This is a genomic window from Bradyrhizobium sp. 2TAF36 (genome assembly GCF_052114925.1).
GTDB lineage: Bacteria > Pseudomonadota > Alphaproteobacteria > Rhizobiales > Xanthobacteraceae > Bradyrhizobium > Bradyrhizobium barranii.
Window position 1 is genome coordinate 56,582 of sequence record NZ_JBFRFR010000001.1, and the last position, 56,098, is coordinate 112,679.

Here is a 56,098-nt window from a genome sequence, read left to right on the forward strand (position 1 = left end):
GACCGAGATTCCGATGAAGGCGGTGGAACCCGAAACGCCGGCGGGATACGAGCCGATCGCCGGCTTGTCCTCGGCAAAGGCCGGCATCGCGGGCAGCATCGAGCCGCCGATGAGGCTCGCTGTGGTCTGGAGCAGGCCACGGCGCGAGAGGCCGCGGCGGATGAGATCGTCAGTCATGGTCGTTTCCTCCGAACATCGTTCTTGTTTGCATGCGCAAGCACGACCTGTCCGGCGCCAGCCGACCTCGCTGGCCTGCTGCGCCGGGCACGTCACATCCGCGTGTAGCTCTTGGCCCTAAGCATTGCTTGTGAAGCCCTTCTGTCAATTTCGTCTTTGGTCGAACGACGAGAATTATCACGTGAAAACATATCGGATCACGATATATATTAGTCTTTGTGAGTACGAGGCTGGCGGGTTCGGCGAGAGAAATGGCGCGGCAGACGACAGTGGCGGGTGCCCGGAAGCGACGATCCTGGCCGCGGGAGGCGGAGCGGCCGGAGGCTGCGTGGCCGGCGGGGGAGGGCAGCGACCAGCGTGCGGCGCCGCAGTCGGGCGATGCCTCCCGCGTGTCCGAGCCGCGCAGCCGGCCAGCCGGCCGGCGCGGACCCGTCGTCGGCCCCGTCCTGGCCAAGGTCCAGGCCAAGCGCGCGCCCGGCCCGATGCAGAAGCTGAGCGTGCGCGCGCAGAATGTTCTGAAGGAGCTTGCGGTGGAGCTCACCGGCGAACAGCCGCCGAAGGGGAATTGGTTGCCGTCGCGCGAGTTGCTGCTCGCGCTGACGGCCGAGCGCCTTGCGACCGCGCGCAACTGCGGACCTCACACGATGCGGGAGATCGTGGATTGGGCCCAGGGCTGCGGCGTGACCATCAAGCCGGTGATCCCGCCCGGCGGCTCGCTGTCGCAGATGTGGGCGGAGTTGATTGCCAATGCGTCGGCAGGCAGCCTGACCAGCGCCGAGATCGCCAGTGCGCTGCAGCGCTCGATCAGGCGGAAGAGCGTTCGCATCCCGATCGCGTTTCAGGTCATCCTGGTGAAGATCCTGCTCTCCAGTTTCGAATAGGCCCCGATATTTGTGCATCCGCGGCGCCGCTCGGTTGGTTCCGCCGGTCCTTCCTTGCTAGTCTCGGCAGTGGCCGCCCGCTTCACCGGCGGGCTCGACGTCGCAGGCAGGAATGACTCAATCGAAGCGGAAGACGACGCGCCCCTCCTCCGCGGCGCCCTCAAAGGGCGGCGCGATGCGCGAGGCCGACTATGCGGCGCTTGCACAGTTCCGCTATCAGCTTCGGACCTTCCTGGCATTCAGCGAAGCCGCGGCCCAGAGCGCCGGGTTGACGCCGCAGCAGCATCAGGCGCTGCTGGCGATCAAGGGGCTGGCCACCCCCGACGGCGCAAGCGTCGGCGACATCGCGCGCTTCCTCCTGATCCGGCACCATACCGCGGTAGAGCTGGTGGATCGCATGGCGAAGCTGAAGCTGATCGGACGGGAAGCCGATCCGCAGGACGCAAGACGCGTCCTGGTCAGGCTGACGGCCAAGGGCGAGCAGAAGCTGCGATCGCTCTCGCGCATTCACCTGGACGAGCTGAGTGCCGCCGCACCCGCCCTGGCCAGGATCCTGCGATCGTTCCGGGCCAAAGCGCGCTGAGGCGGGTTCAGGCCGCCGCGCCTTGCGCGGCGAGCTGTGCGGCCTGATGCTCGGTGGTCAGCGCGTCGGTCAATTCGCCGAGCGCTTCGCCGGCGATCACCTGCGGCAGCTTGTAGAGCGTCAGGTTGATGCGATGATCGGTGACGCGTCCTTGCGGGAAATTGTAGGTGCGGATGCGCTCGCTGCGGTCGCCGGAGCCGACCTTCTCCTTGCGCTCGGCCGAGCGTGCGGCGTCGAGGCGCTGCTGTTCGGCATCGTAGATGCGCGAGCGCAGGATGTTCATGGCGGAGGCGCGGTTCTTATGCTGCGAGCGGCTGTCCTGCATCATCACCACGATGCCGGTCGGGATGTGGGTGATGCGGATCGCCGATTCGGTCTTGTTGACGTGCTGGCCGCCGGCGCCCTGCGCCCGCATGGTCTCGATGCGGAGGTCGTCGTTCTTGATGTCGACGTCGACCTCCTCGACCTCCGGCATCACGGCGACGGTAGCGGCGGAGGTGTGGATGCGTCCCTGCGTTTCGGTGTCCGGCACGCGCTGCACCCGGTGCACACCGGATTCGAATTTCAGCTTCGAGAACGCGCCGCGGCCCTGGACCTCCGCGATGATCTCCTTGTAGCCGCCGACCGTGCCTTCGCTGGCCGAGATCACCTCGACCTTCCAGCCCTGCAAGCTGGCGAAGCGCTCGTACATCCGGAACAGATCGCCGGCGAACAGCGAGGCCTCGTCGCCGCCGGTGCCGGCGCGGATTTCCAGCACCACGTTGCGGTCGTCCATGGCGTCCTTGGGCAGCAGTGCGACGCGAATCTTCTGGACCAGCTCTTCGATTTTTGGCGTCAGCTCGTCGCGCTCGGCTTCCGCCATGCCGCGCATCTCGGAATCCGTCGCGGGATCGGCGATCAGCGCCTCGGTGTCGGCGAGTTCTTTGACCGCAGAACGATACGCCTTCACCGCCTCGATCAGCGGGGTGAGCTCGGCGAGCTCGCGGGTGATCTGCACGTAGCGTTCGGAGGCGAGCTGGCCGAGCGATTCGGCCTCGAGCGAGGCGTGATGCGCGAGCAGGACGTCCAGTTTGGCTTCGGGGAGTGACGACATCGGTTCGGTCTCAAAGGGCGGAAAAAGGCGAGGCGGCGGGAAGGGGGCGACAGGCCCGCTACAACGCCAGGCCCTCGGCCTCGGCAAATTCCGTCAGCTTCTGCCGGATCGAGACGCTGCCGGAGGGCGCGTCCAGCAACGGGCCGAGCATCGCTTCGGCCTTCTTGGCATCGAGGTCGATCACCATCGCCTTGACCGGGCCGAGCGCGGTCGCCGAGAGCGACAGCGAACGATAGCCCATCGCGATCAGCGCCAGCGCGCCGATCGGCTTGGAGGCCATCTCGCCGCACAGCGATAACGACTTCTTCGCATCGTTCGACTTCCGCGCGATCTCGCGCAGCACGCGCAGGATCGGCGCCGACATGGTGTCGAAGCGCTCGGAGACCTTGGCATTGCCGCGGTCGACCGCGAACAGGAACTGGAACAGATCGTTGGACCCGACCGAGATGAAGTCGACCTTCTTCAGGAGCTCGTCGAGCTGGTAGAGCAGGGCGGGCACCTCGACCATGGTGCCGATGTCGATGCGCTCCGGCAGGGTGTGGCCGTGCTGGCGCAGATAGGTCAGCTCGCGCTCGACCAGCGCCTTCGCAGAGTCGAATTCGGCGACCTCCGAGATCATCGGGAACATGATGCGCAGCGCGCGGCCGCCGCCGGCGCGCAGCAGCGCGCGGATCTGGCCGCGCAGCAGGCCGGGGCGATCGAGGCCGAGCCGGATCGCGCGCCAGCCGAGTGCGGGATTCTCCTCGATCACCGCTTCCATATAGGGCAGCGCCTTGTCGCCGCCGATGTCGAGGGTGCGGAAGGTGACGGGCTTGGTGCCTGCGGCGTCCAGCACCGTGCGATAGAGCGCGAGCTGGTCGCTGGTGCGCGGCAGGCTCTGTCCCACCATGAATTGCAGCTCGGTGCGGAACAGGCCGATGCCGGCGCTGCCGGTGTCCTCGATATGCGGCAGGTCGATCGCAAGACCTGCGTTGATCATCAGCTCGACCTTCTGCCCGTCCTTGGTGACGCAGGGGCGGTCGCGCAGTGCAAGGTATTGCGCCTGGCGGCGGGCGCGGAAGCGCACGCGTTCGGCAAAGGCGGCTTCGACCTCCTGCGACGGGCGCACATAGATCGAGCCCGAGGTGCCGTCGACGATGATGGCGTCGCCGGGATCGGCGATGCCGGGCGCGTTCGGCACTTCGCCGACCGCGGGAATGCCGAGCGCGCGGGCCACGATCGAGACGTGGGAGTTGGCGGTACCTTCCTCCAGCACGATGCCGCGCAGGCGCTTGCGGTCGTAGTCGAGCAGCGCCGCCGGGCCCATCGCGCGCGCGATGACGATGGCATTGTCGGGCAATTGCTCGCGCGAGGGTGCGTGGTCCTGGCCGACCAGCTGCCGCATCAGGCGGTAGCCGAGATCCTCGAGATCGTGCAGCCGGTCACGCAAATAGGGATCGGTGGAGCGCAGCATGCGCGCGCGGGTGTCGGACTGCACGCGTTCGACGGCGGCTTCCGCCGTGAGGCCGGTCGCGACCGCCTCATGCAGCTTGTGCGACCAGCCCTGGTCGTTGGCGAACATGCGATAGGCTTCCAGCACCTCGCGGTGCTCGCCGCCCTCGGCAACGTCGCCACGCTCCAGCATGCGGTCGAGATCGGCGCGCAGCTTGGCGAGCGCGGTGTCGAGCCGCTTGATCTCCTTCGGCAGATCCTCGGCGATGTAGTCCTTGATGACGACGCGCGGCTCGTGCAGCACGACATGGCCGAGCGCGATGCCTTCCGAGAGGATGGCGCCGACCTTCTGCGCCGAATGGCGCGCGGCCGGCTCCTGGCCCGGCTGGGCCAGCGCAGACAATTCGCCGGAGGCGATCAGCTCCGCCAGCACCATCGCGGTGGTCTGGAGCGCCTCGAGCTCCTCCTCGACATAATTGCGCTTGGCGCGGTTCTGCACCACCAGCACGCCGAGCGTGTTGCCGGCGCGCAGGATCGGCACGCCGAGGAAGGAGTGGTAGATTTCTTCGCCGGTCTCCGGGCGGAACGAGAAGGCCGGGTGGCTTTGCGCGTCGCTGAGGTTGAGCGGGGTCGCCTCGCTGGCGACGAGGCCGACCAGGCCCTCATGGGCGCTCAGCACGGTATGGTGCACCGCCTCGCGGTTGAGACCTTCGGTGGCGTAGAGCTCGAGCGTGTTGTCGATGCGCAGCACATAGACCGAGCACACCTCGGCCACCATATTGGCGGCGATCAGCACCACGATCTTGTCCAGCCGCTCCTGGGCCGAGACCTGCTCCGCCATGGTTTCGCGGAGCCGTCTCAACAAGACGCGGGGACCTCCCGACGCGCTCCGCATGAACCGTCAATCTCCTCCGTCTGCCTGGCCCGGCGGTATCGGCCGGCGGCTGGCCCAAAATTCCAGAAAAACAACCAAATTGTTCGTCCGGCGCAGGCACAAACACAAATCTACTCAAGATTTAGCGCTTGCACCGAATCAGCGCCGCCTGAACTGGGACACAGTCTGCGGCAGCCCACCCTGTTCGCCGTATAGCGAATTGAGGCTTGTTTTGCCAAGCAAAACGCCTGCCAAACGCGAAGGTGTGTACACCTTCGCGTTTGCTGCGACCGCTAAGAGAAAATTCGTCTAGGCCTGATCGAGACCGTAGAGCGTGTGCAGGGTGCGTACCGCGAGCTCGGTATAGGCGGTGTCGATCAAAACCGAGAATTTGATCTCGGAGGTTGTAATGGCCCGGATGTTGATATTCCGTCCGGCGAGGGCCGAAAACGCCTGGGCGGCGACGCCGGCATGGCTGCGCATGCCGCTGCCGATTACCGATATCTTGGCGACGTCGGTGGCGGTATCGAGCCGGGCATAGCCGATCTTGCCCTTGGCGGCCGTGATCGTGTCCTTGGCGCGGGTGTAGTCGGCCGCCGGCACCGTGAAGGTGAGATCGGTGGTCTTGCCGTCCTCGGAGACGTTTTGCACGATCATGTCGACGTTGATGTTGGCATCCGCCAGTGGGCCGAAGATCGACGCTGCCACGCCGGGCTTGTCCTCGATCTGGCGTACCGAGATCTGGGCCTCGTCCTTCGAAAAGGCGATGCCGGTGACGACGTGGCTTTCCATGATCTCCTCCTCGCTGCAGATCAGCGTGCCGGGCGGCTGGTTGGCATGCGGGTCGATATCCTCGGGCTTGTCGAAGCTCGAGCGGACGAAGATCGGCATGTTGTGGACCATGCCGAGTTCCACCGAGCGGACCTGGAGCACTTTTGCGCCCTGGGAGGCCAGTTCCAGCATGTCTTCGAACGCGATCTTGTCGAGGTGGCGGGCCTTCGGCACGATTCGCGGGTCGGTGGTGTAGACGCCGTCGACGTCGGTGTAGATGTCGCAGCGGTCGGCCTTGACGGCGGCGGCGATCGCCACGGCCGAGGTATCGGAGCCGCCGCGGCCGAGCGTGGTGATGCGATTGGTCTCGGGATTGATGCCCTGGAAGCCGGCGATGACCGCGACCTCCTTGCGCTCCCGGAAGCGCTTGATGATCTCGCTGCCGTCGATGTCCTCGATTCGGGCCGAGGCATGGGCGTCGCTGGTCTTGATCGGGATCTGCCAGCCCTGCCAGGAGCGGGCCTGGATGCCCATGCCCTGAAGCACGATGGCGAGCAGGCCCGACGTCACCTGTTCGCCGGAGGCGACAACGGCGTCGTATTCGCGCGCGTCGTGCATCGGCGAGGCCTCGGTGCACCAAGCCACCAGCTCGTTGGTTTTACCGGACATCGCCGAGACGACCACGGCCACTTCATGGCCGGCGTCGACCTCACGCTTCACATGGCGTGCGACGTTGCGGATACGTTCGATATTGGCGACGGACGTGCCGCCGAATTTCATCACGAGGCGGCTCATGACGACGCGTGCATTCCCTCATAAGGATCAGTATGGTGACCCGCACCGGACGGGTGCCGGCGGACACCGACCGCGCGTATACATAGCGGCGGGGCCGGGGGCAAGCGGGTTCCTGCGGGGGCAGGGTAAGGTCCGACCTAAGGTCTGGCTTGGGGGTATGGGTTAACCGAGATCATGGCGCGTTATATCGACGAGATCCTGCAACCGGGCGAGCGGGTGCTGTATTCGACCAATGCGCACTGGATCTTCTATTTTCCGGCCATCGTGGCCTGGATCGTGGCTCTCGCCTTTCTCGTCCTGATGCCGCAGGCCACGGCCGATGGCCTCAGGGTGCTGTGCCTCATAGCCGCCGGCGTCGTAGCTCTGGCCGCCCTTTACTGGACCATCAAGGGCTGGTTCCATCGCTTCACGACCGAGACCGACGTCACCAACTTGCGGGTTGTGCACAAGACGGGGTTCATCAAGCGCCGGACCTTTGAAATGGCGCTGGACAAGGTCGAGAGTGTCGACGTCGACCAGTCGATTCTTGGACGTATTCTCAACTACGGCGACGTGACGATTCGCGGCGTTGGCGAGGGGATCGAAAAGATCACGACCGTCGACACGCCGCTCGCCTTCCGTAGTTCGATCACCACGCGGTAGGACCGCGCCTAACCATGAGCATGCAGCAAAATACTTCCGCAACCGCAAGCCCGCAGCCGGGCTCGACCGTCGACGCCGCCGAGATCGCGAAATTCTCGAAACTTTCGGCCGAGTGGTGGGATCCCAACGGCAAGATGGCGCCGCTGCACCGGATCAACCCGCTGCGGCTCGGCTACATCCGCGACGCCGCCTGCCGCAAGTTCGAGCGCAACGTGCGCAGCCTCAACTGTCTTGGCGGCCTGCGCGTGCTCGACATCGGCTGCGGCGCCGGCCTGTTGTGCGAGCCGCTGTCGCGCCTCGGCGCCCAGGTCATCGGCGTCGATCCCTCGGTGAGCAACATCGCCGCCGCGAAGCTGCACGCCGACAAGAGCCATCTGTCGATCGATTACCGCTGCACCACGGTCGAGGAGATCGACCCGCGCGAGCGCTTCGACATCGTGCTGGCGATGGAAGTGGTCGAGCACGTCGTCGATGTCGGCGTTTTCCTCAAGCGCTGCGCGGCGCTGCTGAAGCCGAACGGGCTGATGGTGGTCTCGACGCTGAACCGGAACTGGAAGAGCTTTGCGCTCGCCATCGTCGGCGCCGAATACGTCCTGCGCTGGCTGCCGCGCGGCACCCATGAATGGAACAAGTTCGTCACCCCCGACGAGCTGACGAAGTATCTTTTGGACAACCGTCTCGTCATCACCGAGCAGACCGGCGTCGTCTACTCACCCTTCGCCGACAAATGGGCCCTCTCGTCGGATATGGACGTGAACTACATGGTCGTGGCGGAAGGGATGGTGTGAGGGGTACGCGAGGCGCGAGCATCGCACCCATGACGTGGGCGTGATTGACCTGCTTCGCCGCTAGCGGCAGGTTGGCCACGGCTTCCCCTCCTACCGCTCCACCCGCATGCTCACCATCGCCAGCCTCTGGATTCCCTTCACCGTCATTGCTGCGCTAGGCCAGGTCGCGCGCAATGCGATGCAGCGGTCGCTGACGAAGCCGCTGGGGACCTGGGGCGCGACCAATATCCGCTTCCTGTTCGGCTTCCCGTTCTCGCTGCTGTTTTTGGGCGTGGTGCTGGTCGCGACCGGTGATCACCTCGGCATGCCGCCGACCGTGTTCTGGCCCTGGCTGTTGCTCGGGGCGCTCAGCCAGATCGTTGCGACCGGGCTGATGCTGCTCGCGATGAACGATCGCTCCTTCGTGGTGACGACGGCCTACCTCAAGACCGAGGCGATCCAGACCGCGATTTTCGGCTTCGTCTTCCTCGGCGATCATCTCACCTGGCTCAAGGTGCTGGCGATCGTGATCGCGACTGTCGGCGTCGTCATCACGGCCCTGCGGCCCGGCGGCGAGAAGAGCTTTGCCGAGCTGAAGCCGACCATCACCGGTCTCGTCGCGGCTGCGGCGTTCGCGTTGTCAGCGGTCGGTTTTCGCGGCGCGATCATCAACGTGCCTGATGTCTCCTTCGTGACGGCGGCGTCGTTCACGCTGGTGCTCGGTCTGTTCGTGCAGACGCTGGTGCTGACGATCTATCTGCTCTGGCGCGCGCCAAAGGTGCTCCAGTCGATCCTGGGATTGTGGAAGCCGTCGCTGCTCGCAGGCTTCATGGGCGCGTTCGCCTCGCAATTCTGGTTCCTGGCCTTCGCGCTGACGGCCGCCGCCAACGTCCGCACGCTCGCTTTGATCGAGGTGCTGTTCGCGCAAGGCGTGGCGTATTACTCGTTCAAGCAGCCGATCGCGCCGCGCGAGATTTTTGGTATCGCGCTGATCGTGGTTGGAGTCGCGTTGCTGGTGGGAGTTTAGCCGCACCCACCGTCATGCCCGGCCATGACGGAAAGCGCGAACTGTCAGTTCCTATCTTCCGGGAGCGTCGGCAGCGGCGACACCTCGATGCCTTCGTCGATCAGCGACTTGGCCTCGTCGGGCGAAGCCTCGCCATAGATCGGACGGTGCTCCTTGTCGCCGTAATGCATCGCGCGGGCTTCGTTCGCAAAGCGCTCGCCGACATTGTCGGCGTGCTTGACGATGTGATCGCGCAGCTCCTTGAGCTTGGCGCGCAACTCGCGCTCCTGCGCCATCATCAGCGAGGTCGGTCCCGACGGCGCAGCCTCGGGCGCAGGCGTTGAGGCCGGCTCCGGCGGCGGCGTCGCCCGTCCGCGGCCCTTCTTGCCGATGATCCGCGGGGCCATGATCGCCTTCTCGACCTTGGCCGAGCCGCAGATCGGGCAAGTCACGAGCTTGCGCCTCACCTGCGAATCATAAGCCGACGAGCTCTGGAACCAGCTTTCGAATGCGTGGCTTCGGTCGCAGTGGAGCGCGTAGCGGATCATGCCGATCCCCGCACTAGGTGGAGATGGTCCGGCCCGGCCTTGGGATCGGCGACGCCGAAGCGGCGGCCGTGCTGGAGCGAGGGGATCGCGCGGCGGGCAGTCTCGACCTTGGCCGGGTCGATCTTGGCCATGATGATACCGGGCTCGACATCGCCCTCGGCGAGGATCTCGCCCCAGGGATCGATGATCAGCGAGTGGCCATAGGTCTCGCGCTTGTTCTCGTGCAGGCCGGCCTGTGCCGCTGCGAAGATGAAGCAGCCGGTCTCGATCGCGCGCGAGCGCAGCAGGATGTGCCAATGCGCCTCGCCGGTCTTGCGGGTGAAGGCCGACGGCACCGTGATAAAATACGCGCCGCTCTCGGCCAGCGCGCGGTAGAGCGCGGGGAAGCGCACGTCGTAGCAGATCGTCAGCCCGACGCGACCCCAGGGCAGGTCGGAGATCACGGCGGTCTCGCCCGGCTGGTAGTTGGCGGATTCGCGATAGCTCTCGCCGTCCGGCAACTCGATGTCGAACATGTGGATCTTGTCGTAGCTCGCGAGCACATTGCCCTCGGGGCCAATCAGGAAGGACCGATTGACCGCCTTCTCCGGCGAGAAGCGCAGCGCCAGCGATCCGACATGGATGTGGATCTTCAGTTCGGCCGCGAGCGCGCAATAGGCCCTTAGCGAGGTGTCGTCCTCTTCGCTCTGGAGGTGCTCGAACAGCGCCTTGCGGTTGAGCTGCATCATGTTGCTGACTTCGGGCGTCTGCACGTAATCGGCGCCATCGGCCGCAGCCTGCCGGATCAGTCTGGTGGCCTGCGCGAGGCTCGGCTCGGGCATCAGGCCGGTGCGCATCTGGATCATCGCGGCGGTGAAGGTGCGATCCTCGCTCATGACACCGCCTTTACGCTTTCGAGCAGGCCGTCGAGCTTGCCCTCGCGGTCGAGCGCATAGAGCTCGTCGCAACCGCCGACATGGGTTCCGCCGATCCAGATCTGCGGGAAAGTCGAGCCCCCGCCGGCGCGGTCGTACATCTCTTCGCGCCAGGACGGGTTCCTGGCGATGTCGAACTCCGTGAAGGTTGCCTTCTTGCGGGTCAGCAGCGATTTGGCGGCGGAACAATAGCCACAGCCCGGCCTGGTGTAGATTTCGACAGCGTCGGTCATGTCGTGTGGCGCTCTCATGTCATGAAGTCATTGAATTATATGGGACGGGGGCCGCTCTCGACAACCCGGGCGAACACCAGCACGTCCACCTGGGCCGCCTTGGCGCGGAGCAGGGCCCGCGCACAGGCGTCCAGCGTCGCCCCCGAGGTCAGAACATCGTCGATCAGGACGATGCGGCGGCCCTGGATTTCCGCCTGGCGGTCGGGGGGTACCTGGAATGCGCCCTGCACATTGGTGGCGCGCTGGGTCCGCGACAGGCCAATCTGCTGCTCGGTGGCGCGCACCCGGCGCAGTACTTCACCGCGCACCCTGACACCGCTCTGCCGCGCGATGATGCGCGCCAGCGCCCCGGACTGGTTGTAGCGGCGCCGCCACGCCCGGCGCCAATGCAGGGGCACCGGCACCAGCATGTCGGCTCCGGTGAGCAGTTCGGCGCCCGCGCGCGCCATCCAGCGGCCCATGGCCGGCGCCAGATCGGTGCGGTCCTGGTATTTCAGCGCATGCACCAGCGTGCGCGCGACGTCGTCATAGCGCACCGCCGCGCGTGCGCGCTGGTAGGCCGGCGGGCTCGCGATCGCCTCCATCGACAGCATCTCGGGGCCGGGATCATAGACGAAGGGAATGCCGAGCCGCGGGCAATAGGGCCGTTCGATGAACGACAGCCGCGCCCAGCAGGCCGCGCAGACGCCCTCGCCATCGACGGGCTCGCGGCAGGACACGCACAGTGTCGGCAGCGCGATGTCGAGCGCGAGCCGTGCGGCGCGCGACAGCACGTGGCGGCCGGCCGTCCATGCGGCACGCAACGGCGCGGCGATGGAGCGGGTGGGGGCGGCGTCGGCTTCCATGGGGAGAGGCTAGCGTTCTGTTTACGGGGGCTCAAGCCACACTCTCGCGCCCCGGACGCAGCGCAGCGCTCCCGGCTATGCGAAGCATCGTCCGGTGCGGTGCGCTGTAGAGCCGGGACACGAGAGAGGAGATTGCCATGGCGGTCGTGATCGGCGTAACCAGCGGCATGGCCCAGAACCCGCAAACCCCGCCCGCTCTGTTCGATCGCGCATTGCTGCATGCGCGGCAGCGGCGCGCACATGCGCAGGGCGAGGTGACATTCCTGCTCGATCGTGTTGCAGAGGACATGACCGACCGGCTGGCCGCCGTGATGCGGGAGTTTCACGCTGCGGCCGATCTCTGGACGCCCGGAGAGGGGCTCACGGGGCCGCCATCACTTCGGCGGATCGCGCTCGACGAAGCGGGCGCGGAAAAACTGCCCTTTGCCCCGGAAAGTCTCGACCTCGTCGTCTCGGCGCTGGCGCTGCAATTCGTCAACGACCTGCCGGGGGTGCTGGCGCAGGTGCGGCGTGCGCTGAAGCCGGACGGATTGCTGCTCGCAGCGATGATCGGCGGCGACAGCCTGACCGAGCTGCGCCAGGCCTTTGCGGCGGCCGAAGCCGAATGCGAGGGTGGCGTGTCGCCGCGCGTGGCCCCGTTCGCCGATCTGCGCGATATCGGCGCGCTGTTGCAGCGGGCAGGCTTTGCGCTTCCGGTCACCGATGTCGACCRTGTCGTGGTGCGCTACGCCAATGCGTTTGCGCTGATGCAGGATCTCCGCCGCATGGGCGCGGCCAATGTGCTGATCGAGCGGCGGCGCACGCCGACGCCCCGCGCGACGCTGCTGCGCCTGGCCGAAATCTACGCCGAACGCTTTGCGGATGCCGACGGCCGCATCCGTGCGACATTCGACATCATCTGGCTCTCCGGCTGGGCCCCGCATGCAAGCCAGCAGCAGCCGCTCAAGCCGGGGTCGGCGAAAGCGAGCCTGGCGGAGGCGGTGAAGAAGGCGGGGAAGGAGTGATCCTCATGGTGAGGAGGCGCGTAAGGTGCGCTTAGCGGACGATGCTTTGCATCGCCGCGAGAACCATGCGGGCCGCGCTCTTGCCGTGTGGCCATCCTTCGAGACGCGCGTGCCGCGCTCCTCGGATGAGGTCCGTACTCACATCAGCAAATCGATCAGATGCGGGATCAACGGAATGTCCGCGGGCGGCATCGGGTAGTCGCGCAGCTTGTTGGCGCGGACCCAGGCCAGGGTCTGGCCTTCGCGCGGGGTGACCAGTCCCTCCCAGCGCCGGCAGATGTAAAGCGGCATCAGCAGGTGAAAGGTCTCGTAGCCGTAGCTCGCAAAGGTCAGCGGCGCCAGGCACGGTTCGGCGACGGTGATGCCGAGCTCTTCATGCAGCTCGCGGATCAGGCTCTGCTCCGGCCGCTCGCCGGGCTCACACTTGCCGCCGGGGAATTCCCAGAGGCCCGCAAGCGTCTTGCCCTCCGGGCGCTGCGCGATCAGGACGCGCTTGTCGGCGTCGACGAGCGCGCAGGCCACCACCAATGTCAGTTTGAGATCGGCCATCGGCGTTCGGTTTAAGACCTGTAATCCCCGTTGATCGCGACATACTCCTTCGTCAGGTCGCAGGTCAGCACGCGGTCGCGACCCTTGCCGAGGCCGAGCGAGACCTTGATGGCGATCTCCGGGGCCTTCATCGCTTCCGACACCTGCGCCTCGTCATAGGACGGATCGCGCGCGCCGCTCTTGGCGACGCGGATGCCGTTGAAGGAGATCGAGAGCTTGTCGCGATCGGCCGGCTCGCCGGCCTTGCCGACCGCCATCACCACGCGGCCCCAATTGGCGTCCTCGCCGGCGATTGCGGTCTTGACCAGCGGCGAGTTCGCAATCGACATCGCGATCTTGCGAGCCGACGCCTTGGTCTTGGCGCCTTCCACGGTGATCTCGACCAGCTTGCGCGCGCCCTCGCCGTCGCGGGCGACCTGCTCGGAGAGATTGGCGAGCACCTGGTTGAAGGCCTTGACGAAGGCCTTCAGGCGCGGATCGCTGGCGCGGCTGATCTTCGGCGCGCCGTGCTCGGCGGCGGCGCCGGTGGCGAAGGCCAGCAGCGTGTCCGAGGTCGAGGTGTCGCCGTCGATCGTCACCGCGTTAAAGGTGTCCTCGACGCCGCTCTTGAGCAGGGCTTGCAGTGCACCGGGCGCGATCGGCGCGTCGGTGAAGATGAAGGACAGCATCGTCGCCATGTCGGGGGCGATCATGCCGGCGCCCTTCGCCATGCCGTTGATGGTGACCTTGGCCTTGCCGAGCTTGACGGTCGCGGTCGCGACCTTCGGGAAGGTGTCGGTGGTCATGATGGCCTTGGCCGCGGCGAGATAGTCGCCGGGCTCGGCGGTCTCGGCCAGCCGGCCGAGCACACCGTCGAACTTGGTCGCGTCCAGCGGCTCGCCGATCACGCCGGTCGAGGCCAGGAAGATCTCACCCTCGCTGCATCCGACCGCCTTGGCCGCGATCTTCGCGGTCAGCGCGGTGGAGCTGCGTCCGGTCTTGCCGGTGAAGGCATTGGCGTTGCCGGAATTCACCACCAGCGCGCGCGCCTTGCCGCCCTTCAGCTTGGCGCGGCACCATTCCACCGGCGCGGAGGGGCATTTCGACCTGGTGAAGACGCCCGCGACCGCGGTGCCCTTGTCCATCACCGCCAGCAGCACGTCGGTGCGGTTCTTGTAGCGGATGCCGGCTTCGGCCGTCGCAAGACGGACGCCCGCGATCACGGGCATGTCGGGGACAGTTTTGGGGGCGAGCGGGGAGACGGAGGAGGACATCGGGGCGCCTTGGTGAGGTCTGGATATGCAGATGGCCGGGCATTTGCCCGGCCATTGCGACGTTAGATACTATTGGCGTCCGCGAAGTGACAGCGAATTCTTACTTCTTCGCGGGGGGCGCCATCTTGCTGTCGGAGGGCTTGGCAGGGTCGGCCGGCTTGGCATCCGGTTTTGCATCCGCTGCCGGCTGGTCGGTCCGCTCGACCTTGGCTTCCGCGCGGAGCTTGGCGACGTAGTCGGCCTGGGCCTTGCGGGTGACGTACTGCTCGATCTGGGCCTTGACCTGCTCGAAGTCCGGCGCCTTGCGGTTGCGCTTTTCCTCGACCTTGATGATGTGCCAGCCGAACTGCGACTTCACGGGATCGGAGATCTTGCCCGGCTCCAGCGTGAAGGCCACGGCCGAGAACTCCGGCACCATCTGCTCCTTGGTGAAGAAGCCGAGGTCGCCGCCATCGGCGGAGCCCGGATCCTTGGACTTCTTCTTGGCGAGCTCGGCGAAATCGGCGCCCTTGTCGAGCTCGGCCTTCACCGCCTTGGCCTCGTCCTCAGTCTCGACCAGAATGTGGCGGGCGCGGACCTCCTGCTCGCCGGTGATCTGCTTGGAGGCCTCCTCATAGACCTTCTTCATGGCGTCGGGGGTGGTGGCGGCCTTGCCCTCGTTGGCGAGCAGGCTGTCCATCAGCAGGCGGTTCCGGGCGAACGCCAGGCGCTTCTTGAACTCGTCGCCGTCGGCGACCTTCTTGTCCTCGGCAGCCTTGCTGACGATCTTCATGTCGATCAGGAAGGACAGCACGTTCTCGTCCTTGGTCGCCGGGTCCATCTGGGCGAGGCTCGCCCCGAGTTCCTCCTCGGCCATGGCAACGTCGCTCTTCTTGATTTCCGCGCCATTGACCTTCGCCAGCACCGGATCGTCGGCAGCCCGGCCGGGACCCGCGATCAGCGCCAACGCAAGGCAGCCCACGAGGGCGGTGGCGAGGCCGAAGCGCAGGCCGGTTTTGGTTACCGGGAACGAGGTGGTCATGGAAAATCCTTTTGTTGAAGCAGGGGGCTGCTCTAGCGGGGCGGACACTCGCCCAATTCAGGGGGGCTTGGCAACGCGAAAAGTCTGTCAAAATGATGAATTAGCCGCAATGCGCCCGCCGTTGACAAGGCCCTGACCGGGCCATATCTCTGCCCGGTCGCGACCATGGCGATGGCGTTTATTTTGCTGCGTTTTTGGCCGTTGAACCCAGACTTGCCCAATTCCCACCCATATGGCGGATGACCCCCCGCAGTCCGGGCTCTGTCGCCATCAGGCGTCACGGTGAGTTGATAGGCAGGGGGGTGACAACTTCTTGGCTGCAACGCGGTTGAATCGCGAACACAGGAACTAGGCATGATCGGCGCGCTCGCCCGCAAGTTTTTCGGCTCCGCCAACGACCGGCGGGTGAAGGGATACCAGTCCCGCGTCAACGCGATCAACGCGCTGGAGCCGGAGGTTTCGAAACTCTCCGACGAGGCACTGAAGGCCCGCACCGTCGAGTTCAAGAAACAGCTCGCCGAGGGCAAGACGCTCGACGATCTGCTGGTGCCGGCCTTCGCCACCGTGCGCGAAGCCGCCAAGCGCACGCTCGGCCAGCGGCATTTCGACGTGCAGCTGATCGGCGGCATCGTGCTGCACGAGGGCGACATCGCCGAGATGAAGACCGGCGAAGGCAAGACGCTGGTCGCAACGCTCGCGGTCTATCTCAACGCGCTCGCCGGCAAGGGCATTCACGTCGTCACCGTCAACGACTACCTCGCCCGCCGCGACTCCGGCTGGATGGGCCAGATCTACGGCTTCCTCGGCTTGACCACCGGCGTGATCGTGCACGGCCTGGACGATGCCGAACGCAAGGCGGCCTATGCCTGCGACATCACCTACGGCACCAACAACGAATACGGCTTCGACTATCTGCGCGACAACATGAAGTACCGGCTCGAGGACATGGTCCAGCGCCCGCATTTCTACGCCATCGTCGACGAAGTCGACTCCATCCTGATCGACGAAGCGCGCACGCCGCTGATCATCTCCGGCCCGCTCGACGACCGTTCCGATTTCTACAACACCATCGACGGCTTCCTGCCCAAGCTCGACAAGACCGATTACGAGGTCGACGAGAAGCAGCGGACGGTGACGCTGACCGAAGGTGGCATGGAGAAGATCGAGACGTTGCTGCGCGACGCCGGCCAGCTCAAGGGCGAGTCGCTCTACGACGTCGAGAACGTTTCCGTCGTGCACCACATCAACCAGGCGCTGCGCGCCCATACGCTGTTCACGCGCGACAAGGACTACATCGTCCGCGACGACGAGGTCGTCATCATCGACGAGTTCACGGGACGCATGATGGCCGGCCGACGTTATTCGGAAGGCCTGCATCAGGCGCTTGAAGCCAAGGAGCATGTCCAGGTTCAGCCGGAAAACCAGACGCTGGCCTCGATCACCTTCCAGAACTACTTCCGGATGTACGAGAAGCTCGCCGGCATGACTGGTACGGCGCTGACGGAAGCCGATGAGCTCTTCGACATCTACAAGCTCGAAGTCGTGGAGATCCCGACCAACGTGCCAGTGGGCCGCCTGGACGAGGACGACGAGGTCTATCGCACCCAGAACGAGAAATACGCCGCCATCCTGGCCGAGATCGAGCGCGCCAATGCGCGGCTGCAGCCGGTGCTGGTCGGCACCGCCTCGATCGAAAAATCGGAAGTGATCGCCGAATACCTCAAGAAGCACGGTTACCGGCAGATCGATTTCGGCAACGAAAATTCGATGCAGAAGCTGTACGCCGCGGCCCGCGCCGGCAAGCCGGCAAAACTGTTCGCGGTGCTGAACGCGCGCTTCCACGAGCAGGAAGCCTATATCGTCGCGGAAGCCGGCGTGCCCGGCGCGATCACGATCGCGACCAACATGGCCGGCCGCGGTACCGACATCAAGCTCGGCGGCTCGCTCGAGATGCGGATCCAGCAGGAGACTGCCGGCATCGAGGACGAGGCGGAGAAGGCGAAGAAGATCGAGCAGATCAAGGCCGACATCGAGCACTTCCGCGAGATCGTGCTGAAGGCCGAGGAAGAGGTCGAGATCGAGCCGGCGAAGGGCTCGAAGCCGGCCAAGACCGTGAAGAAGCCCGGCGGCCTCTACATCATGGGATCCGAGCGTCACGAATCCCGCCGCATCGACAACCAGCTGCGCGGCCGTTCCGGCCGTCAGGGCGACCCCGGCCGCTCGAAGTTCTTCCTGTCGCTGGAAGACGATCTGATGCGCATCTTCGGCTCGGATCGTCTCGACAGCATGCTGCAGCGTCTCGGCCTCAAGGAAGGCGAGGCGATCATCCATCCCTGGATCAACAAGGCGCTCGAGAAGGCGCAGCAGAAGGTCGAGGCGCGCAACTTCGACATCCGCAAGAACCTGCTCAAGTTCGACAACGTCCAGAACGACCAGCGCAAGGTGATCTTCGACCAGCGCGTCGACCTGATGAAGGACGACAGCGTCGCCGAGACCGTCACCGACATGCGCCACGCCTTCATCGACGACCTCGTCGCCAAGCACGTGCCCGAGCATGCGTATGCCGAGCAGTGGGACGTCGCCGGCCTGAAGGAAGAGCTGAAGCGCGTGCTTGATCTCGACCTGCCGGTCGACGACTGGGCCAAGGAAGAGGGCATCGCCGACGAGGAGCTGCTCACCCGCATCGAGACCAAAGCCGACGAGCACATGGCGGCCAAGGTCGGGCAATGGGGTCCCGACGTGATGCGTTACGTCGAGAAGACCATTCTGCTCCAGACGCTCGACCATCTCTGGCGCGAGCATCTGATCATGCTCGACCATCTGCGCCAGGTTATCGGCCTGCGTGGCTACGGCCAGCGCGATCCGTTGCAGGAGTACAAGACCGAGGCCTTCAATCTCTTCCAGGAGATGAGCGCGCATCTGCGCGAGGCCGTCACGGCGCAGCTGATGCGCGTCGAGATCGTCCCGCCGGAGCAGGAAGCTCCTGTCCTGCCGCCGATGGAAGCGCACAAGTTCGACCCCAACACCGGCGAGGACGAAATGGCGCTCGCCAGCGTCACGCTCGGAGCGCAGGCTTCCGACGCAGCTCTTCGCGATCCGAAGAACCCCGCAAGCTGGGGCAAGGTCGGCCGCAACGAGGATTGCCCGTGCGGCTCAGGCAAGAAGTACAAGCACTGCCACGGGCGGTACGCGTAGTCGCTAGCCCCGCTGTCATGCGCGCGTGAGACGCGATGTTCGTGCCTCACGCTCCACTGTCGTCGCCCGGCTCGACCGGGCGATCCAGTACGCCGCGGCCTCTCGGTTGAATCACTGGCGTCTCTGGAATACTGGATCGCCCGCTTTCGCGCGCGATGACGGCTGTGTGTGTGGCGGTTTGCGCCATGCCCTCACGAGATGAAGTGTTGCGAGAGCTCGCTAAGCCAGCCCTCAATTCGAGCTGTCGATCAAGCTCTCCAGCAGCCGCTTCAATTCGCTCGTCGACTTGTCGCCGTAGCTCTCCAGGATGTGCTCCTCCTGGTCCACCGCGAGCGAGTTGAGCTTCTTGCACAGCACCTTGCCGCGGTCGGAGATGAACATCAAAACCTTGCGGCGGTCGTTCGGGTCCTGCACGCGATAGACCAGCGTGTCGGAAACCATGCGGTCGATCATCTTGGTCAGCGTCGGATGATTGAGCAGCACCGCGTCCGCGAGTTCGCCCATCGAGTGGCCATCGCCGTCCGACAACACCTTAAGGATGCGCCACTGCTCGACGGGAACGCCTTCCTTGCTCAGGCGCAGTTCCAGCTGCCGGTTGATCTCCCGGTTGGCTTGCGCGAGCAGGTAGGCGAGGTGTTCGGTGATCGGGGAGTTCGGTTTTGCCACGGCTAAGACTTCGTCTTGACCCAAATGAGTGAATGTCTTGCAATCAATGCTGCTTCTATATGCACTTCAATTGTTGAATATTCAATATTTTCAAAATAGGATGTTTGCCTAACAAAAGGGCGGATGCCGCGGCCGCCTGCTCATTGTGCTTTCAGGTCTGGTGCCAGACAGGAGTTGGCGTGCACGCGACGGTAAACTTCCCGGCTCACGGCAGTCCGGCGATGCCGCCGTCCTTGCTGCTGAGGAATCTGTCGTCGTCGGGAGCCGATAGCTCGCTGTCGCCGGGCGATCATGCGTTCCTCAGGCGGCGTGGCGCGAACAAGCTGCGCATCGGCGGCTTCATCTGCTGCACGGGATCGCCGGGTGTGTGGGGCCCCTGCGCGACCAACAGCGCGCAACTCGCCGTTGCCGAGATCAACAAGCGCGGCGGCATCCTCGGCCGCGAGATCGAGTTGTCGATCTACGACGCCGGCGGGCCGCTCGATGAGGTGCTGAACCGCGCCGAGCAGGCGATCGCATTCGACGAGGTCGATCTCATCGTCGGGCTGCACACCAGCGCGGTCCGCGTCGGCTTGCGCGACGTCACCACGCGTCATCGCATCCCCTACATCTATACGCCGGTCTATGAAGGCGGCGAGCGCACGCCCGGCGTGATGGCGATCGGCGAGACGCCGCGCTGGCAGAGCCGGCCGTCGATCCACTGGCTTGCCGACGTCAAGAAGGCGTCGCGCTGGTACCTGATCGGCAGCGATTACGTTTGGCCCTGGCAATCGCACCGCGCCGTGAAGAACTACATCAGGGAAACCGGGGGCCACGTCGTCGGCGAGGAGTTCGTCCCCCTCGGCGAGGACAATCACGAGCCGCATCTGGCGCGCATCCGTGCCGCGCGGCCCGATGTCGTGCTGATCTCGCTGATAGGCACCGACAGCGTCACCTTCAATCGTGCGTTCGGCGAATGCGGCCTCGGTGCCACGACGCTGCGGCTGGCGGGGGCCATGGACGAGACGGTGCTGCTCGGTATCGGCGCCGACAACAGCGAGAACATGTTCTGCGCATCCGGCTATTTCTCCGGTATCGGCTCGCGAGCCAATGACGACTTCCAGATCCGCTATCGCGCGATGTTCGGGCCGAACGCCCCGCCGATCGGCTCGCTTGGCCAGTCCAGCTATGAAGGCCTGCGTTTCCTCGAAGCCGTGGCGAAAAAGGCAGGTTCGCTGTCGATGGCGCCCATGCTCGCGGCGGGCCGCAACATCGTTTACGGCGGCGCGCGCGGCCCGGTCGTCGTTCGCAACGGCCACGCCCGCATGCAGATGTATCTCGCGGAGGCCGACGGCCTCGACTTCAAGCTGATCAAGCCGGTCTGAGCCTGCTGCGGCAATCCGGACAGCCCCATCTTAAAATAATACTTGAAAAGGAAAATATTTCCGCTTTGAATGTTTCAGCAGGGCCGCTGCGCGCGTCGCGCCAATCGCGGCCGCGCGCAGGGACCGTACCAAGAAACTTCAGGAGAGCGCCGTGACAGTTGTCCTTCCCACGCCTGCCCAACTTCTTGACGTCGCCAAGCAGTGCGGCCTTTCGCTGACCGATGCCGATGTCGCCTCGTTCCGCGGCCTGATGCAGGGCTCGATCGAGGCCTATAATCTCGTCGGCGCGATGCCGGACGAAGTGCCGGAGGTCAAATATCGCCGCACGCCGGGCTACCGGCCCTCGCCCGAGGAGAACCCGCGCAACGCCTGGTACCGCAAGTCGACCGTGAAGGGTGCGGCGAGCGGCAAGCTCAAGGGCAAGACCGTCGCGCTGAAGGACAACATCATGCTGGCCGGCGTGCCCATGATGAACGGCTCGGCGACGCTCGAAGGCTACGTCCCCGATTTCGACGCCACCATCGTCACGCGCATGCTCGACGCCGGCGCCGAGATCGCCGGCAAGGTGCATTGCGAATCCTTCTGCATGTCCGGCGGCAGCCACACCGGTGCGGTCGGTGCCGTGCACAATCCGCACAAGATGGGCTATTCGGCCGGCGGCTCGTCCTCCGGTTCCGGCGTCGTCGTCGCGCTCGGCGAGGTTGACATGGCGATCGGCGGCGACCAAGGCGGCTCGATCCGCATGCCGTCCTCGTTCTGCGGCACCTACGGCATGAAACCGACCTGGGGCCTCGTCCCCTACACCGGCATCATGCCGATCGAGATCTTCGTCGACCACACCGGTCCGATGACCGCGACCGTCGCCGACAATGCGCTGCTGCTCGAAGTGCTCGCCGGCGACGACGGCTACGATCCCCGCATCAAGGCGCCGAAGGTCGAGGAGTACACCAAGGCGCTCGGCCAGGGCGTCAAGGGCATGAAGATCGGCATCCTCAAGGAAGGCTTCGAGCAGGCGAACGCGGAGGCCGCCGTCAACGAAAGCGTCCGCGAGGCCGCCAAGCGCTTCAAGGACCTTGGCGCCACGGTCGAGATCGTCTCGATCCCGATGCATCTTGTCGGTCCCGCGATCTGGACGCCGATCGGCACGGAGGGCATGACCCAGACCATGATGTATGGCGATGGCTATGGCCTGAGCCGTTCCGATCTCTACTCGACCTCGCTGATGGACTTCCATCGCGGCTGGCGACGGCAGGCGGATTCGCTGTCGGAGACGACAAAACTGTTCCTGATGCTCGGGACATACATCAACAACAGCTTCGGTCCCCGCTATTACGGCAAGGCCCTCAACATCTCGCGTCGCCTGACCGCGGCCTATGACAAGGCGTTCGGCGAATACGACCTGCTGCTGCTGCCGACCACGCCAATGAAGGCGACGAAGCTGCCGGAGCCCACCGCCAGCCGCGAAGACTATGTCGCCCGCGCGCTCGAGATGATCTCCAACACCGCGCCGTTCGACATCACCCATCATCCCGCGATGTCGCTGCCCTGCGGCATGGTCGACGGCCTGCCCGTTGGCCTGATGCTGGTCGGCCGCATGTTCGAGGAATCCACGATCTACCGCGCCGCGCATGCCTTCGAGCAGATCGGCGACTGGAAGAAGATGTGAGAGGAGAATTAATGCAGACGGACGGAAGACCAGAGCGTTTTCGAGCGAAGTGGGTACCGGTTCGCGTCGAGAAAACGCGTCAAAACAAGAATCTAGAGCCCCGTTCCGATTCCATCGGAACGGGAAAGGCTCCAGCGCATGGCTAACGCGTTCGTCGCGGCGTTCGAGATCCTGAGCTTTGGCGCGATCATCGTCCTGATCGTGCTGGGGCTCGGGATCATCGCCAGCATGATGGGCATCTTCAACTTCGCCCAGGGAGAGTTCGTCCTGCTCGGGGCCTACATCACCTATCTCGCCTACGCCAAGGGCCTGCCGATCTGGGCCGGCATGGTCGCGGCGCCCTTCGTGGTCGGTGCGCTCGGCTTCGTGCTGGAGGCGCTGATCATCCGCCGCTTCTACGCCGCGCCGATCGTGGCGATGCTCGGCACCTATGCGCTCGGCCTGATCATCCGCGAATCGGTGCGCGGCCTGATCGGCGGCTTCTATCTCACCGTGCCCGAGCCGATCGGCGGCTCGATCGATATCGGCGCCATGCACATCTCGGCCTGGCGTTTCACCATCATCGTCATCACGCTTTTGGTGATGGCGGGCTGTTACCTCCTGCTGTCGCGCACGAGTTTTGGCCTGCGCATGCGCGCCACCCTGGAAAATCCCTCGCTGGCGCGGGCTTCAGGCATTTCCACGCCCCTGATGTACGGCGCCACGTTTGCGTTCGGCTCCGCGCTCGCCGGCCTTGCCGGTGCGCTGATCGTGCCGGTGTTCAGCCTGTACGCCGATCTCGGCCTGCGCTTCCTGATCCAGGGTTTTGTCGCGGTGATGGTCGGTGGCGTCGGCTCCTTCATCGGACCGGTGGCGGGCGCCGGCGTCATCGGCACCCTCAGCGCCGCGCTGCCATGGGTGATGGCGCCCGTCATCGCCGACGTCCTCGTCTTCGTGCTCGCCATTGTCTTCATCAAATTTCGGCCACAGGGCCTCATCGCTGGAAAAGGGGTTTAGTCATGTTCGATCGTACTCAGCTTTCGCGTCGCCGCTTCCTCTCCAATCTTGCCTTTACCACCGGCGCGGTCGCGACCGGCGTCGGCAGCTGGGTGATCCCGGCGCCGTGGGCGAACGCGGCGGAAGGCCCGATCAAGGTCGGTATCGCGACCGATCTCACCGGCCCGATCGCCTATGCCGGCAATGCCGACGCCAATGTCGCCAAGATGGTGATCAAGGAGATCAACACGGCCGGTGGCCTGCTCGGCCGCCCGCTCGAGCTCTATATCGAGGACACTGCCTCGAACGAATCCGTCGCCGTCGGCAACGTCCGAAAACTGATCCAGCGCGACAAGGTCGACATGGTGCTGGGCGGCATCACCTCGTCGATGCGCAACGCGATCAAGGACCCGATCGTGGCGCGCGGCAAGACGCTCTACATCTATCCGCAGCTCTACGAAGGCAAGGAGTGCACGCCCTATCTGTTCTGCACCGGGCCGACGCCGGCGCAGCAGTGTGACGAGTTCATCCCCTGGCTGATCAAGAACGGTGGCAAGAAGTTCGCGCTGCCGAGCGCCAACTATGTCTGGCCGCACACGCTCAACGTCTACGCCCGCAAGGTCATTGAGGCGAACGGCGGCGAGGTCGTGTTCGAGGAATATTACCCGCTCGACCAGATCGACTTCTCATCGACCGTCAACCGCATCATCTCCAACAAGGTCGACGTCGTCTTCAACACCGTCATTCCGCCGGGTGTCGGCCCGTTCTTCAAGCAACTCTATGAAGCGGGCTTCCTCAAGAACRGCGGGCGCCTGGCCTGCGTCTACTATGACGAGAACACGCTCAACATCAACCAGGCCGCGGAGATCGAGGGGCTCGCAAGCTGTCTCGACTATTTCAAGGTGCTGACCAAGGAGAACCCGTTCGACGCAAAAATCCAGGCGGCGTATGAGAAGGACTTTCCCGGCAACTTCCTGTTCGCGGCCGGCAGTGCCGCGACCGGTACCTATCGCGGCCTCAAGCTGTGGGAAGCGGCCGTGAAGGAAGCCGGCAAGGTCGATCGCGACTCGGTTGCCGCCACTCTCGATCACGCCAAGATCGCCGAAGGCCCGGGCGGCCCGGCCGAGATGGTGCCGGGCAAGCGGCACTGCAAGATGAAGATGTACACCGCGGTCGCCAAGGGTGGGAACTACGAGATCGTCGGACGCAGCGACGGGCTCGTCGATCCCAAGGAATGCTGAGGCGGAATGCCGAAGTCGATGAGTGTGGTAAGAGAAGCCATCGCCGGCGACGAAGCGGACGATGCGATGGCTGAACGCGTGGCCGCGGAACAGGCCAAGGAACAGGTCAAGGCAGGACGAAAGGTCCTGCCGATCGTGGAGGGCGTCGTGCTCGTCGCGGCGCTGCTCGCGCCGCTGGTGCTGCAGGACTACCTCACGGTGTTCGCGACCCGCGTGATCATTCTCGCGCTGTTCGCGTTGTCGTTCGATCTGGTCTGGGGCTATGCCGGCATCATGAGCTTCGGCCAGGCCCTGTTCTTCGGCTCGGCCGGCTATGGCGTCGCGCTGCTCGCGCGCGACCTCGACATCACCAACATCTTCCTGGTGCTCCCCGCCGGCACGATCATCGGCCTCACCTTCGCGCTGCTGCTCGGCGGCTTCCTGCTGCTCGGACGGCATCCCTCCAGTGTCATCTTCGTGTCGCTGGGCACGCTGACCGGCTCCTACGCCGCCGATCGCCTCGCGCGCGGCTGGTACTATCTCGGCGGCCAGAATGGCATCCCCTCGATCGCGCCGATGTCGCTCGGCGGCTACGAATTTACTGAAGGCCCGGCTTTCTACTATCTCGTGCTCGGCATCCTCGTCGTGGTCTACCTGCTCTGCCGCTTCCTGGTGCGCTCGCAATTCGGGCTGGCGCTCGCAGGCCTGCGCGAGAACGAGCAGCGCATCGCCTTCTTCGGCTACAAGGCGCAGCATCTCAAGGCGATCATCTTCGCGATCGGCGGCGCCATCGCAGGTCTTGCCGGCAGCCTTTATGCCTTCCACGAAGGTTTCGTCTGGCCCAACATGGTCGGTGTCGTGGTCTCGACGCAGGTGGTGCTCTATGTTCTGTTCGGCGGCTCCGGCACGTTGATCGGCGCCGTCATCGGCGCCGTGATCGTCGAGGGCGTCAGCTTCTGGCTCTCTGACAATTATCGCGAGATCTGGCCGATCATCCTCGGTCTGCTGCTGCTGCTCGTGATCCTGTTCCGGCCGCTCGGCCTGATCAGTTTTGTGCTCGGCGAGCGCGAGCGGGTCGGCAGCTTTGGTGCCAAGCCCAAGGAGACTAAGAAGGAGAAGCGCAATGCCGCTCCTTGAGGCCGCCGGCATCAAGAAGATATTTGGCAAGCTCACCGCGCTCGACGGCGCCGCGCTGACCGTCGGCGAGAACGAGTTTCACGGCCTGATCGGACCGAACGGCTCCGGCAAGAGCACGCTGATGAAGTGCATTGCGGGGGCCGAAGTGCCGACCCAAGGCAAAGTGAGTTTCATCAACACCGACATCACCGCGTTCACGCCGACCGAACGGGCCCGGGCCGGCATGAGCCTGAAATTCCAGATCACCAGCGTGCTGCCGACGCTGACGCTCTACGACAACATCCTGCTCGCGCTGCAGGCGCAGTCCTCGCTGTTCGATCTCGTATTCTCGCGCACGCGGGGCGCGCTGCACGACCAGGTCATGACCATGCTGACGCAGTTCCGCCTCGCCGATCGTGCCTTCGACGCGGCGGCGGCGCTGTCGCACGGCCAGCAGCAATGGCTGGAGATCGCGATGGCGCTCGCGGGCAAGCCGAAGCTGCTGCTGCTGGACGAGCCGACCGGCGGCATGAGCCTGGAGGAGCGCCGCGTCACCGGTGAGCTGCTTCAGCCGATCAAGAAACATTGCTCGCTCGTCATCGTCGAGCATGACCTCGATTTCATCCGCGACATCTGCGATCGGTTGACCGTGCTCGACCAGGGCAAGGTGCTGGCATCAGGCACCGTGTCGGAGATCCAGGCCAATAAATCCGTTCAGGAGATCTATCTGCGCCGTGCCTGAATTTTTGGACATCAAGCATCTCGACGCGGGCTATGGCCGCAGCCAGGTCCTGTTCGACGTCACCCTCGGCATTCCCTGGCGCGGCGGCGTCGCCGTGCTCGGCCGCAACGGTGCCGGCAAGACCACGCTGATGAAGACCATCGTCGGCGAGCTGCCGGCCTGGAAGGGCGAGGTTGCCTTCGACGGCCGCGACATCAGCCGCCGCGCGACCCAGGAGCGCGTGCGCGCCGGCATCGGCTACGTCCCGCAGGAGCATTCGGTGTTTGCGCGTCTGTCGGTGCGCGACAATCTCGCGGTCGGCTCGCTCGCCAGCAAGAAGGCCGACGCGGTCGACCAGGTGCTGACCATCTTCCCGAAACTCGGCCAGCGCCTCGACCAGCCCGCCGGCACCCTCTCCGGCGGCGAGCGCAAGATGCTCGCCATCGGCCGCGCGATGCTGGGCGATCCGAAGCTGTTGTTGCTGGACGAGCCGACCGAAGGCGTCTGGATCGGCGTGATCGAGGAGATCACCGAGCGCCTGATCGAGCTCGCGAAGAGCATCGCCGTCATCATCGTCGAGCAGCACCTCGACCTCGCGCTGCGCGTCGCGGACTATGCCTACGTGCTCGACCGCGGCAGGGTCGCGCTGCAAGGGCAGGCGAATGATGTGCGCGTCAATCCGGAGCTGATGCGGTATTTGGCGCCGTAGGTCGCGCTGCCAGTCTTTGAGTGAGGCGCAGCGCTCTCACTGTACCTCATCAAGGGGAATGACGGCGTCAGGCTGAGATGGATCGGAGAGATTAAGCGGAGCGCCGGCCTTACTTCACCGCCCCAAAGCGGCTGTCGAACGAGTTCGACGACACCACCGGCGCGGCGCCCATGATCTGCGTCGCTTCACTCGCGCCATCCGACACCGACGGCTTCAGCGCCGGCCGCGTCGCGGCGAGGCGCGTGTCCGGCTTCACCGGTTCGGCCGGCTTGACGGCGGCGACGGCCGGCTTCGGCGCGTCCTTGGACGTATCGCGGCCAGGCACGAACCGGGTCACTGCGGCCTTCAGCCTCGACGTCGCGGTGGGTGGTGTTGCTGGCGCAGCGGTCGGGGCCACGGACGCGGTCGCCTGCGGCGGCGGCGTGGTCGCCGTCGTGTCGGCGGTGCCGAGGCCCATCTTGCGGCCGAGGTTGGAGAAGAAGCCGCCTGACGATTTCTCTTGGGATTTCTCGCTGGCCGGCGCGGCTGCGGCGACGCGGGTGGTGGCGGCGGGGGCGCTGACGGCGACGACCGGCTCCTGGTTCGCGGGAGCGGCGGCGGCCGCATCGAGATTGGGCTTGGGCGGATTGACGTGTCCGGGGATCGTGCCCGGCGCCTTCGCCATCGCCAGCATCTCCAGGGTCGAGCCTTCGGCATTCTCCGACAGTCCGGTCGATCCCTCCGGAATCTTCGAGGCAAAAATCTTGTTCATGCCGCCGTCGATGCCGGTGTTCATGCGCGCGATTGGCGTGCCCTTGGCGACGAGCTTGTTGTACTCGACCTGGTCGCGCGCATCCTTGTCGCGCACCGCGCTGGCGATGTTCTCGGGGATCACATAGGCCGGGCACTTCGCGGACGCGTCGAACACCGGATCGCGCTTCGCGTCAGGCGTCTTCGTTGCGTCGAACACGTATTTGCGCTCGCAGAAATCGACCTTCGGCTCCTGCCGCGTCACCTCGAAATGATCATAGCCTTCCTTGATCATCTTCCAGAACGGCATGTTCGGGTTGTTCCGGTGCTTGGCCATGTTCACCGGCGTCATCTTGAACGGATAGGCCTGCAGCTGGAACGCCTTCTGCCCGCCGAAGAACGACTCGCGGCCAAGCGAATAGATCTCCGCGATCTGCTCGTCGGTCATCGCGTAGCAGCCGCGCGACGAACAATCGCCGTGCACCATCAGCTGCGAGCCGGTGCGCCCCAGAGCCTTGTCGAACGCGTTCGGATAGCCCGTGTTGAACGAGAGATAGTAGGCCGACTGCGGATTCATCTGGCCCGGATTGATCGAGTAGAATCCCTCCGGCGCCTGGCGGTCGCCTTCGCGCACCTTCGGGCCGAGATCGCCCGACCAGCGGCAGATCGGATAGGTCTTGAGCAGCGCGAACTGGCCGTTGCGGGCCTGCTTCCAGACCTCGAGCTCGGCCTCCTGCTTGAACAGGCGCACCAGGATCGGCGATTGCAGGTCCATGTCCTTCTCGACCATCGCGGCGAGAAGCTTTGGCGGCACCGGCTGGTTGGCCTTGGCGTTGGTCGCGAGCGAAACCTGGTCGGTGTCGCAGCCGGCCAGCAGAACACTGGCCGTCAGCAGCGCAACCGAAGCCAAAAGCGCGCGAGCAAGCGAACGAGAAATCAAGATGGACCCCACACCGTGCCGGGCAGAGAGCGCGAACCCCAATCTCGAAGCATGATCCGACCGGAGATCCGGACCCGTCGTGACGGGTGTTTTCGAACCACGCTCCAGCGCTTGTGCCCTGAAGCCATTGATTAAAATTCTAACCTCTGGGTCATGTGGTCGCAACCCGAGCTGGGATCACGAGCCCGTTGGCCCAGTGGCATGGTCAACGAAGACTAAATGGACGCGACTTTGGGCCGTACTTGGGCCTTTTGGCCCAATCCGCACAGAGATCGCTGATTTGGGCAAAAAAAGGGTTAACGGGGAGTTACCGGGGCGGTCGGGGGCCGCCCGAAAGGTCTCGTAGGGTGGGCAAAGGCGCAAAGCGCCGTGCCCACCATCTCGCTCCCCATACTGTTTGGAAGGGTGGGCACGCTTCGCTTTGCCCACCCTACGGCACCGAAAACGGCCGAATCAGCCCAGTTTCCGGCCGATATCGAGGAATTTCTGCCGCCGCTGCTTGCGGATGGTGTCGCCGTCCAGGCCGCGGAGCTCGTCAAAGGCCTTGGCGATGGCATCGCCCGTGGTGGCGATCATGGCGGTGGGGTCGCGGTGGGCGCCGCCGACCGGCTCCTTCAAGATGCTGTCGATCACCCCGAAGCGCAGCATGTCCTGCGCGGTGATCTTCATGTTGTTGGCGGCTTCCTGCGCCTTGGAGCCGTCGCGCCACAGGATCGAGGAGGCGGCCTCGGGCGAGATCACGCTGTAGATCGCGTGCTCCAGCATCAGGACCTTGTTGGCGGTGGTGATGGCGATGGCGCCGCCGGACATGCCCTCGCCGGTGATGATGGCGACGTTCGGCACGGTCAGCGCCATGCAGGCATCGGTCGAGCGCGCGATCGCTTCGGCCTGGCCGCGCTCTTCGGCGCCGATGCCGGGATAGGCGCCGGCGGAATCGGCGAGCGACAGCACCGGCAGGCCGAACCGCTCGGCCATTTCCATCAGCCGCACGCATTTGCGATAGCCCTCGGGCCGCGCCATGCCGAAATTGTGCCGGATGCGACTCTCGGTGGAATCGCCCTTTTCCTGGCCCATCACGCAGATGGCCTCACCGCGGAAGCGGCCGAAGCCGGCAACCAGTGCCTCGTCCTCGCCGAACTTGCGGTCGCCGGCGAGCGGAGTGAATTCGGTGATCAGGCCCTTGATGAAATCGTTGAAATGCGGCCGCTGCGGATGCCGCGCGACCAGCGTCTTCTGCCACGGCGTCAGGTTCAGATAGAGGTCGGCCAGCGCCTGCGCCGCCTTGTCCTCGATCTTCCCGATTTCCTCGGAGATATCGGTGCCCGAGGCCGCAAGCGTCCGCAGCTCGTCAACCTTGGAGTCGAGCTCGGCGACCGGCTTTTCGAAGTCGAGATAGCTGCGCATGTGATCTGGCATCAACTCAATATAGCGAGGACGGGGCGGGGCGTCGAAGCAGGTTTGGATCGGCGGAAAGAAATGTAGCTTCTTCAATGAGTTGGCTTGTGCGCTCTAAAGCAGCCCGCCAAATCATGCGTGAGGCCACGGCTCTTTCTGCGGAGATGTGGCCGAAGTCAAGGCGGTTTCATGGGTTGCCCCGGCTGGGCTCTCGTGTCCCGGACGCGCTGCAGCGCTTCTATAGCGCTGCTGCGCAGAGCCGGGGCAAGAGACCTATCTATTTCTCCGCCAGCGGGTGCAGGTCGCGCACCAGGCTCTTCAGGCGCTCCTCGACCACATGGGTGTAGATCTGGGTCGTGGAGATGTCGGTGTGGCCGAGCAGGGTCTGCACGATGCGCAGATCCGCGCCGTTGTGCAGGAGGTGGCTGGCAAAGGCGTGGCGCAGCACGTGCGGGGAGACCAGCCGGGCCTGCAGCCCCGAGGCGACAGCAAGCTCTTTCAGGTCGCGAGCGAAATGCTGCCGCGTCAGATGCCCGCTCTCGCCGAACGATGGGAATAGCCATTTCGAGGCGGCCACGCTGTTCTTCTTGTCGGCTTTTGCCGCTTCCGTCGCCGCGAGATAATCGGCCATCGCCTGCCGTGAAGCCTCGTTGAGCGGCACCAGGCGTTCCTTGTTGCCCTTGCCGCGCACCACGATCATGCGGGCGTCGCGTTTTGCCGCGGAGCGCGGCAGCGCCACCAGCTCGGAGACGCGCAGGCCGGTGGCGTAGAGCACCTCGAGCAGGCAATAGAGCCGCAACGCGCGCAGCCGTTTCGAGGGAGAAGCGTCCTCCGCCTCGCTCAATTCCTTGGCGCGGCTGAGCATGCGGTCGACATCCGCGATCGACAGCACCTTTGGCAGGCCGCGGCCGCGCTTGGGGCCGGACAGGATCGCCGCGGGATCCTCGGTGCGGATGCGCTCGTTCAGGAGAAAGCGGTAGAGATGCCGCATCGCCGACAGCCGCCGCGCGACGCTGGTGGACTTGAAGCCGCGGCTGTCGAGATCGCCGAGGTAATCGCGCAGGATCTGCGTCTCGGCGTCGGCAAAGCTGTGCCCGACGCGGCCCAAAAATTCCGAGAAATCGGTGAGGTCGCGGCGGTAGGCGTCGAGCGTATTGGGGCCGGCGCCCTGTTCCGCCGCGAGCATGTCGAGGAACAGGCCGGTGAGCTTGCTGTCTGAGGGCTGTACGCGCATGCCCTGGAGGCTAGCTCCTATTTCTTGAGAAACTTATCCGGCGGGATCGTCACCGTCATTTCCCGCGACTTCGGGCTCACGAAGTTCGCCAGCGCGAAGACCACGCCATAGACGATGCCGGCGAGCACGGCGACGACCGTCAGGAAGCGGAACAGGCTGGGCATCGGGCAAGGTCTCGGGAAGGTCTCAGGCGTCCAAATTAACCAATGAAATCATCCAACATGTTCGCCGTTTCGTGGCAAGAGTCCTCTGGCGAGGGCCCCGAGGGGGTCGTATAGGTGGCCAAAGCATGCCGCCTCCGGCGGCAGATCGAGCGAGACCCATGCCCGACGCCACGTTGCCGATACAAGCTGCCCCTGAGGCCGACATCCTGTCGGCGCTCGGGACGCGCTCGATCGTGCTCGTCGGCATGATGGGGGTGGGCAAATCCACCATCGGCCGCCGCATGGCGGCCCGGCTCAAGTTGCCCTTCGTTGACGCCGACACCGAGATCGAGGTCGCTCATGCCGGCATGACCATACCGGAGATTTTCGAGCGCCATGGCGAGCCGTATTTCCGGGATGGCGAGGCGCGGGTGATCGCGCGCCTGCTCGACGGCGAGCCRATCGTGCTGGCGACCGGCGGCGGTGCCTTCATGCGCGAGGAGACGCGCAATCGCATTGCGGCCAAGGCGGTCTCGATCTGGCTCAAGGCCGACCCTGACGTCATCATGCGCCGGGTGCGCCGCCGCGCCGACCGCCCGCTGCTCCAGACCGCCGATCCCGAAGGAACCGTGACGCGCCTGCTCACCGAGCGCGAGCCGATCTATCGCCATGCCGACCTCACCATCGCCTCGCGCGACGTGCCGCACGACAGGATCGTCGAGGAATGCATCGAGACGCTGCGCGCCCATCTCTGCGGCGAACAGGCCGCCCAATCACCTGCCGACGTTGCGAGTGCCGTACGATGACTGCGCCGTTGAAACATTCAGATCCCGTCAACGTCGACGTCGCGCTCGGCGATCGCGCCTATGACATCGTCATCGGCCGCGGCGTGCTGGCCTCGCTCGGCGAACGGGTCGCGCGCTTGCGGCCCGGCGTGCGTACGGCAATCGTCACCGATCGCACCGTCGCAAAACACTGGCTCGAGCCGACCGAAGCGTCGCTCGCTTCTGCCGGCATTCCGACCTCGCGCATCGTGGTCGAGGAAGGCGAGATCTCCAAGACCTATGCCGGCCTCGAAAAGGTCAGCGAGGCCCTGATCGCCGCGAAGGTCGAGCGCAACGATCTCGTCATCGCGCTCGGCGGCGGCGTGGTCGGCGATCTCGCCGGCTTTGCGGCCGCGATCCTGCGCCGCGGCGTCGATTTCGTGCAGGTGCCGACCTCGCTACTGGCACAGGTCGATTCCTCCGTCGGCGGCAAGACCGGCATCAATTCGCCGCAGGGCAAGAATCTGCTCGGCGCTTTCCACCAGCCCGTGCTGGTCATTGCCGACACCGCCGTGCTCGATACGCTGTCGCCGCGGCAGTTCCGCGCCGGCTATGCCGAGGTCGCCAAATACGGCGTGCTCGGCGACGAAGCCTTCTTCACCTGGCTGGAGAAGAACCACTCCGACATTTTCAAGGGCGGCTCGGCGCGCGAGCACGCGATCGCGACCTCGTGCCGCGCCAAGGCCGGCGTCGTCTCGCGCGATGAGCGCGAGACCGGCGAGCGCGCGCTGCTCAATCTCGGCCATACCTTTGGTCACGCGCTGGAAGCCGCGACCGGCTTCTCCGATCGCCTCTTCCATGGCGAGGGTGTCTCGATCGGCATGACGCTGGCGGCGCAGTTCTCGGCGAAGCTTGGCATGATCGGCGAGGCCGATGCCGCGCGCGTCGAGCGTCACCTCATCGAGGCCGGCCTGCCGACGCGCCTGCAGGACATCGCCGGTTTCGCGCAGGAAGGGCTTGCCGACGCCGATGCGCTGATGGCGCTGATGGCGCAGGACAAGAAGGTCAAGCGCGGCAAGCTCACCTTCATCCTGTTGGAGGCGGTCGGGCGCGCCGTGATCGCGAAGGACGTCGAGCCGGCGCCGGTGCGCGATTTCCTCAAAGAGAAGCTCGCGCAGAAGGCTTGATGCGCGGCTAACCGGTTTTTGAGTGGTGCATGGACTGGCTCGGATTCACCATCGTCATTCTCTGCCTGCTCGTCTCGGGCTTCTTCGCCGCGAGCGAGACCGCGCTGACCGGCGCCTCGCGCGCCAGCATGCTGCGGCTCTCCAAGCAGGGTAACCACGACGCCGATGTCGTCTCGCAGCTGCTCGACATGCGCGAGCGCCTGATCGGTGCGCTGCTGCTCGGCAACAACATCGCCAATATCAGCGCGTCCGCGCTCGCCACCAGCATCTTCACGGCCTGGTTCGGCGATGTCGGCGTGCTCTATGCCACCGGCGTGATGACGGCGCTGGTCGTGATCTTCGCGGAGGTGCTACCGAAGACCATCGCGATCAACGCGCCCGACCGCATGGCGCTTGCGGTTGCCCGCCCGATGCGGCTGACGATGTATGTGCTGGGACCGTTGCTGCGGATCGTCGAGGTCATCGTTCGTCTGCTGATGCGCTTGTTTGGTTTGGCCGGCGAGCACCAGGCGATCCTGTCGCCGACCGAGCGCCTGCGCGGCGCGGTCGACCTGTTGCACCACGAGGGCAAGGTCGAGAAGCAGGACCGCGACATGCTCGGAGGCCTGCTCGATCTGCGCGAGCTGCAGGTCTCCGACGTCATGATCCATCGCACCGAGATGATGATGATCAATGCCGACCTGCCGCCGGAGGAACTGGTGCGCGAGGTGCTGGCGACCGAGTACACCCGCATTCCGCTCTGGCGCGAGAAGCCGGAGAACATCATCGGCGTGCTTCACGCCAAGGATTTGCTGCGCGCAATCCGCGCATCCGACGGTGACACCTCGCGCATCGACGTCTCCACCATCGCGCTGCCGCCCTGGTTCGTGCCGGAAATGCGCCCGGTCTCCGAGCAGCTCAAGGCGTTCCGGCGCCGAAAAACCCATTTCGCCCTCGTCGTCGACGAGTACGGCGAGGTTGAAGGTCTCGTGACGCTGGAAGACATTTTGGAAGAGATCGTCGGCGACATTTCCGACGAGCACGACGTCGTGGTCGCCGGCGTGCGCGCCCAGCCGGACGGCTCGGTCGTGGTCGACGGCTCGGTGCCGATCCGCGATCTCAACCGCGCCATGGACTGGCACCTGCCCGATGAGGAGGCAACGACAGTCGCCGGTCTCGTCATTCACGAGGCGCGCTCGATCCCCGACCGCGGCCAGAGTTTCACGTTCCACGGCTTCCGTTTCCGCGTCCTCCGCCGCGAACGCAACCGCATCACCGCGCTCCGTATTTCACCGGTGCCGCGTGACGCGGAGATGGAAGAGGCCAAGCCCAGGCGGGCGGGAACGTCGTTTTGACGCACGGTGTCATCGTCCGCCTTGTGCGCAGTTGCGCACGGGGGCGGACGATCCAGTACGCCGCAGCCTATCGATTGAATCTCGCCAGCAGTGTTTACTGGATGCCCCGCCTTCGCAGGGCATGACAGCCGAATTGGCGAGCTAGGTGCCGCCTTCCCCCGGTGCCTGAGCGTGGATCGCGAGCGCGTGCACGCTGCCGGCAAGTTCCGCGGCCAGCGCCGAATTTATCATGCGGTGGCGATCGACCCGGCTCTTCCCTTTGAAGGCCTGAGACACAATATAAACGCGAAAGTGTGTCTCGCCGCTCGGTCGATGGCCGGCGTGGCCCTCATGCAAATGTGACTCGTCGACGACCTGCAGGCTTTCCGGCGTGAAAGCTTCCCGCAACTTGTTGCTGATAGTGTCTTTCATAAACATGAGTGCCATTAAAGCGCGCAGCCGCACTCCGTCAATTGCATAGGCCGCCTGCGGCGGCCGTACCTCGAAGACGCCGGAGTGAAACTTCGGCTGCGGGTTCCCAGCTAATTGCAATGTCAAGACTTGAAGGTTTTTGCATTGCGTAGTCAAAGTCAGTCATGCCGATCGATTCATCAAAGTTCTTCGACTCCATCCGGGTCAAGCCGAAAGGCAAGCAGCCGGAAGTGAAGCCGCGCGACGCCGTGGTCAACTGCGAATGGGCCGGGTGTCAGAACAAGGGTGCGCACCGTGCGCCGAAGGGCCGCGAGAACCAGCGCGAGTACTGGCACTTCTGCTTGAACCACGTGCGCGAGTACAACCAGAACTACAATTTCTTCTCCGGCATGAATGCCGATGCCGTCGCGCGCTACCAGAAGGATGCGCTGACCGGTCACCGCCCGACCTGGAAGATGGGCGCCAATGGCGGCAAGAAGGGTGCGGAAGCCGAGATCGACATGGCGTCCGATCCGTTCAGCATGTTCAGTGAGATCAACGGCCGCGCGGGCTGGCGGAAGGGTCCGCAGGCCGAGCCCAAGGCCGAGACGCGCAAGGTGATGAACGCCGAGCGCAAGGCGCTCCAGGTCATGGGTCTCGGCCCCAATTCCACGCTCGCCGACGTCAAGAGCAAGTACAAGGCGCTGGTCAAGCAGCATCACCCCGACGCCAACGGCGGCGACCGGTCGACCGAAGATCGCCTGATCGAGATCATCAAGGCCTACAATTATCTGAAGACGGTGGTCCGCGAGGCCTAGGCTACGCCTTCCGGGAAGGACAGTTCGCAAACCAGTCCTTCCGGCCTCCACTGCCGGGTAATGGTTCCGCGCAAGGTCCGGATGATGCCGTCGACCGCGCCGATTCCAAAACCCTTGCGCGTTGGCGCCTCGTTGACCCGGGGACCGCCGCTCTCCGACCAGTGCAGCACGAGAGGCTCTGCACCATTGGTCTCCCAGCTGATCTCCAGCCTGCCCGAAGGCCTCGACAGCGCGCCATATTTGGCGGCGTTGGTGGCGAGCTCATGCAGCGCGACTGCGATCGACTGGGCCAGCGTGGGCGGCAGGCGGACGTCGTCTCCCGCGATCCTGATCCGCTCGCCGTCCCGGCTTGCGTACGGCCGGAGTTCTTCTTCGACGATGGTCTTCAGATTCGCGCCGGTCCAACGCGAAGCCGAGAACAGCCTCTGCACGTTGGCAAGCGCGCTGAGCCGGCCTGCAAACACGGTCTGGAACTCTTCCGCGGTATCCGCCTTCGTCAGCCGCAGCATCGCCTGAGCCACCGCGAGCAGGTTGTTGGAACGGTGATCGACCTCGGAGGTGAGGAGCAGCATCCTCTGCTCTGCCTCCTTGCGAGCCGTGATGTCGACCAGCATGTTCACCGCACCAACCAAACGCCCCCGTTCGTCGCGCAGCGGCGTCGGATATGGCATGAAGCAGATCCGGGAGCCGTCCGGCCGCTCGGCCACGGCCTCGACGTCGCGCACGGGCCGGTTCTGCTTGAGCGCGATTGCCATCGGGCATTCATCGTGGGGAAGCGCCGTGCCGTCGGGCAGATAGAGCTTCCAGGTCACGCACCACATCTCGCCGATCTTCGGCATGCGTCCGGCAAAATCGATGCAGGCGCGATTGAAGAAGGTGATGCAACCTTCCGCGTCGGTTGTGTAGATCGCGGCAGGCAGAGCCTGCAGCAAGTCGCGGAATCGTCTTTCAGAATCCGTGCCGGCCTCGGTCCGGTTGGCGGCATAGCCGGCGGCGATCTCGCCGATCCTGGCCTCGTCCGCTTGTCCAAACAGGTCCAGCATTGGAATCTTGATCCGAGGGGGCTCACGGTTAAGTCCCCAAACCCGGAGATGTTCCAAGTTCGTCGACCGGACCGTGCGCGCGTTCCCGCAATTACGGCGCGACGGCTCTGTCGTGTCATCGTGCGTCCGAGCGAGGCACGACAGCGCAGTGAACGGCCCGGCTGTCGTGCGCTTTCTGCTCTATTCGCCGGAAGCCTTCGGCATTTCCCCCACATATGACGAACTCGGCCGGATCAGCCGCCCCGTCCGCTGTTGCTCGCGCGCATGGGCGGTCCATCCCGCTGCACGCGCCACGGCGAAGATCGGCGTGAAGGCCTGGCGTGGAATGGCGAGAGCATCGAGCAGAATCGCCGTGAAGAACTCCACGTTCGTCTCCAGCGGCCGGTCCGGATTCTTCTTGCGCAGCGCGCTGCGGATATAGGCCTCGACCTCGCCGGCAAAGGGCAGGTCGGCACCGTCCGCCGAAAGCCGCCCGATCGCGGCCTTGAGCACGTCGGCGCGCGGATCGCGCACGCGATAGACGCGATGGCCAAAGCCCATCAGCCGCTCGCCGCGGGCGAGTGCGGCATCGACCCATGGCTTGATGCGTTCGCTGGAGCCGATCGCATCGAGCATTTCCAGCACCGGCTCCGGCGCGCCGCCGTGCAAGGGGCCGGTCAGCGCGCAGTATCCGGCGGTGACGGCGGCAAACAGATCGGCCTGCGTCGAGGCCACCACGCGGGTGGTGAAGGTCGAAGCGTTCATGCCGTGGTCGCAGACCGTGACGAGATAGGCGTCCAGCGCCGCGACCTCGCGCGGCTCCGGTGAGGCGCCGCGCAGCATCCGCAGCGTATCGGCGGCGTGGCTCGCATTCGGATCGGGCGCAACCGGCTCGAGCCCCCTGGCACGACGGACCAGCGCGCCTGCGATCACCGGAAACGCGCCGACGATCGTCGCCTCATGTTCCAGCCCGTTCTCCGCGCGCAGGCCCGCGACCGCCGCGCGGAACCCGTCGACGATGCCCATGCCGCGTGTCGCCGGCAACAGCTCCGGCAAACGCGCGAACGCACGCTCGCGCGCCGCGCCCAGGCTCGCCCGCACATTGGCTTCGCTCAGCGTGGTCTTGCTCGCGCCATTCCAGAGCCGGGCGGTGACGCCCTCGAAGCTCGACTGGCTTGCGAGGGTGCCGACATGCTCGCCGGCGATGATCAGTTCGCCGCGCTCGCCATCGACATGGCTCAGCGCGGTCTCGGCCGCGGGAACGCCGTCCAGCCCGATCTGGCTTTTGGTGAGGTGGATGTTCATGACCCAATCTCCTTTGCACTGCACCAGGAGAAAATCAGGCCTCTCGACAGATTGATCAATCTTGATTACATAAATCAATATGAATAATTCCGAGGAACTCTATCTGTCGGCCCGGGAAGCCGCGGCCGAGCTCGCGATCTCGCCGGCCACGCTCTACGCCTATGTCAGCCGTGGCCTGATCCGCTCCGAGCCGACGCCGGATTCGCGCAAGAACCGCTATCGGGCCGAGGACGTCCGCGCCCTTAAGGAGCGCCGGGTGCCGTCGCCGGAGCCGCGCGGCCTGCGCAGCTTCGACGCTGACCTGCCGGTCATGGACACGGAGATCTCGACCATTACCGAGGAGGGCGCGATCTACCGCGGCGTCAATTGCGTCGATCTCGCTGAGAACGACACGCTGGAGCACACGGCGACGCTGCTGTGGGACGTCTCCGACGTCGATCCCTTCACGCCGGACAATCAGCCCCAGATCTCCGACGAGATGCGCGCGATCGCAGAGGCCGCGCGCCGCGCCGCGCCGATCGACCGCGCCATCGCAGTGCTGGCGCTCGCGACCAGCGCGGACGCGCGTGCCTTCACCCGAGCGCCCGATGGCCGCGCGATGGTCGGCGGGCGCATTGTCCGCCTCCTGGTTGCGACCATGCTGAACGCCGAGCCATCATCCGAGCCGCTGCACCAGCAGATCGCGAAGGCCTGGGCGCCAGACAACAAGCACGCGCCCGACCTCATCCGCCGCGCGCTGGTGCTGCTCGCCGATCACGAATTGAACGCCTCGACCTTCACCGCGCGCTGCGCGGCATCGACCGGCCTCAACCTCTATGACTCCGTGATCGCCGGCCTCGCCGCGTTGAAAGGGCCGAAGCATGGCGGCGCCGGCGTGCTGGCCTCGCAGCTCGTCAAGGCGCTGGTCGATCGCGATGTCGAGCCCATGGTCCGCGAGCGCGTCGCGCTCGGCGAGCGCTTTGCCGGCTTCGGCCACGGCGTCTACAAGCGCGGCGATCCCCGCGCGCAGTCGCTGCTGAACGCGCTGGCGCGTGCCGGCGCGCCGCGCAAATTCACGCGCGAAGTGCCGGAGCGGATCGTCGAGGCGACCGGCGAGCTCGTCAATATCGACTATGCGCTCGCCGTCCTCGTGCACGCGCTGCGCCTGCCCCTAGGCAGCGAGCTCGCGCTGTTCGCGATGGCCCGCAGCGTCGGCTGGATCGCGCACGCCAGCGAGCAATTGCAGTTCGGCAAGCTGATCCGTCCGCGGGCGCGCTATGTCGGACCGGCGCCGGGAAGAAGGGCTAGTTAGAATCTCTCTGCGAGCGCGTCGTCCTCCGCTGTCGTCCCTGCCCCGTGCGCAATTGCGCACTAGGCAGGGACGACACCGGCGCACTAAGCCCGCGGCTTGGACGTCGCGGCGAGGCCGTTCTGCCGGCGGCGGTAGTACCAGATGCCAAGGCCGCCGATGATCGCCACGGTCACCACCATCAAGATCCAGATGTGCTTGAACGGATGCCCATGGTGCGGCACGCCGAAATATTGGTGGAAGGCCGATACCGCCAGCACGCCCGGCAGCACATGGGCGGGAGCCCAGACCAGGATCGCCGGGATGTTCACCGCATAAAACGTCGCCGGCGCCATCCCCAGTGCCCCGGCGGTCACGGGCACGAAGGCGCGGATCGGCGGCACGAAACGGGCAAAGAACACGGCCCAGGTACCGAAGCGGTTGAAGAAGCTTTCGCTCTCGGCAACCACGCGCGGATAGTTGGTCAGCGGCCAGGTGTTGAGGATTTCGCGTTGCCGCCGGTGCCCGATCCAGTAGGCCGAGCCGTCGCCCAGCACGGCGCCGATTGCCGCCGCCAGCAGCACCAATTGCAGCTTCAATTCCCCGCCTGGAACCAGCGCGCTCAGCGCCAGAATGATGGTCGAGCCCGGGATCACCGATCCCACCACCGGAACGGCTTCGAGCAGCGCCGCCAGGAACAGGGTCAGATAGGCCAGCCACGCATGGGCCGAAACGAAGGATATGAGCGGATCGAGAAAGGACGTCACGTCGTCTTTCGTGGGGGGCTGGAGCACCGGGGTTCGGACCCTACATCAGTAGGTGCACGCGGTAAAAGTGCCATTCGCGTGGGCAGGCCACGCCTCCCGCCCGAAATTCGAGCGTGATTCGCAAGGCAGCCCTCCAAAAATCGCGTTCCTTGCCTATCTAGATGAAAAGACAATGGAACTTTGATTGGGGCGCGGGCTTCTGCCGGCACGTTGTCTCTGATAAGTTCGCAACCGCACCCAGCCGCAGCCAACGTGCAAATAACTGGTCTCGGGATCGCCCGGGGCCTCGGAGGATTGATGACGACCGCCGCTCTGTCCAAAGTTGAGGAAATTTCCGGTCTGCCCGACATGAAGGTGTCGGTGCGCCAGGTGTTCGGGATCGACAGCGATCTTGAAGTCCCGGCCTATTCCGAAGTCGATCCTCATGTGCCCGAAGTCGATTCTGATTACCGCTTCGACCGTGCCACCACGCTTGCCATTCTCGCCGGTTTCGCCCGCAACCGCCGCGTGATGGTGACCGGCTATCACGGCACCGGCAAATCCACCCATATCGAGCAGGTCGCTGCCCGCCTGAACTGGCCCTGCGTGCGCGTCAACCTCGACAGCCACATCAGCCGTATCGACCTCGTCGGCAAGGACTCCATCGTGGTCCGCGACGGCAAGCAGGTCACCGAATTCCGCGACGGCATTTTGCCCTGGGCGCTCCAGCACAACATCGCGCTGGTGTTCGACGAATACGACGCCGGCCGTCCCGACGTGATGTTCGTGATCCAGCGCGTGCTGGAAGTCTCCGGACGCCTGACGCTGCTCGACCAGAACAAGGTGATCAAGCCGCATCCGGCCTTCCGCATGTTTTCGACCGCCAACACGGTCGGCCTCGGCGACACCTCGGGCCTCTATCACGGCACCCAGCAGATCAACCAGGGCCAGATGGACCGCTGGTCGATCGTCACCACGCTGAACTATCTCGCCCATGACGAGGAAGTGGAGATCGTGCTGGCCAAGGCCAAGCACTATCGCACGCAGGAAGGCCGCGACATCGTCAACAAGATGGTCCGCCTTGCCGATCTCACCCGTAACGCCTTCGCCAATGGCGATCTGTCGACGGTGATGAGCCCGCGCACGGTGATCACCTGGGCCGAGAACGCTGATATCTTCGGCGATATCGGCTTCGCGTTCCGGGTCACCTTCCTCAACAAGTGCGACGAGCTCGAGCGTCCCCTGGTCGCCGAGTTCTACCAGCGCTGCTTCAACGCGGAGCTGCCGGAATCGGCGGTCAACGTGGCGCTCAGCTAGACCATGCCAAACATCACCGTCGAGCGCACCATTGGGACCACCAAAAAGGCTGTGCTCGCCGGGCTCGGCGCCTATAACGACGAGCAGTTCGGGAAGCAGAAGGTCAGGAGCATCGCGGTCTCGCTGAAAGACCGCGGCAAGATCGTCGGCGGCATCGTCGGACACCTCTGGGCCACGGTTCTGTTCATCCAGTACTTCTGGATCGACCAGAAGCAGCGCGGCAAGGGTCTTGGCACGAAGCTGATCGCGGCGATCGAGGACGAGGCAAGACGGCAGGGCGCGATCCAGGCCCATGTCGACACGATGAGTTTCCAGGCGCCGGGCTTCTATCGTTCCTGCGGGTACGAGGAGTTCGGCACCCTCAAGGGCTATCCCGGCGGCGTGACGCGCCACTCGTTTACGAAGTCGCTATGAGCACATCATCATCCAATTCCAAATTCCGTAACACCAAGGAAGCCCCGACCGAGCCGTTCAAGCGCTCGGTGGCCTCCTGCTTGAAGGCGATCGCGAAATCGCCCGAACTCGAGGTCAGTTTTGCGGCCGAGCGCCCCGGTTTGGCGCCGGGCAAAGCGCGGCTGCCGGAGCCGGCGCGAAAAATGACAAAACGTGACGCTGCGATCGTGCGCGGCCACGCCGACTCCATCGCGCTCAAGATCGCCTGTCACGATGCAAAGCTGCATCGCAAGCTGATGCCCGGCAATCCGCAGGCGCGCGGCGTGTTCGAGGCGGTCGAGCAGGCCCGCGTCGAGGCGATCGGCGCGCGCCGCATGGCGGGCGTTGCGAAGAACCTCAGCGCGATGCTCGACGACCATTTCCATCGCGGCAAGTTCGACGAAATCACCGACCGTGCCGACGCGCCGCTGGCGGATGCGCTGGCGATGCTGGTGCGCGAGCGCCTGACCGGCATGGCGCCGCCCACGGCGGCGAAGAAGATGGTCGATCTCTGGCGGCCCATTCTCGAGGACAAGATCGGCAAGCGGCTCGACCGGCTCGATGGCCTGGTCGAGGACCAGACCAGGTTCGGCGACGCCGTGCATGACCTGCTGACCGCGCTCGAGCTCGGCGACGAGCGCAGTGCCGACAGCGAAGACAACGACGACGACGAGGAAAACCGCGACGGCGACAACGACCAGTCAGGCGCCGAAGGCTCGCCCGATTCCGACGCCGCGCAGGAGATGAGCGCCGACCAGGCGCAGGCCTCCAGCGAGGAGATGAGCGAGAGCGCGATGGAAAGCGCGCAGGCCTCGACCTCCGACACGTTCGACGACGGCGAGCTTGGCGACGACGAGACGCCGGGCGAGGCGACGCGTCCGAACGCGCACGGCAAGAACGAGCCGCGCGGGCCGGAATATCACGCCTTCGCGCCGAAATTCGACGAGGTCATCGCGGCCGAAGACCTCTGCGACCATGACGAGCTGGAGCGCCTTCGCGCCTATCTCGACAAGCAGCTCGCGCATCTGCAGGGCATCGTCGCCCGCCTCGCCAACCGCCTTCAGAGGCGCTTGATGGCGCAGCAGAACCGCGCCTGGGACTTCGACCTCGAAGAGGGCATTCTGGATCCGGCGCGGCTGTCGCGCGTGGTGACCGACCCCTATCACCCGCTGTCCTTCATGCACGAGAAGGAGGCGACGTTCCGCGACACCGTGGTGACGCTGCTGCTCGACAATTCCGGCTCGATGCGCGGCCGCCCGATCACGGTCGCCGCGACCTGCGCCGACATCCTGGCGCGCACGCTGGAGCGTTGCGGCGTCAAGGTCGAGATCCTCGGCTTCACCACGCGTGCCTGGAAGGGCGGGCAATCGCGCGAGGCGTGGCTTGCCGCCGGCAAGCCGGCCAATCCCGGCCGCCTCAACGATCTCCGCCACATCATCTACAAGTCGGCGGATGCCCCCTGGCGCCGTGCGCGCAAGAACCTCGGCCTGATGATGCGCGAGGGTCTGCTGAAGGAGAACATCGACGGCGAGGCGCTGGACTGGGCGCACAAGCGCCTGCTCGGCCGGCCCGAGCAGCGCAAGATCCTGATGATGATCTCCGACGGTGCACCGGTCGACGATTCCACGCTGTCGGTCAATCCCGGCAACTATCTCGAGCGGCATCTGCGCCACATCATCGAGGAGATCGAGACCCGCTCGCCGGTCGAGCTGATCGCGATCGGCATCGGCCATGACGTGACGCGCTACTATCGCCGCGCGGTGACGATCGTGGATGCCGAAGAGCTCGGCGGCGCCATCACCGAGAAGCTCGCCGAGCTGTTCAGCGAGACCAACACCGCGCCCACGCATCAGGCCGGTCGCCCGCGACGCAAATTGCATTCGTGAGCACGCAATCGTCCCGCCGCAGCTTTCTTGGCCACGCGGCGGCGGGACTTTCCACTCTCGCACTCTCCCGACTGGCGCAGGCGCAGCCGACGACCGAGCCGCCGCCGCGCACCGCGCAGATCGAGCACGCCGTCACCGAGGCTGTCAGCGTCGAGGTGAACGCGCGGCCGATTCCCAATTTCGAGCCGCGCGACCGCTCGCGCGTGCGCTTCGGTCAGCTGCAATATCGCAGCGGCCTGGTGCTGACCTCGCCCTATCGCGGCTTCGGTGGCCTGTCCGGCATCCGGCTCGATGCGAAGGGCGAGCGCTTGCTCGCGATCTCCGACCAGGGCGGCTGGTTCACCGGCAGCATCCGCTATTCCGGCGGCAAGATGATCGGGCTCGACGATGTCGAGGCGTCCCCGATGCTCAATTCCGAGGGCCGGCCGATCACGGAGAAGCGGTTCTGGTACGACACCGAGTCGCTCGCGCGCGACGGCAATGTCGTTTATGTCGGGCTCGAACGCGTCAACCAGATCCTGCGCTTCGATTTCGCCAAGGGCGGCACGCGCGCCCGCGGCGAGGTGTTGCCGACGCCGCCCGCCGTGCGGAAGTTGCCGTCCAACAAGGGGCTCGAGGCGCTGGTCTTCGTCCCGAAGGGCCAGCCGCTCGCGGGCGCCCTGATCGCCTTCTCCGAGCGCGGGCTGGATGCCGACGGCAATCTGGTCGCGTTCCTGATCGGCGGTCCGTCGCCCGGCCAGTTCAGCGTCCGCCGCACCGAAAAATTCGACATCAGCGATGCCGTGCTGCTGCCGTCCGGCGAGCTTCTCATCCTCGAACGCAAATTCTCCTGGTTCACCGGCATCAACATCCGCATCCGGTCGATCCCCCTGAAATCCATCGCGCCCAACGCGCTGGTCGACGGGCCTGCGCTGTTCGCCGCCGATCTCGGCCACGAGGTCGACAACATGGAAGGCATCGACGCCCACGTCACGCCCGAGGGCGAGACCGTGCTGACGCTGGTGTCGGACGACAATTTCTCGATGCTCCAGCGCACGCTGCTGCTGCAGTTCACGCTGGTGGAGTGAACGTCCGCCCGCCCTTCTCCGACAAACCGTCATGCCCTGCCGCGCCATCCTCGCCCTCGCCCTCATTTTCACGCTCGCCGCGCTGTCGCCGGCCTTTGCCACGGCCGAGCATCGGTATGGAAAGAACGAATACGCCATCATCCAGGGCGGCCGTGCGCCGAATGGGAAGCTGTCCGTCGCAGCCCATGGCGGCGGCGCGTCCGGGAGCGAAGGCTTTCGCATCTACCTGATGGCTGAGCCCGGCCATCGTCGGCTGATGACGCTCGACAATGTCAACGACGACAACATTCTGGACTCGGCGCCGGATGCCTTCCACGCCGCCTGGTCGCAGGATTCGCGCACCGTCGCGGTCTCGTTCCGCAGCGAGCGCCATATCGTCACGCTGAATCTCTACGCCATCGACGGCGGCCGCGCGCGGCTGGTCGCCGGGCCGGATCTGTTCCGCGACGTGACCGGCCGCAGCGTCGACATCAAGACCGACGGCGACATGCGCACATCCGTGCCCGCGCTGACATGGCAGGCGCCGCGCCGCTTTCACCTCACCGAGTACCGCGTGTTCSTGCTCGACGACACCGCGCTCGCCGACAAGCTCGGGCCGCTCGGCAAGGCCAGCAAGCGCGACGGCGGCGGCAACACGATCCAGTTCTCGGCCGAAGCCGACGGCGAACTGTTGCCCGACGGCCGCATCCGTATGGGCAAGCCCGCGCCGGGCAGGTTCGAGGAGTTGGAGTAGGGGCCCCGAATTCGATCGTCGTCCCGGGCTCGCGCTTCGCGTGCCCCGGGATGACAGCGGAGTTCCTGGCAAGCGGCCGAGGGTTATCTCCGCCTTGTGATCATATGACGCGCGCAATGCATGGCGCCGCGGGCGGGCATGTCCGCGGCGCAGCTGGCAATTCGCCGTAGGGCTACTAAACTTCATGCAATCGCTTCCATTCCTCCATCCCCCGGAACTCCCCGCATGAGCGCCCTGTTTTCCCCGATCAAGCTGCGCGGCCTGACGCTGAAGAACCGCGTCGTGGTGTCGCCGATGTGCCAGTATTCGGCCGACGACGGCGTCGCCACCGACTGGCACTTCACCCACATCAACAATCTCGCGCTGTCGGGCGCGTCGATGTTCTGCATCGAGGCGACCCATGTCGAGGCGATCGGGCGCATCACGCCGGGCTGTCTCGGGCTTTACAGCGACGCCTGCGAAGCCGCGCTGAAGCAGATCCTTTCCTCCGTGCGCAAGCATTCCTCGACGGCCATCGCGATGCAGCTCGCCCATGCCGGCCGCAAGGCCTCCAGCGCGCGGCCCTGGGACGGCGGCCAGCTCATTCCGCAGAGTGACGGCGGCTGGCAGACGGTGGCGCCGTCGGCGTTGCCGCACAAGGAGGGCGAGGCCGCGCCGCTGGCGCTCGATGCCGCGGGCCTGAAGCGCATCCGCGACGCCTTCGTCGACAGCGCCAAGCGCGCTGCCCGGCTCGGCATCGACGCGATCGAGCTGCATGGCGCGCACGGCTATCTCATGCATCAGTTCCTGTCGCCGATCTCGAACAGGCGCACCGACGATTATGGCGGTTCGCTCGAAAACCGCATGCGCTTTCCGCTCGAGATCTACGACGCGGTGCGCAGCGTGTTTCCGCACGACAAGCCGGTCGGCATGCGGGTGTCGTCGACCGACTGGGTCGAGGGCGGCTGGGATCTGGCGCAGACCATCACGTTCGCAAACGCGCTGAAGGCGCGCGGCGTCGACTGGATCGATGCTTCCTCCGGCGGCGTCTCGCCGCTGCAGAAGATCCCGCTCGGCCCCGGCTATCAGGTGCAGTTTGCCGAGGCCATCAAGCGCGAGACCGGATTGCCCACCATCGCCGTCGGCCTGATCACCGAAGCCAAGCACGCCGAGGAGATCGTGGCATCCGGCAAGGCCGACATGGTCGCGCTCGGCCGCAGCTTGCTCTACGATCCCCGCTGGGGCTGGCACGCCGCGGCCGAACTCGGCGGCGAAGTCGAAGCCCCGCCGCAATACTGGCGCTCGCAGCCGTCGACGCAAAAGGCGCTGTTCGGCAAGACTACGTTCGGGGCAAGGTAGGGCGCGAGGGGGGCGCTGCAATCACAACTGTCGTCCCTGCCTAGTGCGCAATTGCGCACGGGGCGCAGGGACCCATACCGCGTGATCTCACTATAATGCGCGGTATGAGTTGCCACTGCACAACTTAAAGTCTTCGCCAAATCTCTCCCTGTGGTGATGGATCCCGGATCTGCGCTTCGCTTGTCCGGGACGACAGTGGTGGGTGCGGCGCGGGCCATCGTCCCCTCACTATCCCGCGCCCTCACGCATCCGTAACTCTCCTCACCTTCCACGCACCACAAAACTGGCCTACCCTCCCGCGCACCCAACTCCTCAGGGAGGCCCGCCATGCGGTTTCGTGTTCGCAAGACTGCCCACGTTTTCGAGCGCGTGGGCCTCGCGATGGCCGGCGCGGCGTGCGGGCTGTTCGTCGGCGCCTATGTGGGATCTTCGATCGCCCCGCTGACCACGCAAGGCTTCCTGCTGCTGATGATGCTGCTCGGCTTCGTCGGCTTCTATCTCGGCATCGACACGCCACAGCTGCCCTTTGACGACGCGCACAGCGCGATCGACGCCGCGGAATTCCTCAGCGCCGCCGGCACGCTCTGCGCCACGCTGACCGCGCTCGCCTCCGTCGGCGTCATCGTGCTCCGCCTCGAGCCGCACCTGGCGTGGACCTGGCTCGCTTTGTTCGGCTGGATCGCCGGCGTCGCCATGCAGATCGTCGCCGGCACGAAAGCCAGGATGCGGGCGTAGCTACGACAGCTGTTGGAAAAGGTCGCGCCACAAGCACACCGCGTTCCCTCCCCCCTTGCGGGGGAGGGCTAGGGAGAGGGGTAGCCACACGGCACGCGCCATCGAATGAAGCGAGCCTGTGTTGCATCACCTCGCACGCAGCCAACACCTATTGCTGGGCCACCCCTCTCCCCAACCCTCCCCCGCAAGGGGGGAGGGAGCAGAGCGGAATGCTCGGCGGGATTATTCAGTTGCGGCGAGCACCGCTAAAACACCACGCCGATCCGCGAGCCGCGCTTCCAGGCGATGCGGCAGCGCTTCTTGGTGTTGACGTGGAGCAGCTCGAACCTGTCGGGGATATTCACCTGCCCGCCGAGATCGACGCAGGCGCCGCCGGGCGAATAGTCGATCAGCGTGCAGGGGATCACCGGCGCGCGCGGATCGGTGATGATCTTGGCCTGGCGGGACACCAGCCCGGACGGTTTCACGCGGGCATGTCGGCGCGGATGCATTGGCACTCTCCTCCAATTCCGCGGACGGCGCGGGTGGTCTTGAGCGGCATGATGGAAAAGAGTTGATGCGATCCGACTAAGGGCGGCCCGAGAATTTTAATGAAAAGTAGCAGCGAACGCAGAAAGCGCCGGTAGCGGGGTGCGGCGGTCTCCATCTCCACTGTCGTCCCTGCGAAAGCAGGGACCCATACCGCGTGATCTATGGGTTGTCGGCGGTGGGCGTACCGAGCCACTGGTCCGCGCCAAACGGCTCCCTGTGGTTATGGGTCCCTGCTTTCGCAGGGACGACAGCTGAACGTGTGGCGCGCTCCCGCCTCCCATGACGAGCTTCGGGCGGCACCTCACACTCGCTCCGTCTCCGGCGTCTCCGCTGCCTCCGCATGCGGCCTCACCGGCATCGGCACGGTCACATAATCCTTCGGCAAGTTCACCGGCCGGTAGCCCGGCTCCACCGCCATCCGCTTCAGCACGCTCTCGTGCACATGGGCGCCTTCGGGGATCACGCGCGGCTCGCAATCGGGGATGTAGAAGCCCAGAAAAACCTTCCGCTCCGGCCATTCCTTGTATTTCGCGCTCTTCGGCAGATATTCCAGCACGCGCCAGAGCGCCGTCATCGAATTGTGCAGCTCGCCCACCTTGCCGGTGTAGGCAGGCTCGACGTATTGGAACGGCGAGTTCTTGCGCTGGATGCCCCAGGCGAGCTGGTTCACGGTGCGCGGGTTGAAGTTCAGCCCCGCCTTCGCCGCTTCCTCGATCATCCAGATCAGCGGATATTTGGACTCGCCGCTCTCGATTTCCGGATAGCCGCCGCCGACGTCGCAATGCACGCCGGCGAACCACACCTGCATGATGTCCTGCGGCACCTTCTTCTCGTCGGGCACATAGCGGTTACTCCAATATTCCTGCGGCTCCTTGTACGCCTTGAGGCGGAACATGCAGCGCCGCTCGTCGATCGCGATCGCCTGCCGGAAGATTTTTACGCTCGGATTGCGCAGCGTGAAGGCGAGCTCCTCCAGGCTGAACACGAAGAAGAAATTGTCGCGCCGCGGCACGATCACGCTCGCCACCGTGTCCCAGACGCCGATGAAGTGGATGGTCGGCCAGCGCGTCGAGGTGATGCGCGCGAACTGGGCGGCGAGGTCGAATTCGTCCTTCGGCAGCGGCCCGCTCTCGTCGAAGGCGACATCCTTGAGGTCCTCGATGTCGTTGCCGCGCCCGGTGCCGGAATATTGCTTGTAGGCGACGAGGCCCGAGCCTGCGAGGTTCGCCTGCTCCGGCGAGATCAGCCCGATCTTGTGGATCAGCCCCGCCAGCACCCGCACGGTGTAGGCGCCGCGCGAGAAGCCGAACAGATAGATGCGGTCGCCCGGCGCATAATGCTCGACCAGGAAGCAATAGGCTGACAGCACGTTGTCATCGAGCCCGTAGCCGGTGGCGAGCCCCAGCACCAGATTGACGTTGGCCTTGAGCCGGTGCCACGTCGAAGGCTCCGTCACCGTGCCGACCCCCGGATCGTAAAACACCATCTGCCGCGGCCGCGTCTTGTCGGTCTTGCGCAGGCAGCGATAGAGTTTCAGGACGTTCGAGATGTTCTCCGAGATCTCGTTGCCGGTGCCGTCACAGCAGATCACGAGGTTTTTCGGCTCCGTTTTGGGTTTGTGCTGGTCGTCGTGCTCCACGGTATGCCCCTCCCGGTGATGCTACCGGGGCGAGTATAGCGAAAATAGATGGCAGCGAGGAGACGAAGTCGGCGGCGGTGGCAACGTGCCCCATTGCCCCATCATCTGTTGACATTAACCACCTGTTAACCATGTCGTCGCCTAATGAGGACGGTGGGGGTCACCATGTCGGCCCATATGACGCGACCGAAATTGATGCCTGTTTTAGCCGATCCAGCCTTTCATGCGCTGATCGGGCCGGCGGTTCGCGTCACGGCTGTCCTACGGAGCAAAGCCATGTTCGGGAAGGACGATCTAGTGGACAATCTCAGTCGCGATCTCGATCGTGCGCGCCTGCGCCGCGATGCACTCGCATCCGAAGCCACGACTCTCACGGCTCAGATCGCCGAAATCGAAGCCCGCCTTTCGGAAGAGAAGACCAGGCGGGAGCGTGATCGCGTCTTGGCCGAGATCGAAGCGATAAGAACGCGAATCAAACAAGCCGCCGGCGCGTTCGCACCGGTCGTCGACGGTCTCTCCAGGGCGATCGAGTCGGCCTCGGCCGTCGTGCCCGAGGCTCGCGAGCTCAACAGTTTCATCGTGTCGGTGGCGACCGAAATCGACAGCGTGCTCGATCCCCTGATGCGCGAACTGGATCAGCGCGCGGATGCGGTGCGGGCAGGGCAGGCCGTGCTGGACCTCCCGCGTTCGGCCAATGAAGCACCGCCCATCGAGCCGCCAAAAGACGGCAACGATCGCCTGCTTCGCTTCCCGGCATGGCTGTCTCGCGACAAGGAGCCGGAAAAAAGGGAAACGGCGGAGACCCCGCGCAGCACGGCAGCGTGAACGATCGGCGCGCCGCGCAGATCGGAAGCTCGCCTGCGGCTATCCTTCGAGACGCCCGCCTACGGCGGGCTCCTCAGGATGAGGACGCGTTTCGCGGTGAGATATCAGAGCCTCATATCACAGTGGTTCGGCACAGCCGGGGCCACAAACTCGTCATGCCCGGGCTTGTCCCGGGCATCCACGTTCTTCGTGCCGTGGGAAAGGCGTGGATGGCCGGGACAAGCCCGGCCATGACGCTGTGGGGCATCGCACGCGAGCTCACTAAGACCAAATGCGATCGCCCCGCGCTTCCCCCGCGCCCGCTCAATTAGCGGAGCGGCGCAGGAAGGCCGGGATGTCGAGAAGGTCTTCGTCGGCTATATTGCGCGGAGAGGTGCGGCCGTAGGGATCGAGCGGCTGAGGCGCCGCGCGGCGCGCATATTCCGGATCGGGCCTTGCCGGTTGCACTGCGGGTCGGCCGGCCGCCGGGCGGAGCGGCGGGCTTTCCACCTGCGGAAGCGGCGCACTGCGCTGCTCGATGCGATCGGCGATGCGGCGGCTGTCGTCGCGCAGCCTGCCGGCGAGCTGCGTGAGTGCGGTTTCCACCGGCGCCGCCAGCTGCGCCGGGTCGACATTGTCGATCCCGGTCGCCACCACCGAGACGCGGACGATGCCTTCGAGGCTTTCGTCGAACGAGGCGCCGACGATGATGTTGGCGTCCGGGTCGGCCTCGTCGCGAATCCGCGTCGCGGCTTCGTCGACCTCGTACAGCATGAGATCCTTGCCGCCGGTGATGGAGATGATGAGGCCACTGGCGCGCTTGATCGAGGGGTTCTCGATCAACGGATTGGAAATGGCCGCCACGGCGGCGGCGAGCACGCGCTTCTCGCCGGAAGCCTCGCCCCGTCCCATCATGGCCTTGCCCTTCTCCCGCATCACGGAGAGAACGTCGGCAAAATCGAGATTGATCAGGCCTTCCTTGACGATGAGGTCGCTGATGCAGGCCACGCCCGAATAGAGCACCTGGTCGGCAAGGGCAAAGGCATCGGCGAACGTGGTCTTCGCGCTGGCCACCCGGAACAGGTTCTGGTTCGGGATGATCAGCAGGGTGTCGACCGTCTTCAGCAGTTCCTCGATGCCGGCTTCGGCAAAGCGCATGCGGCGCTGGCCCTCGAAATAGAACGGCTTGGTGACCACGCCGATCGTGAGGATGCCGAGCTCGCGCGCGGTCCTGGCGATGATGGGTGCAGCCCCGGTGCCGGTGCCGCCGCCCATACCGGCCGTCACGAACACCATGTGCGCGCCGGTCAACTGATCGCGGATCGTATCGATGACCTCCTCGGCTGCGGCGCGTCCCAATTCGGGCTGAGAGCCGGCGCCGAGGCCTGCGGTGACCTGGGTGCCCAGCTGGATCAGGCGTGGCGCCTTCGACATGGCAAGCGCCTGCGCGTCGGTATTGGCGACGACGAAGTCGACCCCCTGCAGCCCGGATGTGATCATGTTGTTGACGGCATTGCCGCCGGCGCCGCCGACCCCGAATACGACAATGCGCGCCTTCATCTCGTGAATATCGGTCATGCCAGTCATTCTGTCCTCGCGATTGCTCCGGCAGGCCGGGATGGAGAAGGGTTCGAGTGCTATCTGCGAGCCGCGCGGTCTGCGCCCACGATGGCCGCGGCCAGATGTCCCAATCGACGCGCGGCTCCCGCGGTCGTGCCGCCAGCCTGGCGACCGGTCCGTAAGTCCGCCACTTCGTCTTCCAGTCGTGCCGCCCACGCATTGGCTGCCGCCGTCTCGGCAGCCGCCTGCAGCAGCTCGACGGCCAGGCGATCGGCGCGCTCGCGCTCGCGCTCGAACACGGCCCTGTAGGCGGCTGCGACGTCTTCGAGCCGCGCGATCTCCGCCTTGAATGCTTCGGTCTCCATAGCGTTTTCGAGCGAAGTGGGTACCGGTTCGCGCAAGGAAAACGCGTCAGAACAGGAATCTGGAGCCCCGTTCCGATCTCGTCGGAACGGAAATGGCTCCAATGCCTCGACCCTTGCCAGGGAGGCATCGACGTGGTCCGCCCGGCGGGCCCGTCGCGGGCGGGGCGTGTAGCGGAGTTCGGAGAGATCAACGCTCACCAGGGCCTTGCCGTCATCCGACCGCGAGCGCGGCAARCGGCGACGTCTCGCCAGGGCACGAGCGGCCTCGCGCGAGATATTGAGGCGGGCACTGAGATCGGCATACGTCAACAACGCAACGCACATCGGCGCTTCTCCTGGAGCAAACCGGGAAGGCATTTCGAGCTAATGATGGCTGGACGATTGCCGCAGGCTAGGCTGCGTTGGTTAACGGACGGTTAACGCGCGCGGGGTGTTGTTTACGGGGGCGGTCACCGTGCCGCCCCCGGAATCGTAGAGCGCGATATGCTGCGGCTGCGTCCTGTCGAGTTTGCGCAGGCAGAGATGGAGCTTCAGGACGTTGGAGATGTTTTCGGAGATCTCGTTGCCAGTGTCGTCACAGCGGACGACGAGGTTTTCGGCTCGGATTGGATGCGTGCTCCACTGGATGCGGCTCTGAGCGATGCCAGCGGCTCAGTATAGTTGCACTTAGATTACAAAGCACGCATTAGACGAACGTGGAATATTGGCCGGCGACTCTGTTAAGTAGGTTGGGGAAGCTGGTCCAACTATTAGTTGATCAAGACCTTATCTTGTTTCAGTGCGATTTCTTGATGCGTGGCACCTCACTTCGAATAGAAACTAATCCGCGGCTCTTGTTGGAGCATGTGTCCAGCATCCGTTCTCTAGCTGATCGAGAGAAGGAGGCGCTAGGGTTCTTGCCAGAGGCCGCCTACCGAGATGCGATTGCGCAGCGGCGGCTGTTCGCAATGTTCGCGAGAAGTGCGGATTCAATCGAGATCGCGGGCTTTATTTTATTCAGTGGCGTGTTTCCTAATGCGCGAGTGCAGCAGGTTGCAGTTGCGCCGTCTCATAGGCGCAATGGGATTGCATCGGCGCTTGTTAATGCACTCGTATCACATCTTGAGAACCGCGGGTATTTGAACGTTACCGCTGCAGTTGCTTCTGACTTGGACGAGGCGCAAGCGTTCTATGAGAAGAAGGGATTTGTCGCTAGACGAGTTCGAGATGGAGGTGCCGCACGGCAGCGTACCATAGTGCTGCGATCGAAAGAGTTGGATACAGCGAGCTTGTTCTCGTTGATGGCTCCGCCGACTGCCGGAGACGAATTAGTCGCGAACCTTAAGCTTCGGTCGCCCGGTGCTTTTGAAGCCCCGTTGTACGCGATTGACCTCAATGTTCTATTCGACCTTATAAAGCAACGCGCTCGTTCGGCTGTCGCCAATCGCCTATGGATTTACGCGACCCGTCCGACGGCTGCGGTTGTTGGCATGGCAACCATCGCAGGTGTTAGTCGTGCTCATCCGCGGACGATTTGGCAAAAGCATCGAAGCGAGACCGGCGTAGATTACGCCTCCTTCACGGAATACTTCGCCGGAGCCACGGAAGCCGTTGCAATTCTGCTGGCGGCTGTAAAACAGGTGCAACCGATAACTCTCGGGGAATTGAGAAGAGTTCGCGCGGGCTTTCACCCACCGCAAGTCCTTGTTCGTCTGACTTCCAAGGAAGCGGAGGCCTTGGAGAAACTCGCGAAATCCTGAATAGGCAAATTGGGGTTGCGCTTCATATCCTCAGTCTTCCCCAGAAACAAAAACGGCCGGATCTTTCGATCCGGCCGCGACGCAAAACTCTACTGGCTAAGACTACGCCACGCGACGCAACTTAGCCCCCGCCCGATTTCAAAATTGGATTAGCTGGCCTTCTTCGCCGGCGCGGCCGTCGGGCCGACCTTCTTCTGGATGGCGCGCTTCAGCTCGAGGGCGCGCGGCGACAGGACGTCGGCCTTGGCCTTGAGCAGGAAGGGGTCGAGGCCGCCATTGTGGTCGACGCTCTTGACCGCGTTGGTGGAGACGCGCAGGCGCACGTTGCGGCCGAGCGCTTCGCTGATGAACGTCACGTTGACGAGGTTCGGCAGGAAGCGGCGCTTGGTCTTGATGTTGGAGTGGCTGACCTTGTGGCCGACGAGGGGGCCCTTGGCCGTCAGTTCGCAGCGGCGAGACATGGTAGAAATCCTCTTCTGTCCCCCAAACGATTTGCGGCCGCCATTCTGGGCGCCACGGGGGCTAATTCTGTGTCCTTGCAGGGAGCGGGCGGACGTATAGGGGGGAAGGGACGGGACGTCAAGGTTTTGGGCGGGGATTCATGCTCCGCGGCATCCCCCACAACAGGTGTCATCGCCCGGCTTGACCGGGCGATCCAGTACTCCGCGGCGGAGCGGCTGGAGCCGAGGGGCTACGGCGTACTGGATGCCCCGGTCAAGCCGGGGCATGACGGCGGAATGGGCGGGGCGAGGTGCGCGTCCCTGACACACCCACGATCACCAAAACGGCAATGATTGAAGTGCCTTACCATCACATAAAGGGCGTATTCACCCCCGAAGTATCAAGTGGAGTTCCGCATGCCTCCGCGCCCGGACACATTGTTTGCCGCGGTTTTTGGCTTAAGTAACAACCGTTCGCGCCCCGATTGGATTGTTTCGTGCTCGCATCCCCCCGACTTTGGCCCCAAGGCTTGGTCAGTCCGCGCTCTGCCGGCCGGCTGGCTTTCGCAGCCCTTTGCGGGCTCGTCGTGGCGTGGGGGGCGGAGCCTGTGGCGGCGCAGGGCAAGCTCGAGGCGCAGTATGAGGCGACGCTGGCCGGCATTCCCGTCGGCAAGGGCGCCTGGAATATCGACATCGGGGACGACGTGTTCGCGGCTGCGGCCTCCGGCGGCACCACGGGGCTGCTGAAATCGTTCGCGGGCGGGTCCGGCACCGGCGCCTCGCAAGGTAGGGTGGTCAACGGCGCGCTGGTCGCGACCGGCTACCAGGCCTCCACCACCACCTCGAAGAAGACCGAAGAGATCCGCATCACGCTCGACAAGGGCAATGTGAAGGAGTTCGGCATCGTGCCGGAGCCGCCGGTCGATGCCGACCGCATCGTCGTCACCGACGCGCATCGCCGCGGCGTCTGGGATCCGATGACGGCCTCGCTGCTGCGCGTGCCCGGCACCGGTGACCCCGTGACGCCGGACGCCTGCCACAACGCAGCACCCGTGTTCGACGGCCGCATGCGCTACGAGCTGAAACTCGATTTCAAGCGCATGGAGAGCGTGAAGGCGGAGAAGGGCTACAGGGGCCCGGTCGTGGTCTGTGCGCTCTATTTCGTGCCCGTGGCGGGCTACATCCCCGATCGTCCCGTGATCAAATATCTCGCCGCCCA

54 protein-coding genes and 1 pseudogene (2 of these 55 cut by a window edge) are annotated in these 56,098 nt (G+C 65.0%); 29 read left to right on the plus strand and 26 right to left on the minus strand.

What is annotated here, in order from left to right:
- Window positions 1-177: the 5' end (the start) of a substrate-binding protein gene (locus tag AB4Z51_RS00260; protein ID WP_441496774.1), read on the minus strand. 1,158 nt of this gene lie to the left of the window's left edge; the window shows 177 of its 1,335 coding nt (coding positions 1-177); its start codon is at window positions 175-177; the stop codon falls past the left edge of the window.
- 251 nt (window positions 178-428) lie between these two features.
- Between AB4Z51_RS00260 and AB4Z51_RS00265 the strand changes: the two genes are divergently transcribed.
- Entirely contained in the window at window positions 429-1,058 is a 630-nt protein-coding gene (locus tag AB4Z51_RS00265; protein WP_441496775.1) for a hypothetical protein, read from the plus strand.
- Between the two features lie 112 nt (window positions 1,059-1,170).
- Window positions 1,171-1,641 carry a MarR family winged helix-turn-helix transcriptional regulator gene (locus AB4Z51_RS00270; RefSeq protein WP_441496776.1) on the plus strand — a complete coding sequence of 157 codons (471 nt, stop codon included), beginning with the start codon at window positions 1,171-1,173 and terminating at the stop codon, window positions 1,639-1,641.
- A 7-nt stretch (window positions 1,642-1,648) separates the two neighbouring features.
- Here AB4Z51_RS00270 and prfA read toward each other — a convergent pair whose 3' ends face one another.
- The 3 genes from prfA to AB4Z51_RS00285 form a co-directional block, all read right to left on the minus strand.
- Window positions 1,649-2,734, minus strand: coding sequence for a peptide chain release factor 1 (prfA, locus tag AB4Z51_RS00275; protein ID WP_166060453.1), 1,086 nt, complete (start codon window positions 2,732-2,734; stop codon window positions 1,649-1,651).
- Window positions 2,735-2,792: 58 nt separating this feature from the next.
- Complete coding sequence (ptsP, locus tag AB4Z51_RS00280; protein ID WP_063980570.1) at window positions 2,793-5,060, minus strand: phosphoenolpyruvate--protein phosphotransferase; 2,268 nt, start codon at window positions 5,058-5,060, stop codon at window positions 2,793-2,795.
- 288 nt (window positions 5,061-5,348) lie between these two features.
- A complete protein-coding gene (locus AB4Z51_RS00285; protein WP_441496777.1) occupies window positions 5,349-6,605 on the minus strand; it encodes an aspartate kinase in 1,257 nt (418 codons plus the stop codon).
- Between the two features lie 174 nt (window positions 6,606-6,779).
- On the opposite strand from AB4Z51_RS00285, the gene AB4Z51_RS00290 reads away from it, so the two are divergent.
- From AB4Z51_RS00290 to AB4Z51_RS00300, 3 genes are all read left to right on the plus strand, one after another.
- Window positions 6,780-7,247, plus strand: coding sequence for a PH domain-containing protein (locus AB4Z51_RS00290; protein ID WP_071908493.1), 468 nt, complete (start codon window positions 6,780-6,782; stop codon window positions 7,245-7,247).
- A 14-nt stretch (window positions 7,248-7,261) separates the two neighbouring features.
- Entirely contained in the window at window positions 7,262-8,035 is a 774-nt protein-coding gene (ubiG, locus tag AB4Z51_RS00295; protein ID WP_354118577.1) for a bifunctional 2-polyprenyl-6-hydroxyphenol methylase/3-demethylubiquinol 3-O-methyltransferase UbiG, read from the plus strand.
- A gap of 106 nt (window positions 8,036-8,141) precedes the next feature.
- Entirely contained in the window at window positions 8,142-9,041 is a 900-nt protein-coding gene (locus tag AB4Z51_RS00300; protein WP_439033884.1) for an EamA family transporter, read from the plus strand.
- Window positions 9,042-9,085: 44 nt separating this feature from the next.
- Here the strand turns inward: AB4Z51_RS00300 and AB4Z51_RS00305 are convergent, their stop codons facing one another.
- From AB4Z51_RS00305 to AB4Z51_RS00320, 4 genes are read right to left on the minus strand one after another with little or no spacing between them, the layout of a single operon-like run.
- A complete protein-coding gene (locus AB4Z51_RS00305) occupies window positions 9,086-9,568 on the minus strand; it encodes a DUF1178 family protein (protein WP_439033885.1) in 483 nt (160 codons plus the stop codon).
- Window positions 9,565-10,443 carry a carbon-nitrogen hydrolase family protein gene (locus AB4Z51_RS00310; RefSeq protein ID WP_354246735.1) on the minus strand — a complete coding sequence of 293 codons (879 nt, stop codon included), beginning with the start codon at window positions 10,441-10,443 and terminating at the stop codon, window positions 9,565-9,567. The genes AB4Z51_RS00305 and AB4Z51_RS00310 overlap by 4 nt, the downstream gene beginning before the upstream one ends.
- The gene (grxC, locus tag AB4Z51_RS00315) at window positions 10,440-10,715 is read right to left on the minus strand and encodes a glutaredoxin 3 (protein ID WP_063980577.1); all 276 of its coding nucleotides are present in this window, start codon (window positions 10,713-10,715) and stop codon (window positions 10,440-10,442) included. Before grxC ends, AB4Z51_RS00310 begins: the two co-directional genes overlap by 4 nt.
- Window positions 10,716-10,750: 35 nt before the next feature.
- Window positions 10,751-11,560 (minus strand): ComF family protein, encoded by an 810-nt coding sequence (locus tag AB4Z51_RS00320; protein ID WP_441496778.1) that lies wholly within the window; start codon window positions 11,558-11,560, stop codon window positions 10,751-10,753.
- A gap of 137 nt (window positions 11,561-11,697) precedes the next feature.
- Between AB4Z51_RS00320 and AB4Z51_RS00325 the strand changes: the two genes are divergently transcribed.
- Window positions 11,698-12,564: a methyltransferase domain-containing protein gene (locus tag AB4Z51_RS00325; RefSeq protein WP_441496779.1), complete on the plus strand. Its 867-nt coding sequence runs from the start codon at window positions 11,698-11,700 to the stop codon at window positions 12,562-12,564.
- 138 nt (window positions 12,565-12,702) lie between these two features.
- Here the strand turns inward: AB4Z51_RS00325 and AB4Z51_RS00330 are convergent, their stop codons facing one another.
- The 3 genes from AB4Z51_RS00330 to AB4Z51_RS00340 form a co-directional block, all read right to left on the minus strand.
- Window positions 12,703-13,113 carry a (deoxy)nucleoside triphosphate pyrophosphohydrolase gene (locus tag AB4Z51_RS00330; protein ID WP_028159577.1) on the minus strand — a complete coding sequence of 137 codons (411 nt, stop codon included), beginning with the start codon at window positions 13,111-13,113 and terminating at the stop codon, window positions 12,703-12,705.
- Between the two features lie 11 nt (window positions 13,114-13,124).
- Window positions 13,125-14,366, minus strand: coding sequence for a bifunctional glutamate N-acetyltransferase/amino-acid acetyltransferase ArgJ (gene argJ / locus AB4Z51_RS00335; RefSeq protein WP_441496780.1), 1,242 nt, complete (start codon window positions 14,364-14,366; stop codon window positions 13,125-13,127).
- 100 nt (window positions 14,367-14,466) lie between these two features.
- The gene (locus AB4Z51_RS00340; protein ID WP_063980581.1) at window positions 14,467-15,387 is read right to left on the minus strand and encodes a peptidylprolyl isomerase; all 921 of its coding nucleotides are present in this window, start codon (window positions 15,385-15,387) and stop codon (window positions 14,467-14,469) included.
- 354 nt (window positions 15,388-15,741) lie between these two features.
- Here AB4Z51_RS00340 and secA point away from each other — a divergent pair, with 354 nt between their 5' ends.
- Window positions 15,742-18,582 (plus strand): preprotein translocase subunit SecA, encoded by a 2,841-nt coding sequence (gene secA, locus AB4Z51_RS00345; RefSeq protein WP_441496781.1) that lies wholly within the window; start codon window positions 15,742-15,744, stop codon window positions 18,580-18,582.
- A gap of 231 nt (window positions 18,583-18,813) precedes the next feature.
- Here the strand turns inward: secA and AB4Z51_RS00350 are convergent, their stop codons facing one another.
- On the minus strand, window positions 18,814-19,248 hold the full coding sequence (locus AB4Z51_RS00350) for a MarR family winged helix-turn-helix transcriptional regulator (protein ID WP_014490415.1): 435 nt from the start codon (window positions 19,246-19,248) through the stop codon (window positions 18,814-18,816).
- Window positions 19,249-19,427: 179 nt separating this feature from the next.
- Here AB4Z51_RS00350 and AB4Z51_RS00355 point away from each other — a divergent pair, with 179 nt between their 5' ends.
- The 7 genes from AB4Z51_RS00355 (at window position 19,428) to AB4Z51_RS00385 (ending at window position 27,019) form a co-directional block, all read left to right on the plus strand.
- A complete protein-coding gene (locus tag AB4Z51_RS00355; RefSeq protein ID WP_014490414.1) occupies window positions 19,428-20,612 on the plus strand; it encodes a substrate-binding domain-containing protein in 1,185 nt (394 codons plus the stop codon).
- A 151-nt stretch (window positions 20,613-20,763) separates the two neighbouring features.
- On the plus strand, window positions 20,764-22,278 hold the full coding sequence (locus tag AB4Z51_RS00360) for an amidase (protein ID WP_441496782.1): 1,515 nt from the start codon (window positions 20,764-20,766) through the stop codon (window positions 22,276-22,278).
- 138 nt (window positions 22,279-22,416) lie between these two features.
- The gene (locus tag AB4Z51_RS00365; RefSeq protein ID WP_441496783.1) at window positions 22,417-23,274 is read left to right on the plus strand and encodes a branched-chain amino acid ABC transporter permease; all 858 of its coding nucleotides are present in this window, start codon (window positions 22,417-22,419) and stop codon (window positions 23,272-23,274) included.
- Window positions 23,275-23,276: 2 nt separating this feature from the next.
- Window positions 23,277-24,494: a substrate-binding protein gene (locus AB4Z51_RS00370; protein ID WP_441496784.1), complete on the plus strand. Its 1,218-nt coding sequence runs from the start codon at window positions 23,277-23,279 to the stop codon at window positions 24,492-24,494.
- A 6-nt stretch (window positions 24,495-24,500) separates the two neighbouring features.
- A complete protein-coding gene (locus AB4Z51_RS00375; protein WP_354113806.1) occupies window positions 24,501-25,610 on the plus strand; it encodes a branched-chain amino acid ABC transporter permease in 1,110 nt (369 codons plus the stop codon).
- Window positions 25,597-26,331 carry an ABC transporter ATP-binding protein gene (locus tag AB4Z51_RS00380; RefSeq protein ID WP_028149473.1) on the plus strand — a complete coding sequence of 245 codons (735 nt, stop codon included), beginning with the start codon at window positions 25,597-25,599 and terminating at the stop codon, window positions 26,329-26,331. The genes AB4Z51_RS00375 and AB4Z51_RS00380 overlap by 14 nt, the downstream gene beginning before the upstream one ends.
- Window positions 26,324-27,019: a branched-chain amino acid ABC transporter ATP-binding protein gene (locus tag AB4Z51_RS00385; RefSeq protein ID WP_247316462.1), complete on the plus strand. Its 696-nt coding sequence runs from the start codon at window positions 26,324-26,326 to the stop codon at window positions 27,017-27,019. The genes AB4Z51_RS00380 and AB4Z51_RS00385 overlap by 8 nt, the downstream gene beginning before the upstream one ends.
- Before the next feature lie 109 nt (window positions 27,020-27,128).
- On the opposite strand, the gene AB4Z51_RS00390 is transcribed toward AB4Z51_RS00385, so the two are convergent.
- The 4 genes from AB4Z51_RS00390 to AB4Z51_RS00405 all read right to left on the minus strand — a co-directional run bounded on the left by AB4Z51_RS00390 (window position 27,129) and on the right by AB4Z51_RS00405 (window position 31,481).
- Complete coding sequence (locus AB4Z51_RS00390; RefSeq protein ID WP_441496785.1) at window positions 27,129-28,688, minus strand: L,D-transpeptidase family protein; 1,560 nt, start codon at window positions 28,686-28,688, stop codon at window positions 27,129-27,131.
- Between the two features lie 453 nt (window positions 28,689-29,141).
- Window positions 29,142-30,104, minus strand: a complete 963-nt coding sequence (locus AB4Z51_RS00395; RefSeq protein ID WP_071916974.1) for an acetyl-CoA carboxylase carboxyltransferase subunit alpha — start codon at window positions 30,102-30,104, stop codon at window positions 29,142-29,144.
- A 256-nt stretch (window positions 30,105-30,360) separates the two neighbouring features.
- Window positions 30,361-31,317 carry a site-specific tyrosine recombinase XerD gene (gene xerD / locus AB4Z51_RS00400; RefSeq protein ID WP_441496786.1) on the minus strand — a complete coding sequence of 319 codons (957 nt, stop codon included), beginning with the start codon at window positions 31,315-31,317 and terminating at the stop codon, window positions 30,361-30,363.
- A 17-nt stretch (window positions 31,318-31,334) separates the two neighbouring features.
- A complete protein-coding gene (locus tag AB4Z51_RS00405) occupies window positions 31,335-31,481 on the minus strand; it encodes a hypothetical protein (protein ID WP_035730492.1) in 147 nt (48 codons plus the stop codon).
- 158 nt (window positions 31,482-31,639) lie between these two features.
- Here AB4Z51_RS00405 and AB4Z51_RS00410 point away from each other — a divergent pair, with 158 nt between their 5' ends.
- From AB4Z51_RS00410 to AB4Z51_RS00420, 3 genes are read left to right on the plus strand one after another with little or no spacing between them, the layout of a single operon-like run.
- On the plus strand, window positions 31,640-32,266 hold the full coding sequence (locus AB4Z51_RS00410; protein ID WP_441496787.1) for a shikimate kinase: 627 nt from the start codon (window positions 31,640-31,642) through the stop codon (window positions 32,264-32,266).
- A complete protein-coding gene (gene aroB, locus AB4Z51_RS00415) occupies window positions 32,263-33,411 on the plus strand; it encodes a 3-dehydroquinate synthase (protein WP_441496788.1) in 1,149 nt (382 codons plus the stop codon). Before AB4Z51_RS00410 ends, aroB begins: the two co-directional genes overlap by 4 nt.
- Before the next feature lie 29 nt (window positions 33,412-33,440).
- A complete protein-coding gene (locus tag AB4Z51_RS00420) occupies window positions 33,441-34,745 on the plus strand; it encodes an HlyC/CorC family transporter (protein WP_063980627.1) in 1,305 nt (434 codons plus the stop codon).
- Window positions 34,746-34,886: 141 nt separating this feature from the next.
- Here AB4Z51_RS00420 and AB4Z51_RS00425 read toward each other — a convergent pair whose 3' ends face one another.
- Window positions 34,887-35,162 carry a BolA family protein gene (locus AB4Z51_RS00425; protein WP_441496877.1) on the minus strand — a complete coding sequence of 92 codons (276 nt, stop codon included), beginning with the start codon at window positions 35,160-35,162 and terminating at the stop codon, window positions 34,887-34,889.
- A gap of 158 nt (window positions 35,163-35,320) precedes the next feature.
- On the opposite strand from AB4Z51_RS00425, the gene AB4Z51_RS00430 reads away from it, so the two are divergent.
- Window positions 35,321-35,953: a J domain-containing protein gene (locus AB4Z51_RS00430; protein WP_441496789.1), complete on the plus strand. Its 633-nt coding sequence runs from the start codon at window positions 35,321-35,323 to the stop codon at window positions 35,951-35,953.
- Here AB4Z51_RS00430 and AB4Z51_RS00435 read toward each other — a convergent pair.
- Together AB4Z51_RS00435 and AB4Z51_RS00440 are read right to left on the minus strand one after the other, a co-directional pair.
- Complete coding sequence (locus tag AB4Z51_RS00435; RefSeq protein WP_259259720.1) at window positions 35,950-36,996, minus strand: sensor histidine kinase; 1,047 nt, start codon at window positions 36,994-36,996, stop codon at window positions 35,950-35,952. The genes AB4Z51_RS00430 and AB4Z51_RS00435 overlap by 4 nt on opposite strands.
- Window positions 36,997-37,176: 180 nt before the next feature.
- Window positions 37,177-38,280: a citrate synthase/methylcitrate synthase gene (locus tag AB4Z51_RS00440; protein WP_441496790.1), complete on the minus strand. Its 1,104-nt coding sequence runs from the start codon at window positions 38,278-38,280 to the stop codon at window positions 37,177-37,179.
- A 79-nt stretch (window positions 38,281-38,359) separates the two neighbouring features.
- Here AB4Z51_RS00440 and AB4Z51_RS00445 point away from each other — a divergent pair, with 79 nt between their 5' ends.
- Window positions 38,360-39,571: a citrate synthase family protein gene (locus AB4Z51_RS00445; protein WP_354113812.1), complete on the plus strand. Its 1,212-nt coding sequence runs from the start codon at window positions 38,360-38,362 to the stop codon at window positions 39,569-39,571.
- Between the two features lie 83 nt (window positions 39,572-39,654).
- Here AB4Z51_RS00445 and AB4Z51_RS00450 read toward each other — a convergent pair whose 3' ends face one another.
- Window positions 39,655-40,314: a DedA family protein gene (locus AB4Z51_RS00450; RefSeq protein WP_441496791.1), complete on the minus strand. Its 660-nt coding sequence runs from the start codon at window positions 40,312-40,314 to the stop codon at window positions 39,655-39,657.
- A 297-nt stretch (window positions 40,315-40,611) separates the two neighbouring features.
- Between AB4Z51_RS00450 and cobS the strand changes: the two genes are divergently transcribed.
- The 7 genes from cobS to AB4Z51_RS00485 all read left to right on the plus strand — a co-directional run bounded on the left by cobS (window position 40,612) and on the right by AB4Z51_RS00485 (window position 47,801).
- Window positions 40,612-41,610 carry a cobaltochelatase subunit CobS gene (gene cobS / locus AB4Z51_RS00455; RefSeq protein WP_063980631.1) on the plus strand — a complete coding sequence of 333 codons (999 nt, stop codon included), beginning with the start codon at window positions 40,612-40,614 and terminating at the stop codon, window positions 41,608-41,610.
- Between the two features lie 3 nt (window positions 41,611-41,613).
- The gene (locus AB4Z51_RS00460; protein ID WP_028149462.1) at window positions 41,614-42,024 is read left to right on the plus strand and encodes a GNAT family N-acetyltransferase; all 411 of its coding nucleotides are present in this window, start codon (window positions 41,614-41,616) and stop codon (window positions 42,022-42,024) included.
- A complete protein-coding gene (gene cobT / locus AB4Z51_RS00465) occupies window positions 42,021-43,928 on the plus strand; it encodes a cobaltochelatase subunit CobT (protein WP_014490393.1) in 1,908 nt (635 codons plus the stop codon). The genes AB4Z51_RS00460 and cobT overlap by 4 nt, the downstream gene beginning before the upstream one ends.
- Window positions 43,925-44,995 carry an esterase-like activity of phytase family protein gene (locus tag AB4Z51_RS00470; protein WP_441496792.1) on the plus strand — a complete coding sequence of 357 codons (1,071 nt, stop codon included), beginning with the start codon at window positions 43,925-43,927 and terminating at the stop codon, window positions 44,993-44,995. Before cobT ends, AB4Z51_RS00470 begins: the two co-directional genes overlap by 4 nt.
- Window positions 44,996-45,026: 31 nt before the next feature.
- On the plus strand, window positions 45,027-45,728 hold the full coding sequence (locus AB4Z51_RS00475; RefSeq protein WP_441496793.1) for a hypothetical protein: 702 nt from the start codon (window positions 45,027-45,029) through the stop codon (window positions 45,726-45,728).
- A 225-nt stretch (window positions 45,729-45,953) separates the two neighbouring features.
- A complete protein-coding gene (locus tag AB4Z51_RS00480; RefSeq protein ID WP_441496794.1) occupies window positions 45,954-47,066 on the plus strand; it encodes an NADH:flavin oxidoreductase/NADH oxidase in 1,113 nt (370 codons plus the stop codon).
- A gap of 327 nt (window positions 47,067-47,393) precedes the next feature.
- Window positions 47,394-47,801 (plus strand): hypothetical protein, encoded by a 408-nt coding sequence (locus AB4Z51_RS00485; protein WP_063980635.1) that lies wholly within the window; start codon window positions 47,394-47,396, stop codon window positions 47,799-47,801.
- Window positions 47,802-48,046: 245 nt separating this feature from the next.
- Here the strand turns inward: AB4Z51_RS00485 and AB4Z51_RS00490 are convergent, their stop codons facing one another.
- Together AB4Z51_RS00490 and AB4Z51_RS00495 are read right to left on the minus strand one after the other, a co-directional pair.
- A complete protein-coding gene (locus tag AB4Z51_RS00490; RefSeq protein WP_028149457.1) occupies window positions 48,047-48,292 on the minus strand; it encodes a PilZ domain-containing protein in 246 nt (81 codons plus the stop codon).
- 341 nt (window positions 48,293-48,633) lie between these two features.
- Complete coding sequence (locus tag AB4Z51_RS00495; RefSeq protein ID WP_441496795.1) at window positions 48,634-49,971, minus strand: DUF2235 domain-containing protein; 1,338 nt, start codon at window positions 49,969-49,971, stop codon at window positions 48,634-48,636.
- A gap of 165 nt (window positions 49,972-50,136) precedes the next feature.
- On the opposite strand from AB4Z51_RS00495, the gene AB4Z51_RS00500 reads away from it, so the two are divergent.
- Window positions 50,137-50,796 carry a hypothetical protein gene (locus AB4Z51_RS00500; RefSeq protein ID WP_135216439.1) on the plus strand — a complete coding sequence of 220 codons (660 nt, stop codon included), beginning with the start codon at window positions 50,137-50,139 and terminating at the stop codon, window positions 50,794-50,796.
- A gap of 303 nt (window positions 50,797-51,099) precedes the next feature.
- Here AB4Z51_RS00500 and ftsZ read toward each other — a convergent pair whose 3' ends face one another.
- The 3 genes and pseudogenes from ftsZ to AB4Z51_RS00515 all read right to left on the minus strand — a co-directional run.
- The gene (gene ftsZ, locus AB4Z51_RS00505) at window positions 51,100-52,362 is read right to left on the minus strand and encodes a cell division protein FtsZ (RefSeq protein WP_346016144.1); all 1,263 of its coding nucleotides are present in this window, start codon (window positions 52,360-52,362) and stop codon (window positions 51,100-51,102) included.
- 50 nt (window positions 52,363-52,412) lie between these two features.
- Window positions 52,413-53,024, minus strand: coding sequence for a hypothetical protein (locus AB4Z51_RS00510; protein WP_441496796.1), 612 nt, complete (start codon window positions 53,022-53,024; stop codon window positions 52,413-52,415).
- 117 nt (window positions 53,025-53,141) lie between these two features.
- A pseudogene (locus tag AB4Z51_RS00515) lies at window positions 53,142-53,327 on the minus strand (phospholipase effector Tle1 domain-containing protein); the annotation flags it as partial.
- A gap of 269 nt (window positions 53,328-53,596) precedes the next feature.
- Between AB4Z51_RS00515 and AB4Z51_RS00520 the strand changes: the two are divergent.
- Entirely contained in the window at window positions 53,597-54,439 is an 843-nt protein-coding gene (locus AB4Z51_RS00520) for a GNAT family N-acetyltransferase (RefSeq protein WP_441496797.1), read from the plus strand.
- Between the two features lie 149 nt (window positions 54,440-54,588).
- On the opposite strand, the gene rpmB is transcribed toward AB4Z51_RS00520, so the two are convergent.
- Entirely contained in the window at window positions 54,589-54,900 is a 312-nt protein-coding gene (rpmB, locus tag AB4Z51_RS00525) for a 50S ribosomal protein L28 (protein ID WP_063980641.1), read from the minus strand.
- Between the two features lie 509 nt (window positions 54,901-55,409).
- Here rpmB and AB4Z51_RS00530 point away from each other — a divergent pair.
- Window positions 55,410-56,098, plus strand: the 5' portion of a protein-coding gene (locus AB4Z51_RS00530) for a DUF3108 domain-containing protein (RefSeq protein ID WP_441496798.1). The gene runs 154 nt beyond the window's last position; 689 of the gene's 843 nt are visible here — the first part of the coding sequence; the start codon lies at window positions 55,410-55,412; its stop codon lies off the right edge, out of view.

Bases quoted from the DNA above. Each gene is read 5' to 3' on its own strand.
- AB4Z51_RS00265 (WP_441496775.1), top strand. From the start codon at position 429: ATGGCGCGGCAGACGACAGTGGCGGGTGCCCGGAAGCGACGATCCTGG.
- AB4Z51_RS00270 (WP_441496776.1), top strand. From the start codon at position 1,171: ATGACTCAATCGAAGCGGAAGACGACGCGCCCCTCCTCCGCGGCGCCC.
- prfA (WP_166060453.1), bottom strand. From the start codon at position 2,734: ATGTCGTCACTCCCCGAAGCCAAACTGGACGTCCTGCTCGCGCATCAC.
- ptsP (WP_063980570.1), bottom strand. From the start codon at position 5,060: ATGCGGAGCGCGTCGGGAGGTCCCCGCGTCTTGTTGAGACGGCTCCGC.
- AB4Z51_RS00285 (WP_441496777.1), bottom strand. From the start codon at position 6,605: ATGAGCCGCCTCGTGATGAAATTCGGCGGCACGTCCGTCGCCAATATC.
- AB4Z51_RS00290 (WP_071908493.1), top strand. From the start codon at position 6,780: ATGGCGCGTTATATCGACGAGATCCTGCAACCGGGCGAGCGGGTGCTG.
- ubiG (WP_354118577.1), top strand. From the start codon at position 7,262: ATGAGCATGCAGCAAAATACTTCCGCAACCGCAAGCCCGCAGCCGGGC.
- AB4Z51_RS00300 (WP_439033884.1), top strand. From the start codon at position 8,142: ATGCTCACCATCGCCAGCCTCTGGATTCCCTTCACCGTCATTGCTGCG.
- AB4Z51_RS00305 (WP_439033885.1), bottom strand. From the start codon at position 9,568: ATGATCCGCTACGCGCTCCACTGCGACCGAAGCCACGCATTCGAAAGC.
- AB4Z51_RS00310 (WP_354246735.1), bottom strand. From the start codon at position 10,443: ATGAGCGAGGATCGCACCTTCACCGCCGCGATGATCCAGATGCGCACC.
- grxC (WP_063980577.1), bottom strand. From the start codon at position 10,715: ATGACCGACGCTGTCGAAATCTACACCAGGCCGGGCTGTGGCTATTGT.
- AB4Z51_RS00320 (WP_441496778.1), bottom strand. From the start codon at position 11,560: ATGGAAGCCGACGCCGCCCCCACCCGCTCCATCGCCGCGCCGTTGCGT.
- AB4Z51_RS00330 (WP_028159577.1), bottom strand. From the start codon at position 13,113: ATGGCCGATCTCAAACTGACATTGGTGGTGGCCTGCGCGCTCGTCGAC.
- argJ (WP_441496780.1), bottom strand. From the start codon at position 14,366: ATGTCCTCCTCCGTCTCCCCGCTCGCCCCCAAAACTGTCCCCGACATG.
- AB4Z51_RS00340 (WP_063980581.1), bottom strand. From the start codon at position 15,387: ATGACCACCTCGTTCCCGGTAACCAAAACCGGCCTGCGCTTCGGCCTC.
- secA (WP_441496781.1), top strand. From the start codon at position 15,742: ATGATCGGCGCGCTCGCCCGCAAGTTTTTCGGCTCCGCCAACGACCGG.
- AB4Z51_RS00365 (WP_441496783.1), top strand. From the start codon at position 22,417: ATGGCTAACGCGTTCGTCGCGGCGTTCGAGATCCTGAGCTTTGGCGCG.
- AB4Z51_RS00375 (WP_354113806.1), top strand. From the start codon at position 24,501: ATGCCGAAGTCGATGAGTGTGGTAAGAGAAGCCATCGCCGGCGACGAA.
- AB4Z51_RS00380 (WP_028149473.1), top strand. From the start codon at position 25,597: ATGCCGCTCCTTGAGGCCGCCGGCATCAAGAAGATATTTGGCAAGCTC.
- AB4Z51_RS00395 (WP_071916974.1), bottom strand. From the start codon at position 30,104: ATGCCAGATCACATGCGCAGCTATCTCGACTTCGAAAAGCCGGTCGCC.
- xerD (WP_441496786.1), bottom strand. From the start codon at position 31,317: ATGCGCGTACAGCCCTCAGACAGCAAGCTCACCGGCCTGTTCCTCGAC.
- AB4Z51_RS00405 (WP_035730492.1), bottom strand. From the start codon at position 31,481: ATGCCCAGCCTGTTCCGCTTCCTGACGGTCGTCGCCGTGCTCGCCGGC.
- aroB (WP_441496788.1), top strand. From the start codon at position 32,263: ATGACTGCGCCGTTGAAACATTCAGATCCCGTCAACGTCGACGTCGCG.
- AB4Z51_RS00420 (WP_063980627.1), top strand. From the start codon at position 33,441: ATGGACTGGCTCGGATTCACCATCGTCATTCTCTGCCTGCTCGTCTCG.
- AB4Z51_RS00425 (WP_441496877.1), bottom strand. From the start codon at position 35,162: ATGTTTATGAAAGACACTATCAGCAACAAGTTGCGGGAAGCTTTCACG.
- AB4Z51_RS00430 (WP_441496789.1), top strand. From the start codon at position 35,321: ATGCCGATCGATTCATCAAAGTTCTTCGACTCCATCCGGGTCAAGCCG.
- AB4Z51_RS00435 (WP_259259720.1), bottom strand. From the start codon at position 36,996: ATGCTGGACCTGTTTGGACAAGCGGACGAGGCCAGGATCGGCGAGATC.
- AB4Z51_RS00440 (WP_441496790.1), bottom strand. From the start codon at position 38,280: ATGAACATCCACCTCACCAAAAGCCAGATCGGGCTGGACGGCGTTCCC.
- AB4Z51_RS00445 (WP_354113812.1), top strand. From the start codon at position 38,360: ATGAATAATTCCGAGGAACTCTATCTGTCGGCCCGGGAAGCCGCGGCC.
- cobS (WP_063980631.1), top strand. From the start codon at position 40,612: ATGACGACCGCCGCTCTGTCCAAAGTTGAGGAAATTTCCGGTCTGCCC.
- AB4Z51_RS00460 (WP_028149462.1), top strand. From the start codon at position 41,614: ATGCCAAACATCACCGTCGAGCGCACCATTGGGACCACCAAAAAGGCT.
- cobT (WP_014490393.1), top strand. From the start codon at position 42,021: ATGAGCACATCATCATCCAATTCCAAATTCCGTAACACCAAGGAAGCC.
- AB4Z51_RS00480 (WP_441496794.1), top strand. From the start codon at position 45,954: ATGAGCGCCCTGTTTTCCCCGATCAAGCTGCGCGGCCTGACGCTGAAG.
- AB4Z51_RS00485 (WP_063980635.1), top strand. From the start codon at position 47,394: ATGCGGTTTCGTGTTCGCAAGACTGCCCACGTTTTCGAGCGCGTGGGC.
- AB4Z51_RS00490 (WP_028149457.1), bottom strand. From the start codon at position 48,292: ATGCATCCGCGCCGACATGCCCGCGTGAAACCGTCCGGGCTGGTGTCC.
- AB4Z51_RS00500 (WP_135216439.1), top strand. From the start codon at position 50,137: ATGTCGGCCCATATGACGCGACCGAAATTGATGCCTGTTTTAGCCGAT.
- ftsZ (WP_346016144.1), bottom strand. From the start codon at position 52,362: ATGACTGGCATGACCGATATTCACGAGATGAAGGCGCGCATTGTCGTA.
- rpmB (WP_063980641.1), bottom strand. From the start codon at position 54,900: ATGTCTCGCCGCTGCGAACTGACGGCCAAGGGCCCCCTCGTCGGCCAC.